Origin of the sequence: Limosilactobacillus albertensis, assembly GCF_014145555.1 — a bacterium.
GTDB classification, from domain to species: domain Bacteria; phylum Bacillota; class Bacilli; order Lactobacillales; family Lactobacillaceae; genus Limosilactobacillus; species Limosilactobacillus albertensis.
Window position 1 is genome coordinate 1 of record NZ_JACIVD010000078.1, and the last position, 57,671, is coordinate 57,671.

The 57,671-nt window shown below is 41.6% G+C and carries 22 protein-coding genes (1 of these 22 running past the window's edge); 14 read left to right on the forward strand and 8 right to left on the reverse strand.

Annotated elements, in window-relative coordinates:
* Positions 1 to 90 precede the first annotated feature (90 nt).
* Both H5S41_RS11685 and H5S41_RS11690 read left to right on the forward strand, forming a co-directional pair.
* Entirely contained in the window at positions 91 to 1,059 is a 969-nt protein-coding gene (locus H5S41_RS11685) for an IS30 family transposase (RefSeq protein WP_085720378.1), read from the forward strand.
* A 412-nt stretch (positions 1,060 to 1,471) separates the two neighbouring features.
* Positions 1,472 to 2,113: a TetR/AcrR family transcriptional regulator gene (locus H5S41_RS11690; RefSeq protein ID WP_231793400.1), complete on the forward strand. Its 642-nt coding sequence runs from the start codon at positions 1,472 to 1,474 to the stop codon at positions 2,111 to 2,113.
* An 87-nt stretch (positions 2,114 to 2,200) separates the two neighbouring features.
* Here the strand turns inward: H5S41_RS11690 and H5S41_RS11695 are convergent, their stop codons facing one another.
* The gene (locus tag H5S41_RS11695) at positions 2,201 to 2,608 is read right to left on the reverse strand and encodes a hypothetical protein (protein ID WP_153709494.1); all 408 of its coding nucleotides are present in this window, start codon (positions 2,606 to 2,608) and stop codon (positions 2,201 to 2,203) included.
* Between the two features lie 136 nt (positions 2,609 to 2,744).
* Here H5S41_RS11695 and asp1 point away from each other — a divergent pair, with 136 nt between their 5' ends.
* From asp1 to H5S41_RS11720, 5 genes are all read left to right on the forward strand, one after another.
* Positions 2,745 to 4,286 (forward strand): accessory Sec system glycosyltransferase Asp1, encoded by a 1,542-nt coding sequence (gene asp1 / locus H5S41_RS11700; RefSeq protein ID WP_182603441.1) that lies wholly within the window; start codon positions 2,745 to 2,747, stop codon positions 4,284 to 4,286.
* Position 4,287: 1 nt separating this feature from the next.
* Positions 4,288 to 5,790: a glycosyltransferase gene (locus tag H5S41_RS11705; RefSeq protein ID WP_182603442.1), complete on the forward strand. Its 1,503-nt coding sequence runs from the start codon at positions 4,288 to 4,290 to the stop codon at positions 5,788 to 5,790.
* A 132-nt stretch (positions 5,791 to 5,922) separates the two neighbouring features.
* Complete coding sequence (locus H5S41_RS11710) at positions 5,923 to 7,962, forward strand: fibrinogen-binding adhesin SdrG C-terminal domain-containing protein (RefSeq protein WP_182603443.1); 2,040 nt, start codon at positions 5,923 to 5,925, stop codon at positions 7,960 to 7,962.
* Between the two features lie 185 nt (positions 7,963 to 8,147).
* The gene (locus H5S41_RS11715; RefSeq protein ID WP_182603444.1) at positions 8,148 to 9,830 is read left to right on the forward strand and encodes an alpha-glucosidase; all 1,683 of its coding nucleotides are present in this window, start codon (positions 8,148 to 8,150) and stop codon (positions 9,828 to 9,830) included.
* A 17-nt stretch (positions 9,831 to 9,847) separates the two neighbouring features.
* The gene (locus H5S41_RS11720; protein ID WP_182603445.1) at positions 9,848 to 11,233 is read left to right on the forward strand and encodes an SLC45 family MFS transporter; all 1,386 of its coding nucleotides are present in this window, start codon (positions 9,848 to 9,850) and stop codon (positions 11,231 to 11,233) included.
* A 204-nt stretch (positions 11,234 to 11,437) separates the two neighbouring features.
* Here H5S41_RS11720 and H5S41_RS11725 read toward each other — a convergent pair whose 3' ends face one another.
* The 6 genes from H5S41_RS11725 to H5S41_RS11750 form a co-directional block, all read right to left on the reverse strand.
* Positions 11,438 to 12,814, reverse strand: a complete 1,377-nt coding sequence (locus H5S41_RS11725) for an amino acid permease (RefSeq protein WP_182603457.1) — start codon at positions 12,812 to 12,814, stop codon at positions 11,438 to 11,440.
* 193 nt (positions 12,815 to 13,007) lie between these two features.
* A complete protein-coding gene (gene carB, locus H5S41_RS11730) occupies positions 13,008 to 16,178 on the reverse strand; it encodes a carbamoyl-phosphate synthase large subunit (RefSeq protein ID WP_182603446.1) in 3,171 nt (1,056 codons plus the stop codon).
* Positions 16,171 to 17,259: a carbamoyl phosphate synthase small subunit gene (locus H5S41_RS11735; RefSeq protein WP_182603447.1), complete on the reverse strand. Its 1,089-nt coding sequence runs from the start codon at positions 17,257 to 17,259 to the stop codon at positions 16,171 to 16,173. The genes carB and H5S41_RS11735 overlap by 8 nt, the downstream gene beginning before the upstream one ends.
* Before the next feature lie 364 nt (positions 17,260 to 17,623).
* Positions 17,624 to 18,997 carry an SLC45 family MFS transporter gene (locus tag H5S41_RS11740; RefSeq protein ID WP_182598360.1) on the reverse strand — a complete coding sequence of 458 codons (1,374 nt, stop codon included), beginning with the start codon at positions 18,995 to 18,997 and terminating at the stop codon, positions 17,624 to 17,626.
* 163 nt (positions 18,998 to 19,160) lie between these two features.
* Positions 19,161 to 20,174: a LacI family DNA-binding transcriptional regulator gene (locus H5S41_RS11745; RefSeq protein WP_182603448.1), complete on the reverse strand. Its 1,014-nt coding sequence runs from the start codon at positions 20,172 to 20,174 to the stop codon at positions 19,161 to 19,163.
* Between the two features lie 78 nt (positions 20,175 to 20,252).
* On the reverse strand, positions 20,253 to 21,167 hold the full coding sequence (locus H5S41_RS11750) for a LysR family transcriptional regulator (RefSeq protein WP_182603449.1): 915 nt from the start codon (positions 21,165 to 21,167) through the stop codon (positions 20,253 to 20,255).
* 113 nt (positions 21,168 to 21,280) lie between these two features.
* Between H5S41_RS11750 and vprA the strand changes: the two genes are divergently transcribed.
* Positions 21,281 to 22,738, forward strand: a complete 1,458-nt coding sequence (gene vprA / locus H5S41_RS11755) for a vinyl phenol reductase (RefSeq protein ID WP_220483326.1) — start codon at positions 21,281 to 21,283, stop codon at positions 22,736 to 22,738.
* Between the two features lie 66 nt (positions 22,739 to 22,804).
* Here the strand turns inward: vprA and rlmD are convergent, their stop codons facing one another.
* Positions 22,805 to 24,199: a 23S rRNA (uracil(1939)-C(5))-methyltransferase RlmD gene (rlmD, locus tag H5S41_RS11760; RefSeq protein ID WP_182603450.1), complete on the reverse strand. Its 1,395-nt coding sequence runs from the start codon at positions 24,197 to 24,199 to the stop codon at positions 22,805 to 22,807.
* 221 nt (positions 24,200 to 24,420) lie between these two features.
* Between rlmD and H5S41_RS11765 the strand changes: the two genes are divergently transcribed.
* The 6 genes from H5S41_RS11765 to H5S41_RS11790 all read left to right on the forward strand — a co-directional run.
* Positions 24,421 to 24,993 (forward strand): NADPH-dependent FMN reductase, encoded by a 573-nt coding sequence (locus H5S41_RS11765; protein WP_153709507.1) that lies wholly within the window; start codon positions 24,421 to 24,423, stop codon positions 24,991 to 24,993.
* Positions 24,993 to 26,240 (forward strand): NAD(P)H-dependent oxidoreductase, encoded by a 1,248-nt coding sequence (locus H5S41_RS11770; RefSeq protein WP_182603451.1) that lies wholly within the window; start codon positions 24,993 to 24,995, stop codon positions 26,238 to 26,240. The genes H5S41_RS11765 and H5S41_RS11770 overlap by 1 nt, the downstream gene beginning before the upstream one ends.
* Before the next feature lie 2 nt (positions 26,241 to 26,242).
* Positions 26,243 to 27,166 carry an FAD:protein FMN transferase gene (locus H5S41_RS11775; RefSeq protein ID WP_182603452.1) on the forward strand — a complete coding sequence of 308 codons (924 nt, stop codon included), beginning with the start codon at positions 26,243 to 26,245 and terminating at the stop codon, positions 27,164 to 27,166.
* A 430-nt stretch (positions 27,167 to 27,596) separates the two neighbouring features.
* On the forward strand, positions 27,597 to 38,957 hold the full coding sequence (locus tag H5S41_RS11780; protein ID WP_182603453.1) for a Rib/alpha-like domain-containing protein: 11,361 nt from the start codon (positions 27,597 to 27,599) through the stop codon (positions 38,955 to 38,957).
* A gap of 353 nt (positions 38,958 to 39,310) precedes the next feature.
* Positions 39,311 to 52,783, forward strand: a complete 13,473-nt coding sequence (locus H5S41_RS11785) for a Rib/alpha-like domain-containing protein (protein WP_182603454.1) — start codon at positions 39,311 to 39,313, stop codon at positions 52,781 to 52,783.
* A gap of 272 nt (positions 52,784 to 53,055) precedes the next feature.
* A protein-coding gene (locus tag H5S41_RS11790) for a Rib/alpha-like domain-containing protein (protein ID WP_182603455.1) crosses the window boundary here: on the forward strand, positions 53,056 to 57,671 show its 5' portion. It continues 2,878 nt past the right edge of the window; 4,616 of the gene's 7,494 nt are visible here — the first part of the coding sequence; the start codon lies at positions 53,056 to 53,058; its stop codon lies off the right edge, out of view.

The window sequence follows — 57,671 nt, forward strand, 5'->3', positions numbered from 1 at the left end:
CGCCGTTTGTAAAATTAAGTTAGAAAAATAAAAAAGCCATTTGTGATAGACTTTTGAATAACCACAAACAAAAGTAAAGGAACATCACAAATGACTTATAAACATCTTACCACACGTGAACTAACCCTCATAGCTAATTTTTGGCACCAAGGTACGAAGGCTTATCAAGCTGCTAAACTGCTTAAACGAAGCCAAGAAACTATTTACCGAGTCTATCGATTTCTTGATAGCGGTAAGACCATTGCACAGTATCTTAAGGCTTACCAACGGAATAAGCAGCGTTGTGGTCGTAAGCAGGCTCAGCTAGCCAAGGATGAGATCAGCTACATCAATGAGCAGGTTAAAGCGGGCTGGACACCTGATACGATCATTGGTCGAGCAGAACGGACAATTAGCTGTAGTATGCGGACACTTTATCGGATGTTTGCTCGTGGACAGTACAATTTTGCCGTCCAGCAATTACCGATGAAAGGCAAGCGACACCCCAATGGCTATGTCGAACGACGTGGTAAGGCGGGGCATCTCGGTCGGAGTATTTACCAGCGATACCATGATTTTCCTCACTACCAACACGAGTTTGGTCACTTTGAAGCTGATACTGTTCAAGGAAAAGCTCATCGTGGTGCGGTCATGACCTTGGTGGAACGTCAATCTAAGGTGATGATTGTGCTTAACGTTCATCGTAAAACTGATGAAGCAGTTAACTATCACTTGGATAAATGGCTTTCTAAAATACCTCGTCATTTCGTTAAGTCGATTACCTTTGATAATGGTAAGGAATTCGCGGGCTGGCGTGAGATTGCCAATAAACATGATCTTCATACTTATTTTGCGGAGGTTGGAGCGCCCAATCAACGCGGCCTGAATGAAAACAATAATGGTATCTTACGTCGTGACGGTCTCAGTAAACGATTAGACTTCCGTAATTTACCAGATGAACTAATCACCCAGCTGATGCACAAACGAAATACTATTCCACGGAAGTCACTTCACTACCGCACACCACTTGAAGTATTCCTAAGTCACGTCACAGATGAACAGCTTTCAACATTTTTCTAATTTAAATTGACATTTCGGGAGATAATAACAGTAGCGGATATCGCACATTATCGGCTACTAATTAAATGGACGTTTTGTCCGATTGAAGAGCCTAACGAAAAAAGCAACCATTGGCACCACCCTAGAAGAAAGAACTGTTAAGTTTTGGGAGTTTATTTGAAATTATCCTTATTAAAATGAGAAAAAAGATAAGGATATAAAAATAGATTCTTTTCTTCAAAGTTGTTTTTATCGTTAGAATTTCAATTCAGGTGTATCTTAACACCTTATTTATCACTTGTTAACAGTATTGAGAGATTATGCACTAAGAGTGTAAAAGTTCCACTAAAAACATATTTTCTTTAGCTGAGAATCAATTTTTACTATTTTTTAACTTGAAATAGTATTATGCTAAAGTACTAGGAGGTAAAAGATGGATATTCGCAAGATTAATACGTTAAACCGAATAAAAGAAGGATTCATTGCCGTTCTAGATTCTAAAAAACTGTCTGAAGTTACTACAAATGATATTGTGAATAGTGCGGAGATCAGTAAGAAAACCTTCTACAATTACTATCAAAATAAACATGAACTTCTTCATGATATAGAAGATGAATTATTAAATAAGTTACAACAAGCATTGATAACTGATCGTGAGACTTTAAAGAATGACAATCATCTTCCAGATGCTGATGAGATCAAGAATTTAGCTGGTGTTGCTTTTAACCAGACTTTATCATTTTGCAATGAGAACAAGCATTTCTTGGTAAACTTGCTTTCTTCAAATGGTGACATGCAGCTTTATCAAATGATTGTCGAGTTAGCAAACGACGAATTTGATGCTCGTGTCCCATATTTATTTGGTGATATTGATATAAGCAAGGCCGATGTCAAGTCACCGTTGCCATTTGCGTTTATTAAGACGCTCTACATCAATACTATTGTTAATTTATTGATGTTATGGGGTGCGGCACCTGACTCTTTAAGCATTAATGAGATTAAATCGATTGCTGGTTTAGTCCAAACTAAGTCTCCGGTAGAATTGATTGAAATTTATAAGTCATATTCAGAGTAATAATATTAATTTGGATTATATAAACTTTTTAAAATTGATCCCCTAATAATCGGTGATAGACTTCGATTATTAGGGGATTTTATTATATTACTTATCTTTCCAATATCGTGACCGTGTCAGCAATTCGCGTGAGCGTTGGTCAGCAGGACGATAGCCTTTATTAAATAAGTGTCGGAAGTACATCATGTTATAGAAAAAGCCAAAGAAAACAGACGGCCATGGAAATTGTACTAAGCTATTAAGCCCAAAGAAGAGGGCAACTAGTCCATAGTCAAGGGTTAGCACAATCATTAAAATAAAATTGTAATAGTCAGCACGGAAAAGAGCTGGCAGTGGGCCAAACCAAAGAGTTGTCCATGAAAAGCCGACTTTGGCAATTCGGATATCCCCCTGGTCATTAACGATTTTAGCGTAATTTGGTGGTAGGGGGAGATTGTTTAAGTTAAACGGATTTTGGTTATCATTATTATTGTTATTACCAAATGGGTTTTGCATATCTCGTCCACTTCTTTCTATAAATACTAATATTAACACATTGCGCGGTTGATAGGAAACGTCTCACAAGCTTTCAAGGAATATTAACAATTATATGGTAAACTCAAAGTGATAACCATGAAAGGGGAAATAGAGAATGCTTTTTTTCCTAAACGATAATATTCAAAAAAATAAATCAGGGATCGAGCATGCGCAGATTAAACGCTTGCACTTATTTGAAAAGTACCACCAGCCTGCTAAAATCGTTACACGTCAATATTCAAACGAACTTCATTTGGTTACGAACGAAGCAGGGATTAATGACCATGATTTTGTGAACTTATTTGATTATTTCCAAGAAGCTTGTGATGTTCCGCAAAAGAATATCCGTATTAAGGACATTCCGGTTAACCCGCGCTGGGAACGTAAAGCTGATGGAATTAATTATAATTATTATCAAAATGGCAAACGAATTCTCTATGTCCGCCGCCGAAGCGATACTGACCGCCGTGTGATTAACTTACAATACTTTGACCATTTTGGGAAATTGCTGAAAGTCAGCTGGTTTGATAGCCGGGGATTCATTTCAGTCGAGCAGCTTTATGACTGGGAAGGAAAAATGGCTACGGAAAACTACTACCGTCCTGATGGTTCACTTGCTATTCAACTCACTCACCAAAAAGATAAGCGGGATAAAGAGATCAAAACGTACCACCTCTTTAACTATCACGGACATGATTATCATTTTAGTGATTTTGAACAATTGACGCGGTTCTTTCTTGATGAACTGGTTACAAATAAAGAAATTTGTGGTCAGGGATCGGTTGGCTTTATAGTCGATCGGGTCTACGAATTAGGCTGGGCAGTTTTGAATATGAAGCACCGTGTTTTCCGGGTACTACAGTTACATAATGACCATGTTAATAATCCGGCTGACATGCTGCACTCACCGCTTAATTATAACTACGATTGGGGATTGAAGCATCTTCAGGATTGGGATGGGATTATTGCATTAACCCCGCAGCAGCAAAAAGATGTTTACGACCGGTTCGGTAAACTAGGCGTGAAAATCTACCGGATTCCTGGCCCGATTGTCCCAGCGTCCGTTATTGATAAACGGCATGTTCCATTTAAAAAGCGGGCCAAAAACCAAGTAGTAATGGTGGCTCGTCTATCTCCAGAAAAACAGCAGGACCACCTATTAAAGGCATGGCCGCAAGTTTTAAAGTCGGTTCCAGATGCTAAACTGGATTTTTGGGGATATGCTAATGATAACTTCGATAAGACCCTTAATAAAATTGTTACAGAGGAGCAAATCAATAGTTCGGTAACCTTCCATGGCTATACGGATGATGTCAATTCAGTATATGAAGATGCCCAGCTGCTTATTTTGCCGAGCCGTGCTGAAGGATTGCCTTTATCACTGGTAGAAGCCCAATCTCATGGCTTACCGATTGTTGCTAATGATATCAAGTATGGTCCGTCAGACGTAATTATTGACCAGCAAGATGGGTTGCTAACTAAGAATGGTGACATTGATGGATTAGCACAAGCAATTATTAGCTTATTAACAGATCAGGAACGATTGGCGAAAATGAGTGCAAGTGCATACGAAGATAGTAAACGTTATTCGGAACCAAACGTGATGAAATTGTGGAATGAACTGGTGGCTGATATGCAGGCAAAGGGGGAAGAGTAAAGTGTACTTTTTTGTAAATCAGTATTTATTAAGTAGTAACTCTAGTGTTGAACATGCGGAAATGAAACGGCTGGCCTTATTCAAAAAGCATGGCGCCCCTGCAAAATTGGTAACACGTGACTTTGACCCTGTACTCCATGAAACAATAAAAAAATTTGCTTTGACTGATGACCAGCTTATGAATATGTATGATTTCTTTGCTGGAACAACAGATTATCAAGGACAAAAACTCCACACGGAAGACCTGCCCCTGCCAATTGATTATCAGGTTGGGACCGGAAATAACTATCGTGAAGTTAAAGATGGTAACCGGCTTGTTTGTGAAGTTCACTTTGCGGCCGGGACAGTTGGTCAGGTAAACCATGTTGACTATTTTGATATTGCTGGAAACATGACGCTTCGCCAACGTTACGATATTCGTGGTTTTAAGGCCGTGGATGAATTTTTTGGTGAAGATGGACAGATGTATTATAGCCGTTATTACCGTCCAACCGGGCAGGTTTACCTCGAACGCTACTTTGTTAAGTCAGTTGAGAATACACCGATTAACTCTTTGAATGTATTACGTGATTATCAAGGCAAGGATTATTACTTTGATAATCTTGAAGACTTATTTATCTTTTTCCTTGACGAGTTAAACAAAGAAAATGGCGAAAATAATATCTTTATTGCCGATCGTCCAGCAGTGGCAATTAAGCCGGTTCAAAAGATGACCAGCAAAGCAAAGCGGTTCTTGTGGTTGCCAATGAATCAAGTAAACGACGGGCAGGATTTGATAAACGGACCGCTGAATTCAATGCTTGTTGAGCCGATGACAACGGCGGCAAAGAAATGGGACGGCATTATTGTCATGACGGAAAATCAAGCAAAGGTATTACGTCGTCAAATTCATGATGCCATTCCGGTATTGGTAATTAACGGTGCACCAGTATTACAGGAGTACCAGCGAATCAATGAAGCAGATCGGAAGCAAGGACAATTAATTTATGTCGGACGGTTGGCGGAAGATAAGCAGACTAGTCAACTAATTAGCATGTTTGCACAGATTCACCAACAAGTGCCAGCAAGTAAATTAACCCTTTACGGCTATGGGACTGTTGAGGATGTTGATAATTATAAAAAACAGGCTCAAAATATTGGGGTGGGCGATGCTGTTGAATTTGCCGGGTATCAAGTACAGCTGGATGAAGCATATGATCAGGCACAATTATTCGTTGATGCAAGCAGGATTGATGCCCAGCCGCTTGCAATGGGCGAGGCGCTAAATCACGGAGTACCGGTTGTTTCATATGATTACCTTTATGGTCCTGCTGAAATGGTAACCTCAGGACAAAATGGTGAAATCATTCCATTAAACAACCAAGCACGCTTTATTCAGACGGTTGTTAAATTATTACAGGATCAAAATGAACTTCAGCAGTTGAGTGATGGTGCTTATAATAACCTTGCCGGGTTAGCTGATGAAAAAACTTGGCAACAATGGCAACAGTTATCATCTATATAACTAAAAATTGAGTATACTAAAAATTGAGTATAATAGAATAGAAAGATAAGAGCGAAAAAATAATAGTAGTGTTTTTGAAGCCTTTAACTGTTATCTATCGATAAACTAAAGACGGAGAATGAGGGCGTAAAAATGGATAATTATCAAGCAATGAATTTTTATTATGGACTTCTAAATCTACGGGCTGGTTTTTTTAGGGCTAACTTGTGCGAAGTATTGATGCTTGTTGCACAAAGCGTGCCAGACGAAGATCAACAGCCAGAAACGGCATACCAGCCGACGGAAGAAGAATCACAACAAAAGAATCAAGTGACTCCTGATCAGTTGGAATTTGGGTCATTTTATGAAGACGGGCACATTTTGCATAATGTGAAAACTGATACGCAAGCAGACTTTTTCCTTGACCCGACTCGTGAGGATACAGTCAAGTGGCACACAAGTTTTACGGTTGCTAAGGATGTTCGTCCGGCTGACCAGTTTGTTGTTCAGTTATCACCGAACCTGATTATTGCTCCCAATGGTCATCCCCAAAAACCAATTCCAGACTTCACCGATCAAAACGGTGTGGTTATTGCGATGGGCGAGTACTATCCTGAGAAACATCAGCTAGTATATACATTTACTAATTATGTAACGGAACACCGGCAAATAATTGGTGAGCTAACGGGAGAATTGGCGGTTGATCCGTTAACAACGCCTGAGAATAAGTTCGGCCTAGGTTGTTTTATTAGTATTGATGATTATCGTAAAGATTTTACGATTGATGTTGATTATCCTGACCTTGATAATGATATGTTCTTGGGAATTTCTAGTCGAATGATGCAATTCGATCAGGATCAGCACATTTTTACCGATTTAATCTATGTAAATCCTGCCCAAAAAGATCTTAATCATGCTTATATTATTTTTAACACTAGCGACCTTGTTGAAGATTTATCAAATGCCATTGTTAAACCATCGACAATGCGGATTGAAATTTATCGCAATTCTCGTGACTTAAAGCTGCCGCAATCGTATGGGGTAAACCTTCAACGGCTACGGGAAATTACGAACCGCTTCCCTGTTGTTGAAGGCGACCACCTTGTAGAAACGCCACTTACGATGTCATTTGCCGACAATAAGATGCGCTTGAATTTTGCGGCTGACAATACTAACGATTCTTACATTATCAAGGTAATTGGGCAGTATAATGATGAACTTAATGGTGCAGTCCGGTTACGCGCGCGTTTATTTGGCGTTGACCAGCAAAATGTTTACATGAGTAACTCAACGGCGGCAATGGCGGATGGAATACCAATGCAGGCAACTGGTCATGCGGTTCCTAAAGCAGGTGTTAAAACTGCTGATTCAGTTGCCAATGATATGTCAGCGGATGCAGAAATGGATGAGCTCGCAACAAATGTTCCACGTGAATCACCAGAAGTTGTTGCGATGGAAGAACAGAATATTGATATTCCGGTTGATTTAGATGAAACAGATACTAACACAGAGCCGGCAATGGACGAACCATCTGTAGAAGAAGATGTCGTAGAGGAATCATCAGAAATTGAAACAGCAGAAAATCACGATGCAGCGATTTCGCAGGACTTGGATGACACTATTAGTGGTATGGCAAGTGAGGAAATGCCGACAGACAGTGAAGTGCAAGATCACGATGCTGAAGATGAAATGACGACGGACGATATGCCAATGGAGAGTGAGCCTGCTGAATCGATGGCGATGAGTGAGCAAGAAGAAACCACTGCGGATTCATCTGCTTATATTGTCTCTTTTACTGATTCAGCAATGAGTTCCGATAAAGAAATTGAAGATTCAACGGAAGATAGTGAAAGTGCGCAGCCAGTAGTTATGCAAGATACTGTAGGAGGCGATGAATTATCAATCGCATTGAGTGCCCCTGAACAAGAAACAGTATCAAGTGAAGCTGATTCTCCTGCCTCGGCGGAACCTGATTCACTAACAGCAAGAACTAGTGAACAGCCTACTGCGGCACAATCGACTGAACCAGCGTTAGAAGAAATTGTGACTGCGGAACAACAAGTTGAAGAAACGCAAGAGGAGACTTCAACTGCTCCGCTACCGATGCCTGGACGGCGGCCGCCACGTCGGCATGGCCGGTTCCAGAATAATGGTCGGTTAAATCACTCGCTACGTCATTTACGAAGATTTTAAATTTCTAAGTAAGAGGTTGAAAATACGCTTTTCAGCCTTTTTTATTTTACTTAAAATGTAATCGTTTACATAAAACTCTTGCAATTAAAAATATAGGTGTTAATATTTAATTGAGCTCAAGTAAACGTTTACATTAATGATTAAAAGCAAAAATCACGTAATTTTATGGAGAGAGGTTTTATTTTATGGAAAATAATCATTGGTGGAATAAATCAGTTGTTTATCAAATCTACCCCAAAAGCTTCCAAGATACTAATCATGATGGTGTCGGCGACCTTCGCGGAATTATTGACCGTCTTGACTATATTAAGAAACTTGGTGCCGATGTTATTTGGTTAAATCCGATTTATGAGTCGCCACAGGTTGATAATGGTTATGACATTAGCAACTATGAGGCAATCAATCCGACACTTGGTAACATGGATGATTTTCAAGAATTGATCGATGGAATTCATGAACGAGGAATGAAACTGGTCATGGATTTGGTTGTTAACCATACTTCTGATCAACATAACTGGTTTAAGGAGTCACGAAAAGGGAAGGATAACCCATATCGTGATTATTATATCTGGCGTGACGGTAAAGACGGCAAAGAGCCAAATAATTGGGGATCATACTTCTCAGGTGCTGCTTGGAAATATGATGACGAATCTGGTCAATACTATCTCCACCTTTTTGCTCCTGAACAACCAGACCTTAACTGGGAAAATCCACAAGTTCGCCACTCTGTCTATGACATGATGAATTGGTGGGCTGCCAAAGGGGTTGATGGTTTCCGTATGGATGTTATTAACCTGATTTCCAAACCGGATGGACTGCCAGATGCTAAGAAGAGCGGTGATGAGAAATACGCCAATGTTGAACCGCTCGTATCAAACGGTCACCGGATTCATGAATTCTTGCAAGAAATGAATAAGAACGTCATGAGTAAACACAAGATGGTAACGGTCGGTGAAACACCGGGAGCTACGCCAAAAGATGCTGAAAAATATGCCAGTCTCGATAATAAAGAGTTAAACATGATTTTCCAGTTTGAGCACATGGGTCTTGATAGTAATCCTAATCCAGCTCTTGGCAAGTGGGATGACCGTAAAACCAGTCTTAAGGATTTGCGGGCAAACTTAACGAAGTGGCAAGAAAAGCTTTATGGTAAGGCTTGGAACTCGCTTTATTGGAATAATCATGATCAGCCACGGGTTGTGTCCCGTTTTGGTAATGACCAAACAGAAGATTATCGTGTCAAATCAGCCAAGATGTTAGCGACGATGACCCACATGATGCAAGGAACACCGTACATTTATGAAGGGGAAGAAATTGGAATGACCAATGCCTACTTCCCAAAGCTTGAAGATTACGTTGACCTTGAATCAATCAATGCTTATCACCAACTGGTTGATGACCAGCATTTGCTTGATGGTAAGACAATGATGAAATACATTGCTATTCATTCACGTGATAATGCCCGGACACCAATGCAATGGGATGATAGCGAGTATGCTGGATTTTCGGATCATACGCCATGGGAGAAGGTTAACCCTAACTATAAGCAGATTAACGTCAAGAATGCCTTGGCAGATAAAAATTCAATCTTCTACTACTACCAAAAGCTGATTGAGTTGCGCCACACAATGCCGGTAATTACTAATGGAAAATATGCATTGGTTCCTGGCAATGACGATGATGAACAAATCTTTGCATATACACGGCAAGACGATGATACGACCTTATTAGTAATCTTGAATTATACTGATGAGACTGTAAATCGCCATTATGATGTACCGGCTGATGCGAAATTGCTGATTAGTAATTACGAGGATGACCAAAATGACACCATCCGTCCATATGAAGCTAAGGTTTATCAATATTAGAGTGGGGATGAACGATTATGGATAAGTCACTTTCAAATTCGGAACAAAAAGTAGAAACGAAACAGATTGATCTTGATACGGGAATGCCTGATTTACCCAAGAAAGAATTGTTTGCAATTACGTTTGCCTTTCTTGGAATTAACATGGCGTTCTCACTGCAAAGCTCGCAAATGAGCCGTATTTGTCAGACGATTGGTGCCAATCCTAATAATCTTGGTTTCTTCTTCATTTTTCCGCCATTAATGGGGATGATTGTTCAACCAATTATGGGGAAGATGTCAGACCGAACATGGAACCGTTTTGGTCGGCGGTTGCCATACCTGTTATTTGGAACCCCAATTGCGGCGTTAGTTTTAATTATGTTGCCATTCTCTGGCTCGCTTGGCTTTGGATATGGTTCAATGGCTGCGATGATTTATGCTGCTACGGCGGTATGTTTGATGGACTTATTTAGTAATATTTGTATGCAGCCATCACGGATGATTGTTGGTGACATGGTTAATAATAAGCAAAAAAACTTTGCCTGGTCCTGGCAGCAAGTCTTTTCTAATGGTGGCGGAATCTTAGCTACGATCTTGCCATTTATCTTTACGATGTTTGGAATGTCAAATACTGCCAAAAAGGGTGTTGTTCCTAATACCGTTATCTGGTCATACCTTTGTGCAGCGGCCGTTTTGCTTATTACCGGTTTGTGGACCGTCTTTAATGTTAAGGAATATGATCCAGAAACATATGCAAAGTACCACCACATTGATCCGACTGAGCAAAACAAATCAGTTAGTCTTTGGAAGTTAGTTAAAACCGCACCACGGGCTTTCTGGGAAATTAACCTTGTTCAGCTATTTAGCTGGTTTGCAATCATGTATGTTTGGACATATACTACCGGAACTTGTGCTCGTAATATTTGGCACACTTCTGATGTAACTTCTGCTGGCTATCAAGCCGCTGGTAACTGGTACGGGATCTTAACGGCTGTTTATAGTATTGCCGGTATTGTATGGGGCTTGATTTATGCCCACGCTAAGGCCGGTTCACGGAAGAAATGGTACACATTTGGAATGATTGTTGGTGGCTTAGGTTTAATCTGGATGACTTTTGTAACAACTAAGACGACTTCAATTATTGCGATGATTATGTTTGGAATTGGTAACTTTAGTATTAATACCATTCCGTTTACCCTTCTTACTTCATCTCTCAATGGTAAAAACGAAGGGGCATACCTGGGACTCTTTAATGTCGGAATCTGTGTGCCACAAATTATTGCATCGCTATGCAGTTTCTTCCTCTTCCCGCTTGTTGGTCACAATCAACCAATGATGCTTTTGCTTGGCGGGATTTCCCTTCTTATCGGGGCATTGGCTGTCCAAACGATCCATGAGGGGGTTACGGTTAAAGAAGCATAGGATACTAAGATGAATTTCTCCTTTATAAAACATAAATATCTGTAAAAAAGGGAGCGTGACAGAAGTCATTTATGACTTCGTCTTCACGCCCCCGCAAGCACAAATAGAGCTCCAGAGTTCGGATCTTACCGAACACTGGAGCTCATTTGTGTACTGCGCTGTTCGTGTTTTATCTAAGTAATAGGACTTATGTCACAACCTCTTTTACTTTAATTTGATTTTATCGAGAGGGATAAGGTGGGTATGATGACGAATCTTATAGTAGAGATAAAAGCCAACAAAGAGGGGTACGCTCATGTAAGTAATAAGGATATTTGACCAGTCAAGTTTGATGAAGGCATTAATGTTTTGCCCAGCAATGACAATGATGCATAAGACGAAAGCAAAGATTGGGCCAAACGGGAAAAGGGCGGCATGGTATGTGAGTTCATTAAGGTGGTGGCCCTGTTTAAGGAATCCGCGCCGAAAACGATAATGAGCGATTGCAATTCCCAACCACTCCATGAAACCAGCTAAACTAGTGGCACTAATTAAGTAGTTATAAACGTTTGGGCCGATGAATTGTAGTCCCCAGAGAGCTAAACTTAGGACAGACATGGCAAGGAAACTGATGATTGGAACTCCGCGCCGGTTAACGTCCTTGAACCCTTTCCATAAGAACCCCTCCATTGATTGTGAGAAGAGGATACGTGAAATAGCATATAGCCAAGAGTTGGCTGACGAAACTACTGCGATTAAGATTACAAAGTTCATGATTCCAGCGGCATAACGCAGACCAGCATATTGAAAAATCAGGGTAAATGGACTGGTAATGATATCTTGGACATTGGAGCTAAGCAGCCGTTTATCGGTGTAGGGAAGAATGCAGGCAATGACTGAGATTGTCAAAATATAAAATAATAAGATCCGCCAGAATGTTGCGTGAATTGCCTTTGGGATGCTGTGCTTTGGGTCAGCCGATTCACCAGCAGCGATTCCGACCATTTCAGTCCCCTGAAACGAAAACCCGGAAACAACGAAAGCACTAATGATTCCTGGAATACCGTTAACGAAAGGGGCTTGTTTATAGGTAAAATTCTTAAAGCCAATGGCCGGATGGTTGCCGACTAGTCCAAGAATTATGCCGATTCCGACGATAAGAAAAATAATTACAGCGGCAACTTTTAATAAGGAGAGCCAAAATTCCGCTTCACCATATGCCCGGACGGAAAAGTAATTAATAGTAAAAATAATAACAAAGGCGAGCAGGCTAAAAATCCACGCTGCAATGTGGGGAAACCAAAAATTCATGACGATCCCAACGGTTGATAGCTCAACAGCAATCGTAATTGCGCCCCCGAACCAATAATTCCAGCCCATCGCAAAGCCGAGCGCGGGATCAACATAATGGGTTGCGTATTCTGCAAAGGAGCCACTGCGCAGGTTGTAAGTAGCCATTTCCGCGAGACTCGTCATTAGGAAGAAAACCATCAACCCCATGATGAAGTATGCGACTAAGCTGCCGCCAGGACCAGCAGTTGTAATTGCTGAACCACTAGCAATGAATAAGCCGGTTCCAATGGTTCCGCCGAGGGCAATCATGGAAAGGTGACGAGATTGAAGCGTATGTCTAATGTGTCCCAACTGATTTTGACGATTCAAGTTAATAAGCCTCCTAAAACAATATCATAATTAGATTTTAGTAGTGAGAAGGCGAAATGTTAAATGCCTATTATCAGGGGTTGGCTATGCAGAATGGTTATACTTTTACCATGGTTAGTTAACAAGGCCCAGCCTATTCAATTGTTATCGTTTCAAGTGCTTGGCTTTCTTTCATGCTGAGCAGGGCGCGAACAGTATCAAGCGAGGTCATTAATGGCACGTTTTGGGCGATTGTATCTTGGCGAATCTTGAACCCAGCTGAATCCTGTTCATAGTCATGTTGCATTGTGTTAATTACAAGGTCGATTTTGCCGTCTTTAAGCAACTGTTTGATTTTATCTGTTCCTTGGACCACCCTCATAATATGAACATTGTTATTTTCCAGAAAATCAGCAGTTTCGCCAGTTGTAATAATCTGCCAGCCGATTTTTCTAAGACGGGTTGCAATCGGCAAAATTTTGTCCTCGTTACTGTGTTCGATTGTCAGTAATACTTTACCGTAATTTGGCAATTGAACATGGGCGCCAACAAATGCCTTGCGTAATGCTTTCGCAAAAGTCTGATCGCTACCCATAACTTCTCCGGTCGATTTCATTTCTGGGCCAAGGAAGGAATCAACCCCTGCTAATTTATTAAAACTAAAGACTGGTGCTTTAACATGGACAGTTTGCGGTTCAGGATAGAGACCGTTTGTAAATCCCTGATCTGCAAGTGATTGTCCCAGAATAACTTTTGTTGCTACCTGGGCCATTTCAATTCCCGTAATTTTACTGAGGAATGGGACTGTCCGACTTGCTCGAGGGTTCACTTCTAGGATATAAACCTCATGATTATGAATAATGAATTGAATATTCATGATTCCCACGCATTTGAGGGCGACCGCTAATTTTTTAGTTGCATTGACAATTTGCTGTTTAATATCATTGTCAAAATGCTGCGGAGGGTAAACAGCCATTGAATCGCCAGAGTGGACTCCAGCGTGCTCAATGTGTTCCATAATACCGGGAAGAAGGACGTCTTGACCATCACAAATTGCGTCAACTTCACACTCACGGCCATCAAGATAAGCATCAATTAAGATTGGGTGGTCAGCGGTGACTGTCGCGTTTTGTTGAAGGTACTGCTGCAATTCATCTTGGTTGTAGACAATTTCCATTGCTTTACCGCCAAGGACATAGCTAGGACGGACAAGTACCGGGTAGCCGATTTTTGTTGCTGCCTTAATCACGTCCGCATGATTAGTAGCTGTTAAGCCGATTGGCTGCTTTAATTTAAGGTCATTGATAACTTTATCAAACACTTCCCGATCTTCTGCAGCATCAAGGTCCTTGACTGTTGTCCCCAAGATTTTAACCCCGTTAGCGGCCAAATCAGCAGCTAAATTAATGGCAGTCTGCCCGCCAAACTGAACGATTACGCCCTGAGGATGCTCTAAGTCGATTACGTTAAGGACGTCTTCAAGCGTTAACGGTTCAAAATACAGCTTGTCAGAGATTGAAAAATCAGTTGAGACTGTTTCAGGGTTGGAGTTAATAACGATTGCCTTATAGCCAGCACGTTGAATTGCTCTAACACAATGGACGGTAGCGTAATCAAACTCAACCCCTTGACCAATTCGAATGGGACCAGAGCCAATGACCAGAATAGATGGCTGTTTGGTTCGTTGACTTTCGCTTTCGTGGTCATATGAGCTATAGAAGTAAGGTGTTGAAGATGCAAACTCTGCGGCACAGGTATCAATCATTTTATAAACAGGGATGATTTCGTTTTGCTTACGGAAAGCCCGAATTTTTGCGGAAGTAGTTTTCCATAGGTTGGCAATGGTCTGGTCACTAAAACCGTACTTTTTAGCAGTTGTTAACGTCTCGGGGTCAAAAGGATTGTCACTGAGTTCCCCCTCTAATTCAACGAGGTGCTTGACGATATCAAGAAAGTAAACGGAAATTTTAGTGAGGTCGTGAACCTGAGAAAGAGAGTAGCCGCGGCGAAAGGCTTCAGCAAGGCAGAAAAGGCGGTCGTCTTGAGGGTGGATAAGCTTATCCTTTAGTTCAGCTGCAGTTGCCCCGTGCGCAAGAGGTGAGAATAAATCTTTTTCGTCGATTTCAAGAGAACGGATAGCCTTGTGCAGGGCTTCTTCAGCAGTTCGACCAATTGCCATTACTTCACCAGTGGCTTTCATTTGACTGCCAAGGTGCCGATCTGCCTGGGTGAATTTATCAAAGGGCCAACGGGGGATCTTGCAGACGACGTAATCGAGGGCTGGTTCAAATTCAGCATAAGTTGTTTTGGTAACGGGATTCTTAATTTCATCAAGCGTTAACCCTACCGCGATTTTTGCGGCCATCTTGGCAATTGGGTAACCGGTAGCTTTTGAAGCGAGGGCTGAAGATCGGGATACCCGGGGATTTACTTCAATGACATCATAATGATAACTATGGGGGTCCAGAGCCAGCTGAACATTACAGCCTCCTTCGATTTTAAGCGCGCGAATAAGTTTTAATGCGCAATCCCGCAACATCTGATATTCACGGTCGGTCAGGGTTTGGTTCGGAGCGAAAACAATTGAATCACCGGTATGAATGCCAACAGGGTCAAAGTTTTCCATACAACAAACCACCATTACGTTATCGGCGGCATCCCGCATAACTTCAAATTCGATTTCCTTATAACCAGCAATCGATTTTTCAATTAAACACTGGGTAGTTGGCGATAGCTCAAGACCGTTCTTAGCGATAGAATTCATTTCAGTATCGTCATGACAAATACCGCCGCCAGTTCCGCCCATGGTAAAGGCTGGTCGTACAATTACCGGATAGCCAATCTGGTGAGCAAAGGTAAGTGCTTCATCGATTGAATTGACCGTTTGGGAGGCTGGAACCGGTTCCCCAAGGTCTTCCATCAATTCCTTAAACTTTTCCCGATCTTCTGCTTCGTCAATCGATTCAAGCTTCGTTCCAAGCAATTCAATCCCTAGTTCATCAAGAATCCCTGTTTTTGAAAGGGCAACGGCGAGGTTTAAACCGATCTGACCACCAAGTGTTGGCAAAATAGCGTCGGGGTATTCTTGGCGAATAATTCGGGATACTGAGTCAACAGTTAATGGCTCAATATAAACGTGATCAGCAATTTCAGTATCGGTCATAATGGTAGCAGGGTTAGAGTTTACAAGGATCGTCTCATAACCTTCTTCACGTAATGCAAGACAAGCCTGGGTGCCTGAATAGTCAAATTCGGCTGCTTGACCGATGATAATGGGACCAGAACCAATGACCAGAATCTTATGAATATCAGTACGTTTAGGCATATGCAGGAACCTCCTTGTGGCTGTCAATTAATTTCATGAATTTATCGAACAAAGCGTCAGCGTCATGCGGTCCCGGTGCCGCATCAGGGTGGAATTGAACTGAGAATGCGGGATATTTAATATGTTCAAGCCCCTCAACTGTTCCATCATTGATTTCAGTGTGGGTTATCTTAAGGTCTGTGTTGGCAATTGACGCTGGATCGACTGCATAACCGTGGTTTTGCGAGGTAAAAGCAATCTTGCCGGTGTGGAGGTCGCAAACAGGGTGGTTGAAACCACGGTGACCAAATTTCATTTTGTATGTTTGAGCACCATTAGCGAGTGCAAAAATCTGGTGGCCCATGCAAATGCCGAAAATAGGAATATGTTGTTCAATTTCAGCAACCATTTCGGCCGCAGATTCCATTTCGGTTGGGTCGCCAGGACCATTTGAAAGTAAAACACCATCAGGATTGAGGTTCATTACCTCGCTAGCAGTGGCATTGTATGGGAGTACGGTGACGTTGCAGTTACGTTTGTTCAGCTCACGAAGGATACTATTCTTCATTCCAAAGTCAATAACGATAATATTACGTTTAAGACCAGGGTTAGCGTAGGCTTCTTTGGTTGATACCTTGCTAATGATGCCCTTGGTTGGTGTTGAATTTTGGAGAAGAGCGACGGTTTTTTCAGTGTTGGCTAAGGTGTCAGTCATTATTCCACGCAGGGTTCCATACTGACGCAGTTTACGGACTAGTTCACGGGTATCGATTCCGGATAAGCCGGGAATGTTGTTTTTTTCAAGAAAGGCTGGTAATGATTCAGTCATCTTCCAATTGCTTGGCACACGGGCAATTTGGTGACAAATAACACCTTTGATCTGGGGGTGCAGGGTTTCATTATCTTCACTATTAATGCCGTAATTACCAATGAGCGGATTAGTAAAGACTAAGATTTGATTAGCGAATGACTGGTCAGTAATTGCCTCTTGGTAACCGACCATTCCGGTAGTAAAGACAACTTCACCAGGGGAAAACATGGTGCTACCAAAGGCTTCACCAGTATAAACAGTACCATCTTCTAGAATTAAATATCGTTTCATGAGTTTCATCCTTTCCTGAAAAACCCTTCCACTGATCACAAAAACTAGCCGCGTTGAAAAAAAGTTTAATAAAAAAACGCTTAATCCATTTGAAAAATAGGCTAAGCGTATACAAAAAATTGAATATATTATGTATATTTCAATGTTAGTAATTCAACGCTGACCTTGTTAGTCTCACGGGACCAAATTAAAGGATAATGATTGATACTAAGTTACTGTAAAATTATTCTTTTGTCAAGCATATACTGCATGTTTATTCAAAATATCAAATATTTAAACATTTTATATGCATAAATGCTTGTTAACATTATAGCAGATAAAAGGCTGGAAAAAACAAAATTTTTTCCAGCCTTTTGACATTAAATTATTCAGCATAAGTTTCTTTAATAAAGAGAACTGCGATTGCACCCAAGAGGGCAGAAATACCTGTGATGAGCATCATGTTAACTTGTGAACTGCCTAGTAGTGGGAAAAGGCCAAAACTAAGAAGTGAAGCAACCATTTGTGGTACACAGATCGAACCGTTGAATAGTCCGAGGTAGGTACCCATATGCTTACCAGATAAGGCATTTGTGACCATAGTTAATGGGTAGGTATTCATTGATGCCCATGCGATTCCGATTAAGATAAATGAGAAGATAAGGGCATTTTGTGAATGAATAAAGAAGATTGATGTGTATCCAATTGCACCAAGCAACAAACTAATGGAGTAACCTGCTTTATGGTGGTTGTTAGGAACCTTAGCTAAAACATATGACCAAACAACAGCGGCAACTGATTGAACAGCAGTCATAACACCATACCAGTTACCGGCGGCTTGATAAGCAGCTGATGAAGCATCAGTTGTTACCCATACGTTCTTGGCAATTGCACCGACAGCGTAAGTTGAAAGGTATTGGAATGAGAACCAGCAGAAGAATTGAACTAATGCAACATTCCAGAATACTCGTGGAGCGTGCTTTAGGAGAGTAACCCAGTTGCCGCCCTTTTTATTGTCTTCCTCAGAAATACCATGATAACGAGCATAAGTTGCCGGATCATATTCATGAACACGGAAGATAGTAAAGAGACAGGTAATAACTAAAATAACTGCACCAACGTAGAATGAAACTACAACTGATTGAGGGACAACACCCTTTTTAGCAGTATTTGGAACACCCCACCAGGTTAAGAGGAATGGGAAGATGGCGGCTAGTACGGCACCAGTATTACAGATTAAACTTTGAATCCCGTATGCGTAACTCTTTTGGTCATCGTTAACCATATCACCAACCATCATCTTAAATGGCTGCATTGCCATATTTGATGACAGGTCAAGGAAGGCAACGGTAATCGCACCAAACCAAAGGGCAGCTAATGAACCGTAGCCGAAACCAAAACTTCCGGAATTAGGAAGCAAAATCATTACAATCACGGCAATGATCATCCCAATTAACAAGTAAGGAAGACGACGGCCACCAAGCTTTGGTGCCCATGTCCGGTCAGAGTAATAACCGATAATTGGCTGAACAATTAATCCTGCAAGCGGTGGTAGCAAGAAGAACCACCCCAAATTATTTGGATTAGCACCGATCGTTTGGAAGATACGGCTCATTTGCGAACCTTGTAACGTAAAGGCGATTTGAACACCAAGGAAACCAAAGTTAATCATCCAAATGGTACTCTTTGGTAAAATTGGTAATCCACTCGTCGAAGCTTTTTGGTCTTGGTTAAGTACAGTAGACTCATCCTGACTCATAATAAACAACTCCTAACGAAAAAATATAAAATAATTGCAATTGGAGCTTGTGTAAGCTCTTACACGAATAATATAGCAGACTATTTATTTTTGTGCAACCGTTTGCAAAAGATAAATAAAAAAACTTCCAATCGTTCAAACTAACGAAGGAAGCAGATAAAAATTAATTTTGTAGTGAAGGTTTTTCAGCCAGAAGCCTTATGCTGTTGCGAGCCGTAATATGGACAGGTACGAACTGCGAATCTTGATTCTTTAATAAGCTTCTAACTGCCAGTACTCCCATTTGATAGAAATCCTGAGTAACGCTGGTAATAGTAGGAATAGTAATATCACATAAGAATGTTCCGTCAATACTAACAAGCGACAAATCTTCCGGAATCCTGATATTAAGCAAGCGGGCTTCTTTGATTAAACCAACCGCAACCATGTCACTGGCGGTGATAATTGCATCAAGTTTTTTGCTTGCTAATCCCTTTAGGATATTTTGCTGCGGACCAAAACTATAATCACCATATACCACCCAATCGCGGTGCGGCGCTAAACCGTGTTCACACATGGCTTGCTGGTAACCGCGCAGACGCTGTTCCCCAGTTGAAGAACGGTCAATTCCCGCAAGACCGATCCGTTGGTGACCGTGATCGATTAGATAATTAGTGGCGAGGTAACCAATTTTTTCATTGTCTGAACTAATAAATTTAAAGCCGGTATATTTAGGGTCATTTTCATCGTAAACAGAAACTAGTCTACAAGGAGTGCTGGTTTCCCGCAAAGTCATTGCAGCCTGTTCATCAAGCGACGTTGCAACCAGCAGGATTCCGGCAACGTGACGTTCGAGGGCAACGCTAATCGCTTGGTTGAGAAGCCGTGAGTCATGGTTGCCGGCATAAAGAATGAACATTTGATAGCCGGCTTTATCTGTTTCGGCTTGGATAGCCGCAATAATATCGTTTGAGAAATTTGTTTGCGTATTATTTAAAATAACCGCAATCAGCTTACTGCTATGTGCAGCCAATTCGGCAGCGGCAATATTTTTCTTATATCCTAATTCTTTCGCAATTGCTTCAATTTTAGCCGCGGTTTCAGGCCGGTAAGATTTTTCCTTTTTTGCTAAAACACGGGAAACGGTGGCCGTTGAAACGTTGGCCCGTTGAGCAATGTCTTTAATTGTTGGCTTCATAAGCGGGCCCCTTTTACTTATATTATTAAGTCTATTATAGAGAACTCGCTCTTAAATGTAAACGTTTTCAATAATGGTTTAGCGATGATTTATAGTATTGTTCAAAAATTGGCGAAAGTATTTGAGACCGTTAATATTGTTATCTGGTCGATAAATTAGGCGGATTGAGTATCTTTGGGAGGCGCCACTGGCTGTGGAGTGAAGGCGGCGAAAAACAATCCATTCATTTGGAAAGACTGGGAGGCTTTGAGGATAAAAAGCAATGGCTTGCCCTAAAGCAACTAGTGTCTGCATTTGTTCGATTGTGCCAACTCGTTGAACGTTATAATGATGATTTTGCGGAAGGGTAGCTAAGAAGGCGGATTGAAGATATGTTGAACTCTCATTGCTATAGTAGAGGATAGTTTGGCCTGTAAGATCGGTGGCAGATAATTCTTTTTTAGCAGCCAATGGATGGTCCTTACTAATTCCAAGAACCATTTCACCTTCTGTAAGGATAGTGTTATTTAATTCAGAATTGAGAAGATGATCATGAGTTCCGTAATCAAGGATGTAGGCACAATCAAGGTTTCCTAATGTAACATCTGCAAATAAATGTTCAACACTGCCCTCAGTCACATGAAAATTAATAGGCTTATGCTTTGCTAACGCTTGATATTTTTTTAGGTGGGTTACAAGCAGACGCCCTTCAAATGGTGAAAAATAACCAAGACGGAGGTGCTGTAAGTTGCTATTTGTAATGGCATGTAACTTGCCAATACTATCGTTTAATTGGTTAATAAGTTCATTAGCCCGTTGAGCGAAATAAGTACCGGCTTGTGTTAGCAAAATCTTATTACTGCCACGAAAGAAAAGCTTGACACCAAGTTCATTTTCAAGATTTGTCATTTGTTTTGAAACAGTTCGCTGTGAGATAAATTTCTGCTCTGCTACTTTTTGAAAACTGCCTAACTGAGAAACAGCTAAGAAGTTTTCAAGTTGTTCAATTTCCACGATTGAATCCTCCTACCCGAAAAATTATTGCGGCTATCAACTATATTGCTCATATTAACATTTTCACAAAGATTTTATAATAAAAATATAGAAAAATACAAAGGGTGAAAATAATGAGAAATAAGCATAGATACTATGATGTTATTGTCGTTGGTTCTGGAGCTGCAGGGATGGCTGCTGGATTAACCGCGGTTCAGGACGGACATTCAGTTCTTTTATTAGAGAAAGGAAGAACAACTGGCGGAAGCACGAACTACACAGAAGGGCTTTTTGCAATTAATTCCTATTTGCAAAAGGAAAAGGGGATTAAAATTAAGGCAACAGATGTACTTAGTGAAGAAGTGAATTATTCAAAATATAAAGCAGATTCCCGTATTTGGCGTAACTATATCAATAGTAGTGCAGAAAATGTCCAGTGGCTGCATGACCAAGGAGTTGAATATGAAGGCGTTCAAGCAATGGGCGCTGGAGAAGCAACTTGGCATATTTACAAAGGAATGGGATTTGGGGTAATTCATGATGCCCTTCAGCCGAAATTTAAGCAAAATGGCGGTGAAGTATTAACGCTTGCTCGTGCTGTTAATTTAGTAAAGAAGAGCGATGGTACATTTGAAGTAACAATTAAAGATAACAAGACTAAAGAACGTTATAAAGTAGAAACACGGACTGTAGTATTAGCAACTGGTGGCTACTTGAATAATCCACGCTTAATTAAAGAGGAAACCAGCTACGATGTACGGCGGTTAGTACCAGTAAGTTCAGGAAAAGGAACCGGGGACGGCTTAGAGATGGCCTGGCATATTGGCGCGCAGAAAAATGGCCTCGGGATGGCAATGCTATTTGGCGGTTATTTAAAAGATGAAGACGAGCCTTCATACAAAATGATGCCGTCACAAATGAATACAGCAGCTGGACAACAGCCTTTACTGTGGGTAAACGAAAATGGTGAACGTTTTGTTAATGAGGAAGTTGTCTATAATTTCTCACTGGCAGGTAACGCATTGTACACGCAATCTAATGTGTTTAGTATTCTAGATCAAGCGGTAATTGACCGAATGATCAACAAGGGAAACTTTATGGGCCTAGGAATTTATGTTCGCCGCGGTCAGAAGATGGATAAATTACAAGAAGAATTAGATCAAGCAGTTACAGCTAAAAAGTCATTTATCTTTAAGGCGGACACAATTTCTGATTTAGCAAGACAAATGGGTGTGCCCGAAGATAAATTACAAGCAACAATTATTCGTTATAATGATTTTGCTGACAAAGGAATAGATGATGACTTTGGTAAAGATCCGCAATATCTGCAGAAAGTAACAACTGGTCCATTTTACGGATTTAAACTAAATGTTGGTGCTTTTTGTACGATGGGTGGCTTGAAAGTTAGCCCAGCTAATGAAGTTCTAGATAATAACTATCTGCCGATTAAAGGGCTTTATGCGGCTGGAAATGATGCATCAGGGTTAGTTGGTGATACATATGGCCCCAATATGCCGGGAACCTGTGTTGGTTATGCATTCTATTCTGGACGAAACGCTGCGCACAATATTAATGAATACCTTAAAAAATAAAAATGAGCGGGAAAAGTCTACCTCAGTGGAGAGATAATTTTTCCCGCTCATTGTAAAAGGATTATTCTATTTTCGTAATGATAACTTCACAACGGCTTCGCAACGGGCTGTTTGTGGCATCATATCAATTGGCTGGATATAGTCGACGTGGTATACACTGGTAAGCCGGCGCAGGTTACGGGCAAGTGAACCCATTCCGCATGAGACATAGGCAAATTTGCGTGGCTTAACTTTTAAGATCTGCTTAATTAACTGGTCGTCTAACCCTGTCCGCGGCGGGTCAACAACAAGAGCATCGAAGTTAAGGCCCTCTTTTTGCCACCGTGGGAGAGCTTCTTCCGCCTTGCCAACTTCATATTTAGCATTTGTGATGTTGTTTAGCTTGGCGTTTTCATTTGCATCAGCGACCGCTTCGGGAATAATTTCCATTCCGCGAACGGCTTTTACGCGTGAGGCAAGGGAAAGACCGATTGTTCCGATTCCGGCATAGGCATCGATTAATGTGTCGTCCTTATCCAGTTCTAGTGCTTTAGAAGCTTCTTCATAGAGTACCTCTGTTTGTTCAGGATTTAATTGCAGGAATGAACGGGCTGATAATTTAAAATCAAGACCCATCAGACTTTCAAGGATTGAATCTTTTCCTGCGAGGTGGATCATCTTCTCGCCCCAAACTAGTGGCGTATCGCCTGGATTAACATTCTGCATTACTGACACAACCGCTGGCAGCTCTTTTTCGATGCGTTCGAGCAAATCGCGCTTATGGGGAAGCTTGGCTGAATTGGTAATGAAAGTTAATTGGACTTCACCAGTCGACCATGATTCACGGACGGCAAGGGTTTTGATAATCCCGCTATTATGTTTTTCATCATAGACGGGGATCTGCAGGTCTTCAATCATCTTGACGACCGCCCGGACCGTTTCCATGGTTCGGGGCATTTGAACAGCGCAAGTTTCCATATCGACAAGAGTATGGCTGTTTGGCTGATAGAGACCAGCAGCTACTTTGCCATTGACCATTCGGACTTGAAATTGGGCCTTGTTACGGTAACCGTATTGTTCTGGGGCAGCGATTGTTGGCCGGACGTCATAATTGCGGTAGCCATATGGCTGAAACTTTTCTAGACTATCTAAGATAACTTGCCGTTTAAACTTTAATTGTTGCTGGTAAGCAAGATTTTCAAGTTCAAAACCACCAGCAATGTCAGCGTACTCGTCTCGTGGCGTTACCCGATAACGGCTCTTTTTGCGAATTCGGTGAATCTTAGCCTCGAGATATCGTGGCAAAACACGGGTAACCTCGGCAACGACAACTTCATTTGGTAAGGCGCCGGGAACAAAACAGACCTTATGCTTATAGTAGCCGATTCCGTGACCATTAACGCCAAGGCGACGAATTGTGAGCGGGAAACGTTTCCCAACCCATACTTCAACATCCTGTTCGTGTTGTTTTGTTTGTGTCATATTATTTCTCCGTTCTTTATAAATCAATGTGGTTAATATTTTAGCACATCTCCAAATACTACCGGATAAATATACAGATATAGCAGGTAGTTTATAATCAATTATTACGAAAATAGTCAATTAAGCATGCATATTACTAATAATATGTTTTTTGATCGAGTAAAATATAGTAGAATAACAATGTGAAATGTTGCATAAATAACTTAAAGGAAGTGACACTTTTGAAAATTGCTGCAATTGCCGGGTCCAATGCTAACCATTCTTATAACCGGATGTTGCTAGAATTTATGGCCCGTCATTTTAGTGATGATGATATTGATGTGATTGATATTCGTCAAGTACCAATGTTTAATGAAGATTACAAGGGTAAGATCCCTGAGGTTGTTGCCGATATTGATCGTCGTGTTGCAAGTGCCGATGCTGTTATTATTGCTAGTCCCGAGTACAACCACTCAATTACGTCTGCGCTTAAGAGTCTAGTTGAATGGCTTTCATATGAAGTTCACCCATTGCAGGATAAACCTGTGATGATTATTGGTGCATCTACCCATGAGCAGGGTTCATCTCGCTCACAAGTTCAATTGCGGGATATTTTAATCTCACCAGGGGTAAATGCTTATATTTTCCAAAATGAAGAATTCTTTATGAGTGATGCTGCAAATATCATTGATGAAGATGGTAATATTACTAATGAAATGACGATCCATTTCTTAGAAAAATGTATGCGTGAGTTTAAGCACTATGCTAAGGCGATTAACCGCATGATTGCTGAAAAGAAGGAGGCGGATAAGTAATGAAAATTCTTGCACTAGTTGGAACAAATGCGAAGTTCTCATATAACCGAATTTTACTTAAGTATATGAAGAAACATTTCCGCCAAATGGCTGATATTGAGATTTACGAGATTAATCAATTGCCGCCTTTTAGTGTTGATACGCCGCTTTCAGAACAAACAGAGGTCTGGAAGTTAAAGCAAAAGATCAAAACAGCGGACGGGATTATCTTCTCCACTCCTGAATATGACCACGGAATTCCGGCAGCATTAAAGAGCGTGGTTGAATGGCTTTCTTACAAGACGAATGTTTTATCTCATAAACCGACAATGGTTGTTGGGGTATCGTACGGCCGTCAAGCTTCTGCTAGGTCACAAGTACAGATGCGGCAAATTTTGATTTCCCCAGATTGTGATACTAACCTATTACCAGGAAATGAAGTGTTGATTGGTAATGCTAGTCATTCATTCTCTAAGGATGGCCGTTTGATTGATCCTGAAATGCGGGACAGTCTTGAAGAAAGCTTTACCCATTTTGTGGAATACATTCAAATTTTTGAAAAAGTAAATGAGGAGGGACTGGAGATGTCCGTTAAACAACCAACGATTAGTGAAGCATATATTAACTTCCCAACAGGTCGGTTAACGTTAAAGGAAGTTCAACAAATCTTTAGCACGATTCCATTTGAGATCGACCTGATTGATAGCACTGACCACTTTGCATGGTATTCTGACAAGCCAAACCGGGAACACGTTCGTAACGTAGCTTCTCTTGGCGAAACAGTTCAAGAATGTCACCCGCCAATGGCTGTTCCTACGGTAATGAAGATTATTAACAGCTTCCGGAATGGTGAAAAGGATGTTGTTACTCGTCCATTGTGGATGAATGGTCACCGTTCATTGATTCAATATTATGCTCTTCGTGATATCAATGGTCATTACCTCGGTACAATCGAATTTACAGGCAGTGTTGAGTACATTCTTAATCTCTTTGAAAATGGCGCATGGAGTACTGATGGGAACACTGGTGCTTCCAAGCATGAAGATGCTGGTAATAATGAAACTGAAGAAGATAGTGTAGACGCATCAACAGGCGCTTCTGAATCAAGCGATGACAGTAACGACAGCACTGATAACACTAGTGCGGTTACTGCCACCCCAGTTGATGGCGCTGACGAATCAGATGCTACAACAGGTGCATCCGATGCAGGTAGCGTAGACGCTAATGATGAAGAGGCAGATGCCACAACAGGTGCATCCGAAAACTAATTATGAATAATGAATTGATGGCGCAGCGACATGTAATGACTCATCACGCCTTAGGAACACGGATAAATTTAACGATTTTTGGTAACGAGTATTTTTCGTTATTAAAAAAATCAATGGACTTAATCGACCATTATGAAGACCAGCTGACGGTTAACCGTGACCAGTCAGAGGTAATGTCGGTGAATTATGGTGCGGGCAAAATGCCTAAAATGGTATCACAAACGACCTTTGACTTGATTGAATTAGCCGTAAAATATAGTCGAGAAAATTTTGGCTTTAATGCTTTAATTGGACCATTAGTTAAACTATGGAAGATTGGCTTTGAAGGTGCACGGGTCCCAAGTGATGCGGAGATTAAGGAACGATTGAAGTTAATTGATCCTTATAAGGTATTATTAAATCGTGATACACGGACTGTTTTATTAGAAGAACCAGGGATGGAACTTGACCTTGGCGGAATTGCGAAGGGTTATATTGCCGATCGGATTCGTGACTTTTGGCAAGAAGCAGGGGTGCCTGCAGGGATTATTGACCTTGGCGGGAACCTGCTTTTCGTTGGTAACTCCCCGCGTCGTGATGACGGTCAGTGGATTATTGGTGTCCAGGACCCGCAGCTGCATCGGGGTGAAAACCTGGCAACAGTTCGTGAGCCAGCATGTTCAGCAGTGACATCAGGCATTTATGAGCGCTTTTTAATTAAAAACGGTCGCCGTTATCACCATTTGCTTGATCCGCGAACAGGATACCCCCTTGAAACAGACCTAAGTAGTGTGACAGTTTTTACTGATCAATCGGTAATGGGCGAAATTGAAGCAAAACGCCTCTTTTTCAATGGTGAACCAATTCAAGGTTGGGAGTCACGTCCCGGCAACCGTGGCGCTATCTTTATTCATAATGATGAATCAATGGTGAATGTTGGTTTTTAACTAGAAAAAACGGAATGGTGAACAAGTTACTAATGCTACAACTAATAGTAACGTTTCAGCAGCCGGAAATGTAAACAGTAATTTACAAAATATAGCAACTAATATTAACAAGCATGTTTGAATTTGGTGCTGCTATTTCAAACGTGTATTGGAGTAGTGAATAATACACGCAAATGAGACTCAAACTTGAAAGAATCAAGTTTTGGGTCTCTATTTGTTTTAAATTAAGGTGTGTTGAAATATGAAGAGTTAATCATATGTGGATTTAAAATAAACGATGTATTTAGCTTATTATAACGTTGTTTATAATAGTTACTTACTACTTATCACTTGAAAAAATCGTAATAGATGATATTACTAAAATTGTTAATTAAGATTAGGGGATTTTTTAACTATTATTGATTAATAACTATTACAGGGGGAATTAAATATGTTATCGCAGAATAACTGGCAGGAACAGTTGCGTAAACAGGCGCCTAAGAAACAGCGCTTTGCAATCAAGAAGCTAACAGTAGGGGTTGCTTCAGTTCTAATTGGTTTTACATTTATGGGGGTTAGTGCATCTGCTGATAGTGTGTCGACTACAACGCCGACTTCAGAAGCCACATCAACGGAAAATAACAGCACTAATGATGATCAGGAAATAGCTAAGCAGGTGGTATTGCAATCTAATACTACAGATACTCAAAAGACTGCAGAACAGACTAATACAGTTAATTCGGATAATGATCAATCACAAGATAAAAATGAAGATGAGGGAGCAGCAACACAAACATTCGATTTAGCGGCTAATCAGTCAAAAACAGCCGCAAATCAACAGGCAACACCGGTTAACACTCTAAACCAACAACTTTATGCAGTAAAAGATGGGGTTGCTGATGTTGCTACTTTTGCTGACTTTACTAAGGCATTGTGTGATGAGAACGTAAATACTATTAATATGACTAATGACATTACCGCTTCTGATGATCAGGACGCATTGGTCTCTGGTGGAACGGGATTAACTGGTGCTAACTTGCTTAGTCCATATGAATTAACTCCAGATAAGGTAGATGTGCCCTTGATTTCACCATCACCATATGTCGGAATTGCACATGATGTAACAATTCAAGGTAATAATCACACTCTTGATATGAATAAGTGGACCATTACTTTGGTTAACCAAAACTATGATGCCGATCATGCCTGGAATATTACTTTTAAGGATATGATCCTCAAGAGTAAGGCGCAAAATCAATCATATGGTCCAATTTACTTTATGAAGCCGCTAACAGGAATGACTAGTGGTATCCAAAGAAAAGTTATTTCCGATGATGATTTGAATCGTTCTAGTTTAAACTTTGATAATGTAACTGCTGTTTTTGATGGTACTAGTGTTGGTGCAAGCAATGTCAAGACAACCTTTTCTGGCAAAAACAGAATTAATACCACTAATGTTGATACAGCTGTAATTGCCAAAAGCATTAATGTTGCTGATGGAACTACATCTATTAATGCTAATAGTGCTCAAACAGCAATTAATACTGCAGGAAGCGTAACTATTGGTCAAAATGCTAGTTTGAATATTCAAGGCGGCGATGGTAGCGAACTTTCTACTACCAAGATTTATCCATCTGCGGGTATTACTACCAGTCAAGATGCTGGTAATGTTAAATTAGCTGAGGGTGCAAGTTTAACTATTCGCGCTAAAGATAGCGGAATCACTACTGCTAGTGTGACTACCGGTAATCAAGCAAAGTTAAACGTTATTGGAACGGTTGTTGGTGTTAAAACTAAAGGCTTTGTTCAATTGGGCGATAATTCTACAACTACTATTAAAGCTTTGGGGAATGATATTAATACCAGTACGTTAGTCACAGGTAAAGGTTCCACCTTAAACTTACTTAATGAAACTAATACTGCTATGGGTAATACAGGCAATAACGCAGTAACTTTTGTTAATAGCGTTAATATTGGTCAAGACTCAACAGTAAATGTAAATACCGGGGATGCACAGTTACCAGAAGGCGCCGATACTAAAGATGTCCGTGGCTTTTACAGTGATTATCATGGCAAATCTTATATTAATATTGGTGAAAATGCCAAGGTTAATATGAAGATGGGTTCTGGTCACTCACAAGCAATGATGGCAAGTAATCTTGATATTAAAGATGGTGCTAAAGTCGATATTTCAACCATGCAAGATAACAATAAAGAGCTGCGTTATAAATGGTCTGCTATCCAAAATGCAACAACTACTTATCCTGATTATGATCACTATGCACCAATTACTTTGGCCTATTATTCTGAAGGTACTTTGCACATTGCTAAAGATGCCAGTTTAAAGATGGTTCGTGGCAAATGCAATGGTATGGTGCCAATGATTGCTTTTGGTAATGCAACAAGTGGTGGCGATTTCTTCTTTTTAGGCAGCCGTAATTATACTTTGACTGTTGATGCTGGTGGTAGTCTTGATTTACAAGATGGTGAAAACAGTAAAGGTATTCAGGGCTATGAATGGGGTGAAACCGATAATTTAGGCCCTGTTGACGATATCTTTGTTCCGGGTATGATCACCATGTTTGGGGCAAGTTCAACGGATAAGATTACGTTTGGTAGTGTAAATGAAGATAATACCATGAGTGCAGCCAAGTATATTAACTTGCAACGTACAGGTCTGCAACGTGGTAACTTAATTAAGCTCGAAGGTAAAGCGCAACCAGGTGGCTTATTAACTAGCGCCAACATTCAAAACTTAACGAGAGTTTTAGGTACAGCACCTATTGCACAATGGAACGATGCTAATATTGGTAACACACCTTCACATGTATGGGTAACTGCCCAGATTGAAAGTCAAAACGGTGGTGGTGATACCGCAAGTAACTATGTGCCAATAGATGCTGAAGGTGTTACTGCTGATGGATTTGTTAAAAATGGTGCGATTTTAGGTTTGAGCTTTGGTAACTCGAGTGGTTTAGTTCAAATTCCTAATTACAAGACAAACGACCTTTCAATTTATAATAATGGTCAAATTAGTGGGCCTTACACCGATAATTTGAATGACTTCTTAGCCAACTTTAACTGGTGGAAGCCACGTAGGATCGCCTTTGGTACGGCTTTATATAACAATGATGCTGTTGTTAAATTAAACGATGCTAATAAATATGAACCAGTTGTAAATACTCTTAAGAAGACAGAGGGCGATATTTTAACTAATTCTGCCTTTGATAACCATCAAGTTGTATCTAGCCTAACCGATCCGCAATACAATGTTATTTCAACGGGTCTAGATGGTATTATTAAGAATCAATTCTGGGGTGTTGATTGGACTAAGACTCAATTCAAGAATATTTTGAATGCAGATGGGCTTCCTGATGCAGATAAAATCGCAGCCTTAACTAGTAATGACGGTAAGACAAATGATCAAATTTTTAATGACCAGACAGAATATAAGGCTTACCAACAATTTTTGAAGAACATTTATTATCCTGATGGTAAAACTAGAACAACTTATGATAAGACTGCCTTTGATAAGCCGTTAGCTGCAGGTAATCATAGTGTAACTGCCACAGTGGTTTACCAAGATGGCACTGCTGATACGATTGCTGTTCCAGTTGAAGTTGCTAAGAGATTACAAAAAGATGATTATCTTCCAAATTATGCTCCAACTCAGATTAGTCAAGGGCAAAATGCCACAGTGGCTGCGCCTAAATTTGAACAAAAGCAAATTACGGCTGACGGCACGGTAAGTTACACCGATACTACAGCGCCAACTGGTGTAACTTATGCAGCAGGATCAGATATTCCAAGCTTTGCTACAGTGAATAATGATGGTTCGATTTCACTTAAAGCTGGGGTTGATACTGCTACTGGCATTTATAACATCCCTGTAACTGTCACTTATGCCCATAACTCAACATCTACAGTTAATGCTTTAGTTAATGTAACTGATGGCAGCTCCAACATTATCTGGGGCAAGAAGAATCCAGATGGTACAGTTAGTGGTGCAGTTGTTGTCAAGAGTAATCCACTTACTTTGCACAAGACTGATGCAGGTTCAGTATCAACTACTGTAGACAGTCTAGATGCTAAGAGCGCTATTAGCGAAATTGATGTTTATACTACTGATAAAAATGATGCTACTAAGTTAGTAAATGATGCATATCGTTATCAAAAAGGCGACTTCAAAGATGCTGATGGCAATTCAATTGGCGGCATTTCTGTAAATTACGATGATTCAGCATCTGGATTAAATACTAGTCAGGGAGATTCTGCTACTTTACCAGTAAAAGTAACTTTCAATAAGAGTTCTGTTCCTGCAACGGACAATATTGTCGATAATGGTGCAAAAACTAGTTTCAATCAATCTGTAACCTTAGTAGGTGCTAGTGCTATTAAGCCAGTTAAGACAATTTCTATCCCAGTTGGCTACGATATGACGAAAGATCCAGAGGGCTACTTTACTTCAGATAATTTGAAGGCAATGGTGGATCACTCTGATTTAGACAAACTTGTTGACAATGTGGCAGTAAAGAGCTATTCAATTGATCCTACAGAATTTGATACTAATAAAGCTGGAGATGCCAAAGATTTCACTATTCGTATTACTTTCAAGGATAGCAATGCAGGAACTAATTCATACTTAGACGTTAAGATTCCTAAGGGTGTTCAAATAACAACTGGCGAAATGGGTAAATACAATCCATCATATTCTTCAGTTGTTGATAGTGAGCAAAAAGCAGTTACACTTACTCCAAGCTTTACTGGTAATAAGCCAACCGATGGCGTAACTTACGCAATTGGTCAAACGAGTGAATCTGACTTGCCAGCTACTATGAAGCAATATGTACATGTTGATTCAAATAGCGGAATTATTACTGTCGACAACCAAGCAATGGCAGATACCGCTGGTTATGAAATTCCAGTTATTGTAACTTACCATGATGGCACAACTGATAACGCAACTGCCAAAGTCTACGAAATTAAGAGTGCAGGGACAGTAACTGATCCGCTTTCTGCCGAAGAAGGAATCAGTCATTTTGAAAAATTACCAGTAGATACAACATTTGTTTGGGAAAAGAACCCTGACCCTCATACTGCTTCAGAAAAGATTAATGCAATTGTCACTATTCCTGGTCAAGATCCAGTTAAGGTCCCAGTAACGGTAACAAGTAGTTTGGCACTTGATCCTAATAATAATACAGTGGTTTATGGACAAGATGTTATCACAACAATTAACTTTGATACGCCAAATTACCACAAGACCAGTGGCGATAATACTCCTGATGCACCAGTAGTTAAGGGTATTGATATCAAGACTGATAAAGGCACTACTACTTATACCTTATCTAGTGATGGTAAAACTTATAGTGACAGGAATGGTCATAGTTTTAACGCTAGTGATATTAGGACTTCTTGGGCTGACGGATATAGTGTAAATACCAATAGTTCTAACTTTGATACAGATGGTACTAAGACTACTTTAGCTCCAACTAAGGATAGTCAAACTAGCGATGAATGGGATGCCAATAAGAATTCTAAGTATCGTGTTCATATCACTGCAACTGGAGCTGCTGCGCAAGCAATGGGCTTACCAGATTCTGATGCTGGCTGGGCTAATGTATATGCTAACTTCTATGGTGCAACTACTGCTAAAGCTAGCGCTGCAAATAATAATTTAACGGCAGTTCAAGATGGTACATTAGCTGATCCTAAGAATTATGTTGATACAACTAATTTGACTGCTGCTCATAATGCTGAAGTTAAGGACGTTACTTGGGACACAAAGCCTGACTTATCTAAGGCCGGGCAGATTACTGTCAACGCTGATATTAACTTTACAGATGGCACTAAGCTAACTGTTCCAGTTACGATTACGGTTGCTGAATCACAAGCTAATAAGTTCGCTAGTGCTAACAAGGATAATGCCCTAGTTCAGAATATTTCTAAAGGTAAGGGCTATGTATTTAAGGATACTGATGCTAAAGGTGGTATTAAGGAAGATCCTAATAATACTTACCATATTGTTTGGGCTGATAAGAATAACTTAAAGGCTCCAAGATTTAATGATGTAACTAAGATTGATACTTCTAAGAAGTCACCTGCAACATCATACGACGCAACGATTTACTTTGAAGATGGTACTAAGCTTGATGTTAAGATCCCAGTTGTAATCACTGATGAAGCTACTGACAACCAAAGCAATATTTCAGCTAAGACTTATCAAGTAGACCCAGGTGGAAAAGTCAACCCTAGAGATGTAATTACAACAAATAATATCCCTAAAGGAACTAAATATGCTTGGAAGGGCACAGAGCCTGACACTTCTAAAGTAGGTACGCAGAACGTAACAGTAAAGGTAACTTATCCAGATGGCACGATAAGTTCAGTAGATAGTAAGGTAACTATCGAAGCAACTCCAGAAGTTGGTACAGTTACTTTGCATCAAGGTGTAACTCCAACTGCTGAAGATGCTACATCAGCAATTACTAACTTAGATCCAGATGGTGTTGACGGAATGCCAAAGAGCGTAGTTTGGAAGGCCGCTCCAGCAGTTACTAATGCAGGCAAGTCAACTGCTACAGTAACAGTAACTTATAATGACGGTTACACTAAGGATATTACTGTTCCAGTCAATGTTTTAAAGACAACTAAGGGTAGCAATATAACTAAGCCAAGTGATGATACTCATGATATTTACCGTGAAATTACGCGGACAATTACTGTTGATGGTCAAGCGCCAATAATTCAAAAGGTAGTCTTCACGCGTGATAAATACACTGACGCAACTGATGCTAAAGCTACGCCAACTTACTCTAATTGGGTCGCAAAAGATGGCAAATCTGCATTTGATGAAACTAGTAAAGTAACTAAAGATGGCTACACTCCGACTGCTACTGATGGTGCAGGTAAGCCTGTAATTTTGACTGACAAGGGTACAATTGCTAGTCAACAGGTAAATGCTGATAGTTCAGACGTCAAGATTACCGTAACTAACACAGCTAATGATCAAACTGTAACTGTTAAGTTTATCAATGCAAAAGATGGTTCTGCTGTTTCAGTTGATAATCCTAAGACCTTCTCAGGTAAGACTGATGGTACTGTAACAATTGATGCAAAAGGCATTACTATTCCAACTGGCTACAAGCTTGATAAGAATTCTGATTTGCCAACAAGTTACAAGTTCACTGCAGCTAATGATCAAACAATTACAGTTAAACTTGACCACTTAACGACAACTGATCCAAGCAAGGTTGATCAAAATGATCCTAAGAATGCTGATATGTTTGAAACGATTACGCGGACAATTACCTATACTGACCCAATTACTTCGCAAAAGCATTCTGACAAACAAGCTGTTAAGTTCCAACGTACAAAGACTGTTAACGATGCAGACTCAACTGACATAACTTACAGTGATTGGACTCCAGTAGATAGCAATAAGACTGCTTGGGATGGCTATGATGTTCCTACATTTGCGGACTACGTAGTCTTGGCTCAAGACAATGCAGGACATAATGTTGCTATCACAAATGGTAAGATTACCGGTCAAAGTCTTGAACCAGGTAATGGCGGCAAGACTAAGACTGCTGATCAAGCAATCAACTTAACTTACAAGATGCAGGAATCAGGTAAGTTTAAGAAAGCTAATAAAGATAATGCTTTAATTAAGCAACTTAGCTGGGGTAAAGGGACTAAACATGATGTTTCTGAGGCTATTGATGGTGTAATTACTAAGCAGGGTCAAACTGACTATCACGTAAAGGGTGCTACGTTTACTACTGTTCCTTCGACTGATAAAGTTCATGGCGCTAAAAACGTTGAAGTTACTATCACCTTTGACGATGGTTCAGCTGCAACCGTTCAAATTCCTGTTGCAATCACTGATAATGCTGGTAATGATACAACAATCACAAGTAAGCCGGTCTTTGTTCCAGTTGATCCAGATCAAAAACCTAGCTTACCAGATCCAAAGAGTGGTGTTGATGACCCAGCTGCCCCAACAGGAACAAAGTATGAATGGAAAGACACACCAGTCATTCCAGAGCCAGGTGAAAAGGCAACGACAGCTACAATCGTGGTTAAGTATCCAGATGGGACGCAAAAAGAAGTTACAACTACTATTGCGAGTGATTATGCACCAGAAGTTGTAGCCATCACGACGCCTAAAGATGTTGCTCCTGATGTTGTAAAAGGTATTGCTAACTTAAATAAGGGTAAAGGCTACCCAACTAGCGTAACCTGGAAGACAACTCCTGATGTAACCAAGGCTGGTTCAATAACAGGTACTGCAACTGTAAGTTATGACAATGGATATACAGTTGATGTTGAAATTCCAGTAACTGTTGGTAAAAACGATAGTGAAAGTTATGATCCAAAGCCAACTATTAAGCCAGTCCCAGTGCCACAAGATAATAAAGATATCGACCCAAGTGCAGTTGTAGATTCTACGACTTTGCCAACTGATCCAGGTGACAAGCCAACAATTACTTGGACCGATCCAACTAAGAAGCCGGACCCAACGAAGCCTGGTACTCAACCTGCTGACGTTGATATCACATATCCAGATGGCACAGTTGATCATGTAAAAGGTCACGTAACAATTGAAGCTACTCCAGAAATTGGCTCAATTTCGACTAAGCAAGGCCAAGTTCCAAATTTGACTGATCCTGAAGTTGCCAAAAAGTTGGTAAAGAACTTGAACAATGGTACGGATAAGCAAGTTGATGGTTATCCAACTAAAGTTTCTTGGAAGACTACTCCAGATGTAACTAAAGTTGGCCAAACAACAGGCACTATTGAAGTTTCTTATCCAGATGACTATAAGATAACTAGAGATATTACAATTACTGTTACAAGTCCAACTGGTACTGATGCAGATAAATTCACAAAAGATAACGGGGAAAAGAACATCTTCGTTCATCAATTAGTTTGGGGTAAGAATACCAGTCACCAAGCAAATGAAGCTATCGATGCAATCAATAGCGATGTGAAGGATAAATACCATGTCGCCAGTGCGGTATTTACTACGGATCCTTCAACGGATAAAGTTCACGATGCTCAAAACTTTGAAGCTGTTGTAGGCTTTGGAGATGGCACTAAGGCTACGGTTCAAATTCCAGTGGCAATTACTGATGATGCTGGTAGCGATGCAACGATCAAGTCTAAGCCAGTCGTAATCTCAGTTGAGCCTGGTCAAACGCCTGCTTTGCCAGATCCGGAGACTGGTGTAGATGACCCGACTGCTCCAACGGGAACAAAGTATGAATGGAAAGATACGCCAGCTGTTCCTGAACCAAGTGAGACTCCTGAAAATCCAGTAGTAGTTGTTAAGTATCCAGATGGGACGCAGAAAGAAATTCCAACAACTATCAGCAGTGTTTACGCGCCTCAAATAATTGCAATTACTACGCCAAGGAATATAGTCCCTGATGCTGCAAAGGGTATTGCTAACTTAAATAAGGGTAAAGGCTATCCAACTAGTGTAACTTGGAAGACAGCTCCTGATGTTTCTAAGCTTGGTTCAACGGAAGCAACAGCGATTGTAGAATACGGCAATGGAAACCAGATAGAGGTTCAACTTCCACTAACAGTTATTAAGGGCGATAATGAAACTTACAGTCCGCAACCAACTGCTAAGCCGGTTCCCGTTCCGCAAAATAGCAACGATATCGACCCAAGCTCAGTTATTGATCCCGAGACTTTGCCAACCAATCCAAAAGACAAGCCAACAATTACTTGGACTGATCCAGCTAAAAAACCTGACCCAACGAAGCCTGGCACTCAGCCGGCTGACGTTGCTATCAAGTATCCAGATGGTACGGTTGATCATGTTAAGGGTCATGTAACAATTGAAGCGGCTCCAGAAATTGGCTCAATTTCGACTAAGAAAGGCCAAGTTCCAAATTTGACTGATCCTGAAGTTGCCAAAAAGTTGGTAAAGAACCTAAACAACGGAATGGATAAACCGGTTGACGGTTACCCAAGCAGCATAACTTGGGATAAAGAACCAGACCTATCAAAGCCTGGAGTAGTAACAGGTAAGATTACGATTGCTTATCCAGATGGCTATAAGATAACTAAAGATATTTCAATTAACGTTACTGGAACATCAACGCCAAGTTCGAGCGCAGAGCCAGACAGCAGTAGTACCGCAACACCAGGTTCGAGTGCAGAGCCAGGTAGCAGTAGTACGTCAACGCCAAGTTCGAGTGCAGAGCCAGGTAGCAGTAGTACATCAACGCCAAGCTCAAGCGCAGAGCCAGGCAGCAGTAGTACATCAACGCCAAGCTCAAGCGCAGAGCCAGGCAGCAGTAGTACATCAACGCCAAGCTCAAGCGCAAAGCCAGATAGCAGTAGTACATCAACGCCAAGTTCAAGTGCAGAGCCAGGTAGCAGTAGTACGTCAACGCCAAGTTCGAGTACAGAGCCAGGTAGCAGTAGTACCGCAACACCAGGTTCGAGTGCAACGCCAGATTCTGGTACCACGGCGCAACCTGGAAATACTCCACAAACGGATGCGCAAACATATCCTGCTGTACCAAAGTTAGATGCTCATACTGTCGTTGGTAAGACGCCAGAACCATCGACAATGATTGCGGGTGAATTACCACAAGGCACGACTGTCGATTGGGTTAAAAAGCCTGATACAACTAAGGCAGGAAAGACGAGTGGCGAAGTTAAAGTTGCTTATCCGGATGGCTCATCGCTGACAATAGCAACACCTTTGACCGTAGATAAGCCACAGCAACAAGATGCCGACAAGTATAAGCCGGTAATTGTTCCGATTGATACTAAAGCGGGTCAGGTACCTTCCCCATCAATGGCGGTTAAGAATCAGGAAGCATTGCCAGCTGGTACAAAGATTGGATGGTTAAACGAACCGTCAATTCCTGAAATAACAGGGAAGAGTGTTCTTGGTAAGATTGTAATTACTTATCCGGATGGTAGTCAGCTCGTTAAACAAGTAGTTATTACTACTACTCGTAATGGCGGAAGTGATGCAGAAAATTATCAGCCAATGGTTAAAACACCGTTGATGGTAACAACTAATCATCTTCCACAGGCTAGTGAAGTTATTATGAATATTGATCAGCTTCCAACTGGACCAAATGGTGAGTTACCTAAAGTTTCATGGGTTAGTGAACCGGCTATTTCCGTAAAAGCTGGTGCAAAGACAAGCGGACAAATTACCGTTACTTACCCAGATGGCACTTCTGATCAGGTTGAAGTAATTCTTGAAACAGCTCCTAGCGCTACAAAACAGACTGATGCTGATAAATTTGTCCCACAACGATTAGCAAATGCGGATGTTCAAATGGGGCAAACCATTGATCCGGCAGAATTGATTAGCAATGCGCAAGACTTACCGGCAGGGACGATGATTACTTGGGCTAACAGAGATAAAGTTAATACCGACTTTTCTATGGCGGGTACTTATACTGAAACAATAACGATTAAGTATCCAGATGGTTCAAGTAGTAATGTCGACGTTCTAATTGCGGTTCATAATAATGCTGCAGTTACTCAGATTGTTGATCGCGATGAAGCACCTGAAAAGCTAATTAATAACAGTAATAATATTATTATTGAGCCAAATAATGGTCATCATCAATTCGCCCAACACTCAGTAGCGGTAACGAAAACTAGTGTTGAAGGTCAAAAGCCAATCAGTAATAATGGTCGGTCATCAAAGAAGCTACCGCAAACTGGTAATTCTAATGATAAGCTAAGCGCATTAGCTGGTCTGAGTCTTGCTACAATCACAGGCCTTTTAGGATTATTGAGACGGAATAAGAAACAGAACTATTAGTAAACGTTGATTAAATAAAGAGAGCGTAAATGCATGTCAAGATGGCAGTATTTACGCTCCCTTTTTATTTATCGATCTTTATGTAAAACGGTATACTAATAACTGATGAATATCGAATTGCTTGTTTAGTAGTTGTAAATGCTGATGTATAAGCGATTGATGGTTATCAGATATATTAAATATGATGAGAATATCATATTTATATAAAAAATAATATAAAAAGAACGCTGTTATATCAACGGTTATAAATTTATAACCTTATTAACGAATTTTATTTTTAAAACAGATGAGCGTATTCTGTAATTGTAACTAAAATGACTCATTGTTTCTGCGATCTAGGGGGATGAACTAGAATGTTATCAAAGAATAACCAAAAAGAACAATTCTATAAGCAAGAGCCGAAAAAACAGCGGTTTGCGATTAAAAAACTGACTGTCGGCGTTGCGTCTGTTTTGATTGGCTTTACTTTTATGGGAATTAGTAATTCAGCTAATGCAGATCAGGTAAATCCAGATTCAGGCGCGGGTGACGGAACAACTTCAGAGACCCCGCAATCAGCTACTGCGATTAATTCTGGCAGTGCGGTTTTATCTACTGCCGCAAGTGCTGCTCCAGCGAGTGCAAGTGCCTCTGCTGCTAGTCAAGCTGGGCCACAAACACCTGTTGCCGATGCCTATGAAAAGATTGTTGCTGCCAATGCTGCTAAGGCTGCTTCTCAAAATTCGCCTGCTAACGTTAGCCAGTCTAGTGCTACGTTACAAGCGGCTCAATTATACGGCGCAAGCTTTGTACAAACACCAGCAACAACACAAGTCACGGGACAGACAGAAAGCGTTGCTAATTATTCAGACTTCTTAAATGCTTTGGGTGACCATTCTGTTAGCACAATCACTTTGACTGGTGATATCGATGGCAGTACTGCTTCAGGTAATTACGATACGATTAACACAGAAGGTACTGCGCGGTCAGTAACAATTGATGGTCAGGGTAAGTACGGCTTTAAACTCGGTGGCCGGTATATTTACCTAACTACTAATACGGAAACGAATACATCAACACCTTGGAATATTACTTTTGCTAACTTAACCCATATTCAAGCGCAAAATAATAACTACGGGTTACTCTGTGTATATGCAAATGATCCTAGTAAGAGTTCCATTAACTTCCATAACGTTAACGTTGATGCAACGACCACGGCCCTTACTGGAACAAATGGCAGTTATGGCGCCACAAATGTTACTTTCTCTGGAAACAACACAATTAACGGTACTTTGACTGGTTCAAATGCTTTGGTTGCGGCTGACAATTTAGTGGTTGCCGATGGGACAACTACTGTAACGCCAACGGCTAATAATGCCACTCAAGCCACTAGTTTTAGTGTTGCTGGTAATGCAGTTGTTAATTCTGGTGCTACATTAAATGTTAATAGTACGGCATCAAATGTTGCGGGAATTACCTTTACGGGTAGTGCAGGCAACCAAACCATTGATAATGCTAGTGCGGGTGTATTGGATCTACAGCCAACTGCTACTGTTTCAATGAACTTAGGTGCCGGTAAGTCGATGGCGGTAATGAATGCTAGCGATATTAACCTACAACCAAATTCAAAGTTGATGGTCAATACTAAGATGGATACAACTGGTTTCCGAGCACTAGCACCGATTGAGCTGGACTCAAAGGGCAGTGTCGCTAACAGTACTTTCCGGATTGGCGAGAACGCTACACTTTCGGTTGTTCGTGAAGGAGTAGCTAATTCTAATTCACCACTAGTTTCGATGGGACCAAATGATGGTTTAGGTAATATTTATAATTTTGAAGTTAATGGCGGTAGTGTTAACTTACAAGATTCTGCTTATTCCACTTCCCTGCCTTCTACCTATTCCCTTAGTAAGAGTGAATACACAAACGGTTGGGCTGGACTCCTGACAATGTGGGGAACAAGTGGTCAAGACTATATTAACTTTAACAACGCTAAATTAATTAACCTGCAACGGACAGCTGAAGGGAAACCTGGTTACCTAATTCATACTGATGCTGCTGGGGATGCTAATCACAATAGTCATATCAGGATTAACTCTGAAGATACTGATTATGTAACGCCGCTTACGATGGTTACCGCAGGATCTACTACCCCAACTACTTGGGCAATTAAGTACCTAAATAATAAGAGTCAGGGTGGAGACTTCGCATATGCGTTCCGTTCAAGTAAGGGTACATGGAATACTGCGGGTTCTGAATATATGAATAACTCTGTCAATGATGATAATGGTGGGGTGAATGAAGTAATCCTTGCTACTAACTCAAATGAAAAAGGTTCGGTTTCATTTAATAATGGTCAGGTAATTGGCGGAGAAGCTTCACAGTCACTAAACAACTTTATCAATCACTTTAGTTGGTGGAATGGATCAGGCGTGAAGTTTGGTTCAGACTTGCAATTGGAGAACCAATACAATGCCTCATACTCGCATGTCGATGTTCAACAAGGACAAACTGTAACAGTTACGCCGTCATTTACCGATAAAGATGGTAAAAATGCTACGATGCCAACTGGTACACAATTCACTGCCGGTGACAATATGCCAACATGGGCAACGGTTAACCCAACCACTGGAGAAGTTACCTTAAAGCCAGGAACTGATGTTAAGATTGGAGCTTACAACCTTCCCGTTAAGGTAACCTATTCTGACACGACTTCACAAACTGTTAATGTTCCAGTTGTTGTTACTAACGCTGATCAGAATGTAACCTGGGGACAAAACGGTGCCGTTGTAGTGACGGTTAATCCCGATATTGCAGCGCACGAAACGACTGCTAATTCTCAAGTCTTGCTTGCCCCAGATGCAGTTAGTTCTGTTCAGGGCTACAAGTTAAGTAATGGTCAGCTTTCAACAACCCCAACTAATATCACAGTTGCCCCAGCAGATGTTAGCTGGACAACTGTACCAAGTACGAACGTTGACAATGCCACGGTTGCAGGTAAACAGATTGAAAATAACTCTGTGAAGATCAACTTTGCTAATAACGATACAGTTAAGGATATTCTTGGCGATAAGACTTCTGTAACCTCTAGCCAATTCACCATTGACGCTAAGGGTGCCGGTGCTAAAGATGTTAAGACGCCAGTTAATGTTCAGTTGGGAACTGATTTAACCAGTGAACAATTTAATCAATTAGTTGATAGTAACATTCCTCCAAAGAGCATTGCTTCGACTGCTTGGGAAACCAAACCAGTAAAGGGTCAAGATGCAACGATTAAGATTACCTTTACTGATGAAGATGCAAATGGTCAACCAACGTATTTGAACGTTACAATCCCAGCAAAGAACTTAAACGTAATTGGTGATAACGATAACTATGAACCAACAACTCAGCCGATTACAACGCCAGAAGGAACTGTCCCTGAAGCCCCAACGGCAATTACAAATAAGAATACCGATAATGTTCCGGCTGGGCAGACCAAACTTCCTGAAGGGACCAAAATTACGTGGACGAACCCAGATCAGGTAAAGAAAGATGTTGAAGTTCCCGGTACCCATGATGAGACGATTACGGTAACTTATCCTGATGGAACTAAGGACACGGTAACGACTACTGTAACAGTTAATGCAGCACCAGCAGTTCAGCCGATTACAGTTGACTTAAACGGTACACCGGACCCAGCAAAGGGTATTACTAACCTCAATCAGGGCGACGGTTACCCAACAAGCGTTACCTGGAATCAAACACCTGACACGACTACCCCTGGCGTATACAACCCAACTGCTACAGTCAGCTATAAGACTGGCAATCCGGTTCAAGTGACAATTCCATTGATCGTTATTAACCCTGCGAACCAGAATGTTGTTGCTAATGAAAAAGGTGCGGTAATTGTAACGACTAGCCCTGTCGAAACGCACAAGACGAATACTGCCAATGAGGCTGATGCTCAACAAGCGGTTAAGAATATTGCGGTTTACACCTATGATAATGATGGCAAGCTAGTTCAAAACACTGACGCTTCAACTACAAATACCGTAGCATGGACCAATAAGGACTTTACAACTGCTATCGGTAAGAATGGGTCAACGGCAACTGTTAAGGACCAAGCAGAAAACGTCACAGTAAGCTTTGCTAATGGCAGTGATGCAGCGAAGATCACAAGTACAATTGAAGCACCAACAACTGTTACCTTGAATGGGGCAACTGCAATTAAAGGTGTTACCGCTACTCATGATCTTGAGAATACTTTGCCGCAGCCGTCAGCATTAGTTAATGTTAGTGATTTGACAGAAGCTAATAATTCTGCTGTTAAGAATGTTAGCTGGGGTGATGGTACACCATCAGTTGACAAATTAGGCACGGTTGATACTAGTGTTACGATCAACTTTACAGACGGCTCATCTTTGAGTGTTCCTGTTTCGTTTAACGTTGTAAACAATGATGCTGATAAGGCTGATCCGCAATCAAAGAATATTTCAACTGACGAAGGCGTGGTTCCCGAAGCGCCAACAGCAATTACCAATAAGGATAAATTACCACAGGGAACTCAAATTACATGGACAAACCCAGACCAGGTAACCGATGATGTTAAAACTCCTGGTACTCATACAGAATCGATTACGGTCACTTATCCTGATGGGACTAAAGATACGGTAACGACTGATGTGACAGTTAACCAAGCACCGCAGACACAGCCAATTTCAACGGGTGTCGGCGATGAACCTAATGCTACTGAAACAATTACCAACCTCCGTAACAATGTACCAGGCTACCCAACAAGTGCAACGTGGAAGACTGCACCAGATACTAAGACACCTGGTGACAAGACCGGGGTAGTTACGGTTACTTACCCAGATGGGACGACAAAGGACGTAACGGTTAATGTCACGGTTGATGAAGCGCCACAAGTCAAGGAAATTTCAACCAAGGTCGGCAGCACACCGATAGCTACGGATACGATTGCTAACCTCCGCAATAATGTATCGGGCTATCCAACAAGTGCAACGTGGAAGACTGCTCCTGATACTTCTAAAGTAGGAACAACGACTGGTGAAGTCACGGTTACCTACCCAGACGGGACGACAAAGGATGTTACAGTTAAGGTCACGGTAACTGATTATGCTAACCAATATCCAGTCAGCTATGGCAACTTAAATGTTGAACGGCCAACGACTGCGCAAAGTGCTACTAACAGTATTGACCCAACAACAGCAGAAAATATGCCAACGGGCGCAATTACTGGTTACCAAGAAGGAACGTTTACCTCACCAACTGGTGTAAGTGTAACTGTTGATCCAGTAACTGGGAAAGTAACAGCAACCGTTAACCAAGATGCTGATTTAGGTTCAATTGAAGTGCCGGTTGAAGTTACTTATCGTGATGGCACAACAGCAACGGTCAATGTACCGGTAAGTGTCACTGGTAGTAAGGTTAATCCAGGCGACGTTGTTTACTACGGTAATCAAACAATGACAGTCTTCTCTGATAACCTGACTAACGTTCACAAGACAACTGGCGACAGCACACCGGCCGCAGCTGCAAGTCAATTTGAAACAATTACCTTCTATACTGATTGGGATAAGGATGGTAATAAGGTTTCCGATTACAAGACCCAGGTAGTTTACAAGCTAAATGCCGATGGGACTAAGTATGTCAACGCTAATAATGCTAGTGACAGTTTTGATGCTAATGTTGTTAACTATGCATGGCAAAACGGCTTTGCACCAAATGCTAATACAACGAGTTTTGCTAACGGTGCTGCCGATACGCTTTATAAGCTTGCTAACGGTGAAGTTAACCCTGCAGAACAGACACCGGCAGGACAACCATTGGGCGGTAATTCAAAGTACCGGTACAACATTAGTATCAGCGATCGGGCTGTTTTGAATAAGCTTGGTTTGAGCATGAAGGGTTACCATAGTTGGGCTAATGTTTACTACAACTTCTATGGTGCAACTGGTAAGACTGATGTTCCGGTAAACTATGATAGCGAAGTACCAACTGATTCAGCTGCTTTGGAAGACTACCTTGCAAGCAACGGTATTTCTGGTCAGACCTTTACTAATGGTAATGTAACTGGAATTAAGTGGGCTTCGATGCCGGGAGCTAATGGCAAATTTAATGCCACAAATATGAATGGGACGATTGAATTTACGTTTGCTAACGGAACTAAGCTTGATGTTCCAGTAAGCTTCAAGACTGGTTCATATGTTCCAACATCTGATAGTAAGGTTAATGATGACACTAACCTCTATGTCACGCGGACAATTGAGTTTAATGTTCCAGCTGGACAAAAGGCAATTGCGCCAATTACGCAAACTGTTCACTATGTTCGTGACGGTTATCATAACGTTAATGCCCAAGGTGAAGATACTAGCGCAATTACGTGGAATGCATGGCAGCTTGCTGATGGTCAAACAGCAGAATGGGCTGCTCAACCAGTAGCAACGATTAATGACGAGGCAACTGGCGCAGTCTACACTCCACAAATTGCTGGTAAGACGGTGACAGAAGTACCAGCTGAAACCGTTACGGAAAATACCAAGGATACTACGGTCACAGTTGATTATGCCGAAACGACAACCCCAATTAAGTGGGACGCGACGAAGGATAATATGACTAAGGATGTTACCCGAACAATCACGGTTAACTACCCAGCAGGTATTACGGGCGACCAGCCAGCACCGCAAGTAGTTCACTTTACCCGTGAAGATGCAAAGGGCAACGCTGGTTATATCGTTAATGGCAAGACCGAGATGAATGCATGGCACCTCGTTGGTAGTGATGCTGCAACTGGTACATGGTCTGCATACACTGCTCCAACAGAAAAGGGCTACACTGCTAACCCTGCTAGCGTTGAACAAGTAACAGTAACGCCAACGACGATCGATAATAATGTCACAATTAACTACAACCGCAATGAAGATACCCCAATTCCATTTGATGCCAGCCGTGACACCCATGATGTTACGCGGACAATCACGATTAACTACCCAGCAGGTCAGCAAGGTCAACAACCGGCACCACAAACGGTTGCCTTTACCCGTGAGGACGCAAAGGGTAATGCTGGTTATACCGATGCGGTAACTGGTGAGCCAAAGTGGAATGCATGGCATGTCCAAGATAGCGATGCAACAACTGGAACCTGGGCTGCTTATCCAGTAAATACCATCACTGATGCCGCAACTGGCGCAGTCTACACCCCACAAATTAACGGCAAGACAGTAACAGAAGTACCAGCTGAAACCGTTACGGAAAATACTAAGGATGCTACGGTCACGGTCGATTATGCCGAAACGACAACCCCAATTAAGTGGGACGCGACAAAGAATGACATGACCAAGGATGTTACGCGGACAATCACAGTCAACTACCCAGTAGGTGTTACGGGCGACCAGCCAGCACCGCAAGTAGTTCACTTTACCCGTGAAGATGCAAAGGGTAATGCTGGTTATATCGTTAATGGCAAGACCGAGATGAATGCATGGCACCTCGTTGGTAGTGATGCCGCAACTGGTACATGGTCTGAATTTACTTCACCAACCGTAAAGGGTTATACTGCAGATCCAGCAAAGGTTGCTGCAACAAACGTAACACCAGAAACTTCATCAACAACTGCGACGATTAATTACACGGCCAATGCACAAAGCGCTCAGATTAACTTTGTTGACCAAACTAACAACAAGACAATCAGCACTCAGACTATTGATGGTCAAACTGGTGAAACTGTCAATGTAACCCTTGATGTTCCGACAAATTGGGAAATTGTAGGTGGCCAAGATGTACCGTCTACGATTACATTTGGTCCAGATGGTGTACCTACCCAAACTGTTTACATTAAGCACAAGACTGAAAATGTGAATGATGATACGCAACGGACGGTTAGCTATAAGGTTGTTGAAGACTTTAATGGCACGCAGAAGACGGTTATGAATGACAATGTTACCTTTACCCGGACAGCAACCAAGGACCTAGTAACTGGCGATGTCACATATGGTGAGTGGAAGGCAAATGGTAACGTTGAGATTAAGGCCATTAATGTTGCTCAGCCAGGTTACACTGCACAGGTAGATGGACAAAACTTAGCAAATAACGAAGTACCAGCCGTAACGCTTACACCTGACTTTGGGAACAAGACCGTTACAGTTACCTATGTTGCTAATGAACAAAGCGTTAGTGTAACTTATGTTGATCAAAACGGTCAGGAAATCACGATGCCAGATGGTCAGCCAGTAGCCGGCAGTCATTATGAGGTAACTGGTAAGACTGGTGAAACTGTTGATACTAATGTTGAAAAGAACGTTCCAGCTAACTGGCAACTTGTTCCAGGAGAAAGCATTCCTGCTACGATTACCTTTGGTTCAACACCAGCTTCACCAATTAAGGTAGTCGTTGAACATGGGACAAAGGATGTAACAAATGATCCGAGCCAAGAAAAGCAAACTCATCGGACAGTTGAATATAAGGTTGTTGAAGACTTTAACGGCAGCCAAACGCCAGTCTTTACCCAACCAGTTTCCTTTGCACGGACCGCTACCGAAGACTTGGTAACAGGTGCGGTAACTTATGGTAGCTGGACGCCTGCAAGTCAGAATATTTCAGCAGTCAATGTTGCCCAACCAGGCTATACTGCTCAGGTAAACGGAAAGACCCTTGCTAATAATGAAGTCCCAGCAACTGTTATTACACCGGACTCAGCCGACCAGGTAATCACGGTTACTTACCTTGCTAACGAGCAGAGTACAAAGATTAATTACGTCAATAATGCCGACCATAATGACATTGTTGGTACGCAAACCGTTACTGGTAAGACTGGTGAAGAAGTGAAAGTAACTCTCGATATTCCGGTGGGCTGGCAGGCTGTTAGTGGACAAACCGTCCCATCATCAATTACCTTTGGCTCAGATGGTGCGCCAACGCATACTGTCTATGTTGAACATAAGATTGACACAACTGATGGACGCAATGATCAGAACAATAAGGATGTTTACCGTGTCGTAACACGGACAATCACAGTTAACTTCCCAGATCAAGCTCCACAGTCAGCAACTGAAACCCTTGCCTTTTACCGGATCAAGAGCTATGACGAAGTAACTAAGCAGACAACATACACTGCTTGGGCTTCAAACATGAACGATGGCGCAACATCCTTCCAAAAGGTTGAAGTACCAACGATTGGCGGCTATTCAATTAGTGCTACAAACGCAACGCTAGAAAATGAGAATGGTAAAGAATATGTTCCAGCTCAGTCTGGCTTGAACAATGGTACGCCAGTAGATAGCTATACTGTTGAGGTTAACTACACTGCTCAAGAACAACAGACACAAATCAATTACGTTAACAATGCCGACCACAATGATGTTGTAGCAACGCAAACGGTTAGTGGTAAGACTGGTGAGAATGTTAAGGTAGACCTTGAAGTTCCGGCTAACTGGCAAGTAGTTGGCGGACAAAAGGTTCCATCATCAATTGCCTTTGGCTCAACACCAACTAAGGCAATTACCGTTTACATTGAACACCAGACCAAAGAAATTAAGAATGATGAGACCCAAAAGACGGTTAGCTACCAAGTTGTTGAAGACTTTAATGGTACGAAGACAGTGGTAAAGAATGCTCAATTTACCTTTGAGCGGCCAGCTGTCGAGGACTTAGTAACTGGTGAAATCACATATGGTAATTGGGGTCCTGACCAGGTAGCTCCAGAAGTTAGTGTTGCTCAACCAGGCTACACTGCTCAGCTTAATGGTAAAGACCTTGTTAACAATGTTGTTCCTGAGACTACGATTACACCAACGACGCCAAATAAAGTAATCACGGTTACCTATGTTGCTAACGAGCAAAGCGCTCAAATTAATTTTGTTAACAATGCCGACCACAATGATGTTGTCGCAACGCAAACGGTTAATGGTAAGACTGGTGAAAATGTTAAGGTAACCCTTGATGTTCCAACCGGTTGGCAAATTGTTGGCGGACAAACCGTCCCATCATCAATTGCCTTTGGTTCAACACCAGTAACCCCAACGACGGTTTACATTGAACAAAAGGTTGATAAGACTGATGGTCGGGACGATAAGACCAATACCGATCTTTATCGGGTCGTAACCCGGACAATCATTGTTAACATTCCGGGTCAGCCAGCACAATCATATCCAGAGAGCCTTGATTTCTACCGGATTAAGAGCTACAACGAGGTAACGAAGAAGACGACTTACTCACCATGGACGTCTAACATGACAAATGGCGAAACATCATTCCAACAAGTGACTGTGCCAACTCTTGGTGAATACACAATTAGTGCAACTGGCGTAACGTTAGAGCATGAGAACGGTAATGTAGTTGTACCAGCACAATCCGCATTGTTTAACGGAGTACCAGTACCAAGCTACACGATTACGATTAATTACACTGCTAATGAACAAACTGTTACGATCAATTATGTTGATAATAGTGACCACAAGACAGTTGTTGGTACCCAGACAATCAATGGTAAGGCTGGTGAACAAATACCAGTTACCCTTGATGTACCAGCAAACTGGCAAATCGTTAGCGGACAACAAGTGCCACAATCGATCACATTCGGGACAACCCCAATTAGCGATAAGACGGTCTATGTTGAACATAAGACAAAAGATGTTACTAACGATCCAAGTCAAAAGAATAAGACGCATAAAGTCATTGATTACAAGGTTGTTGAAGACTTTAACGGTACTCAAACAACCGTTGCAACAGCAACCCTACCATTTGAACGGACTGCTACCGAAGACTTGGTAACGGGTGATGTCACTTATGGTAAGTGGAATGTTGAGAGTCAGACGGTTCCAGCAGTTAATGTTGCTAAGGCAGGTTACACCGCCCAGGTAAATGGCAAGACATTAGCAAATGGTGAAGTACCGTCCGCAACCTTTACACCAGAATCAGAGAGCCAGACGGTAACCGTTACTTACACTGCCAACGAGCAAAGTGCCAAGATTAACTTTGTCGACAACGATAATCACGATCAAATTGTTGGAACGCAAACCGTAAATGGTAAGACTGGCGAAAACGTTAAGGTAACCCTTGATGTACCAGCGGGCTGGCAAGTAGTTAGCGGTCAAAATGTCCCATCATCAATCGCCTTTGGTTCAACACCAGTAAGCGATACGACGGTTTATGTTGAACATAAGATTGATACGACGGATGGCCGGAATGATAAGACCAATACGGACGTATATCGGACAGTAACCCGGACGATTGTTGTTAACGTTCCAGGTCAAAAGGAACAGACTAGTTCTGAAACCCTTGCCTTCTACCGGATCAAGAGTGTCGATGAAGTTACGAAGAATGTTAGTTATACTGCTTGGACCTCGAATATGGATAATGGTGCAACGGCCTTTACCGCGGTATCGATTCCAACTATTAAGGGTTACACGGCCAGCGCTACGGGAGCAAGTCTCCAAACCGTCAACGGTCAAGAATATGTTCCTGTTCAATCAGCATTAAAGAACGGTACGCCAGTTGATAGTTACACGGTAACCGTTAACTATGCAAAGGACGGCAATGTACCGGTACCGTTTGACCCGACTAACCAAGATATGTATCGGGAAGTAACCCGGACAATCAATGTTACTGACCCAGTAACCGGTGAAACGGCAACGAGCGTCCAAACTGCTAAGTTTACTCGTGAAGATGCTAGTGGCAATGCTGGTTATACTGATCCGGTAACTGGAAAGACAACGATGAATCCATGGACGCCGGCAGAGCAAGGATTATCAGCAGTTAATGTTGAACAGCTCCAAGGTTACACCGCTAATGTTGACGGTAATGCTGGTGCAGTAACTGTTACGCCTGATAGTCAAGATATGACGGTTAATATTACTTACACTGCTAATAAGCCAGTCGGTAAGGATATTGAGACGCCACAAGGAACTGTTCCGCCAGCAAAGGATGGTATTAAGAATGTTCCTGACTTACCAACCGGTACAACTTACACTTGGAAGACTACTCCAGATGTAACTAAGCCTGGAACGACGGACGCAACGATTGTGGTAACTTATCCTGATGGAACAAAGACGGAAGTACCGGTTCAAGTGGTGGTAACTGAAACTACGCCAACACCAACGACAACTGATGCTGATAAGTACACCCCATCTTACCCAGATGTTGTTACAACACCAGGTAAGACCACAACGACCGATGTTACTTATGATGGTAATAAGCCAACTGGTGGTGTGACGTATCAGATTACTAAGGGTGCCACGGTTCCAGGTTGGGTAAATGTTGACCCGACAACCGGAACGATTACGACGACTGTGCCAACTGATGCGGGTACGCAGATTGTTAATATTCCGGTAACGGTAACTTATGAGGATGGCTCAAGCGACGAAACAACAGCTACAGTGGTGGTTGTTGCTACGAAGGATCACGTTGATAGTCCAACTAGTCCTAAAGACACGATTAAGGATCCAGAAAACTTACCAACTGGAACAACGGTAGAGTGGACACCGGGCGAACAGCCAGATCCAACTAAGAAGGGTGACCAACCGACTAGCGTCACGTTAACTGTTCCAGGACATGAACCAGTTAACGTACCAACAACTGTTAACTATGGCAACCCAACTGATGCTGATAAATACACACCAGAGGGTCAGCCAGTGAAGACAATTGCAGGCACGGTTCCAAATGCTAATAAGGGAATTGCTAACCTTGGCGATTTACCACAAGGAACGACGGTTGACTGGTCAACACCGGATCAAATTAGCAAAGACGTTAAGACACCGGGAACCTACAATGAAGGAATTACTGTTACCTACCCAGATGGCTCAAAGGATACGCTGACTGTGACTGTCACGGTTACGACGCCTGTAAAGCCAGAAGGTACCAAGACTGCTCCAATTGGTCAGAACATTACGATTAATAAGGGAGCCGCAGTACCAGATCCTTCAACGGCAATTGCCAACAAGGGTGAAATGCCAGATGGAACCCAGTATGACTGGAAGAATGTTCCCGATACTAATAAGACGGGTAAGCAACAGGCAACAGTTGTTGTAACTTATCCAGACGGGACAAAGACCAGTGTCACTATTACGATTAACGTTGTATCCGATGCTGATAAGTATGAACCGCAAACACAGCCGATCACTGTTCCAACAGGTGTAGTGCCAGATCCAGCGGAAGGAATTAAGAATAAGGCCGACTTGCCAGATGGCACTAAGTACACGTGGACGAACCCAGATAAGGTTGCCCAAGATGTTAAGCAAAATGGTAGCCATACCGAAACGGTAACGGTAACTTACCCAGATGGCTCGCAAGACAAGGTCACGGTTACAGTAACCGCAATTACGCCACAAGGGCAGACTATTCATACTCCACAAGGCGTATTGCCAAATCCTGGTGACGCGATTGCTAATAAGGGTCAATTACCAAATGGTACTACCTATACTTGGCAGCAACAGCCTGATGTTTCAACGGTTGGCGACCATACCGGGGTTGTAAAAGTTACATTCCCTGATGGTTCAACCTATGACGTAACCGTTAATGTCCGTGTTGATGCTAATGGTAATGGTGAAACGACCGTTAAGAACAATGATACGAAGACGAATGCTGGTGAAGCTGGCAAGACGACAGCGGCTTCAGCAACGGCAACGAATGAAAACTCAGCTGCAACTACAGCTAATGACCAACAGCTTACTGGCAATAAGGAAACAACGACAAAGAATGGCAATGAAGCTGCTCAAAATGCGAAGAAATTACCACAAACCGGTAATGACGCAGAGAAGGGCAGTGCCTTAGCCGGACTAGGACTTGCTTCTCTTGCTGGTACGCTTGGAATGGCTGCACGTAAGAAGCGCAAGCATGAAAAGAATGATTAAGATATTCTTGTCCCCCTAAATAAAGAAGAATCTTAATTGCAAAAAGAGCGTGAATACTCGTGGAAAAGAGTATCCATGCTCTTTTTTTGCGTTTGTGGTTACAAATGATCAATCAATCATATGTTTAAAGGTTTCAGAATCTGTAACCGTTACTCTCGTAATAAGTTTGTGATTTATTCATTAATTAATTGATTTAAAAAGGTTGATACGGGGACTATGATTAGCATTGTAATATGATTATTAATTTTTTTATTTTTTGAGGGGGAAATAAAATGTTATCAAAAAATAATCGGAAAGAACAATTTTATAAGCAAGAACCTAAAAAGCAGCGTTTTGCAATAAAAAAGCTAACTATCGGGGTTGCATCTGTTTTAATTGGATTTACTTTTATGGGTCTTAGCGCCTATGCGGCTGATGACGTAAACCCTGAGATTAATAGCGGGGTACAAACATCTGCCGTGGAGACAAGTAATGATGATAATGCTACTTCTAGCGGCAATCAGCAGACTTCATCGGCGAGCGCAAATGAAACGAATGCAAGTAATGCGGCTAGCGGATCGAACAACGCTACAAACGATGCTAAAACCACTAAAGGAGCTACTCCAGCTGGTGAAGGCCAGGCAGCGAAAGAGCAAAAAGCAACCATACCAGCACCTGCTACGAATAATGGCAATGTCGTAACTAAAGACGCGGTAACAAATGCGGCTGCGGAAAATAAATCGCAGGTCAATGACACTGTTAAAGTAGGCAATTATTCTGAATTTTTGACTGCATTAGGTAATAAAGACGTCAATACCATTACTTTGACTGGCAATATTGACGGGAGTACTCAGCTTCCTAATTCGCAAAATTCTTTAGCAGATTACGATCAAATTACTAATCAAGGAGTAGCACACACTGTCACCATCAATGGTCAAAACCAGTACAGCTTGAAGATGGGTGCGCGGTATATTTACTTTACTAACAATACAGAAACTAATAATAACCATTGGAATATTACTTTTGCCGGATTAAGTAATATTCAGGCGCAAAATACACAATATGGATTATTATGTATCCAGACAAATGATCCATCGAAAGATTCGATTAACTTTAAGAATGTTAACGTAGACGCGACAACGCTTAATGCTGGTTTTGGCAGCGGTGCTGTAAATGTTACGTTCTCTGGAAATAATGTTCTTAAAGGAGAGCTTAGCGACAATAATGCTTTAGTACAAACTAATAACTTAGAAATTAAAGATGGAACGACGACCGTAACGCCAACTGCTAATAATGCAACTGGTGCGACGAGCTTTAGTGTGGCTGGAAATGCGCTTATTGATTCTAATGCTAAATTAAATATTGTAAGTACCGCTGATAATGTTGCCGGAATTACATTCACCACGGGTGCGGGCAATCAAACTATTGATAATGCAACAACGGGTATTTTGCGCCTAATGCCGAATGCACAGGTAGTAATGAATTTAGGTGCCGGTAAGTCGATGGCGGTCATGAAGGCTAGTGATATTGATTTACAAAATGGGTCGCAACTAAGTGTTAATACTAAGATGAATACCATGAAGACCACTGGTTCCCGTGCATATGCCCCAATTGAACTTGATTCTGGTCAGAATGATGTCGCTGATAGTACTGTCCAAATTGGTAAGGATGCTAAGTTAGCGATTATTCGGACAGGAGTTACCCACTCTGATTCGCCGTTATTATCCATGGGTCCTAATGTTGGCTTGGGGAATAACTACCATTTGCTAGTTAATGGCGGTATCCTTGATTTACAAGATTCGGCTAACTCTGATTTGTGGCCGACGACAGCAGCAAGCAATAACTATCAGGAAGGCTGGCCTGGCATCATTACAATGTGGGGGACGAGCAGTACTGACCAGATTCAGTTTACAAATCCAAAGTTAGTAAATATTGTACGTACAAACGCAACAACTCGTGGCAGTTACTTAATCCACTTGGATAGTGCCGGTCCCCGGAAGAGCTCACTACAAATAAATTCAGCAGATACAGAATATGTAACACCAATCACGATGCGGACTGTCGGATCAGCTGAACCGACAACGTGGAACATTAAGTATTTGAGTAATGCAAGTCAAGGTGGCGATTGGGCTTATAGTTTCCAAAAGCTTACCAACAATAATACGGATTATTATTTCTATGGTTCAGAATATATGAATCATGCGGAAAATGTGCCTGATCGTGGTAATAATGAAGTGATTTTAGCTGCTGCGCCAACTGATACCGGGTACACCAGTTTTAGCGGTGGAAACTACCTTGATAATGATGGGAATAAAGTATCTTTGGCAGAGGGGCAATCAAAAGCTTCCCAAGCCCTAAATAGTTTCATCAATCACTTTAGCTGGTGGAACGGTTCTGGCGTAGCGTTTGGTAGCGACCTTCAGCAAAAGAATGAATATCAGCCGACTTATGAAGGAACCCAAGTAAAGCAGGGCCAACAAGCTGAAACCAAGGCGCCATTGTTTAAAGACGCTGATAATAAAGAAGTTAGCGCTCCTAACGGGGTAGAGTTTTCGTTGGGTGCTAATACCCCAGATTGGGTAAAGAGCATTTCAAGTAACGGTGCGATTACAGTTGCTCCGACAACTCAAACTAGTGTTGGCTTGTACAATATTCCGGTTAAGGTTACGTATTCGGACGGGACGATTGATAATGTTGTGGCACCGATTTATGTTGGAGACGCAACGCACACAATTGTGTTTGGCAATAATGGTGCCGTCGCGGTTGTAACAAATCCATTGCTGCTTCACCAAACAACGGCCCAATCCATGAATGTTGACGCAAATCAAGCGGTTAAGGAGTTTGATGTTTACACCTCTAATTCGACTGATTCAACAGTTCTTAATACGACTCCTGAAAAATTCACCTATAACGATGGGCAATTTATCGATGGTGTTAACAACTTAGGCGGAACAGACCTAGTAAACTGGAATGGCGAATTTTCAACGGTAACTTCACCAGCAACCTTATCTGTTTCAAAGGCTGGCAACATTACAATTACATTTTCCGAAGACACATTGCCAGTTAAGCTGGGGATCTTTACGGCAAACTATAAGGTAAATTCTAATGTTTCTACTACATTGGCGGGTGCAGTTCTTAAAGAAAATGCAAGCCTGACGATAAGCAAGGGTAGTACTCCGGATTCAGCGCAGCTTAAATCATTAGTTGATAATAGTGCGCTTGATACACTTCCTAGTTCAATCAAGGCAATCAATTATGAATTAGTGCCAGGAACGGACACGAATACAGTCGGTAAACAAGATCTTGCCATTCGGATTATCTTTAATGATAAGGATGCCAATGGAAATAATACTTATCTTGATTTAGCCCCAGTTCAAGACGGGCTTACTGTCATTGCGGATAAGACAGATGCCGAAAAGAATGATCCAGTAGGCCAGAACATTACGACTGACTTGAATCAAGTTCCAGCAGCAGAAAAGGGAATTGAGAACGCCAACCTATTAACTAATGTTCAAAAGATTTCCTGGAGTGATGAAGCCCAGGTAGCAAACGATGTTAAAACCGCGGGAACTTACAATGAAGATATTACTGTCACGTATAATGATGGCTCCAAAGATACTGTTGCGATTAAACTGACGGTCATTGATAATCGGACAGATGCCGAGAAATACACCCCAGAAGGTCAAGATGTCACTGTTAAGAAGGGTGAAACTCCAGACCCGACAGCCGGCATCAAGAATAAGACCGACTTACCAGCTGGCACTAAGTACACTTGGAAGAATACTCCTGACACAACCGCTCCAGGCGATAAGCCAGCAGTAGTTGTCGTAACGTATCCAGACGGTTCAAAAGATGAAGTGCCGGTAACAATCCATGTCACTAACCCCCAAACAGACGCCGATAAGTACACTCCGCAAGGTAAACCGGTAACAACTGATCAGGGGACTGTTCCCGCTGCTAAGAATGGGATTGCTAATCTCAATGACCTTGGGACTCCAGCGCCTAGTGTTGCTTGGACTGACCCTGACCAAGTTAAGACTGACGTTCAAACACCAGGTACTTATAAGGGTGTTGGAATCACGGTTACTTATCCCGATGGTTCACAAGACACGGTTAAGGTTGATTTGACAGTTAATGAACCAGCACCAACAGTTAAGGATAGCGATACCTACGAACCAAACTATTCACCTGTTTCAACAACAGTTAATAACCCGATTACCGCCACCCCAAGCTTTACTAAGAACGGTCAGACTGTTCCTGTAGCAAATGTTCCGGTCAAGAGGTTCAGCCTAGGCTCAGTTGATCCTGCCGCTGGGGCAACGATTGATCCGACGACCGGGAAAGTAACAATTAAGCCAACAAAGAGCGGTGATTACACAATCCCTGTTACCGTAACTTATAATGATGGTTCGGTTGACCACCCGACAATTACAGTTAAGGTTACTGATGGTACTAAAGTTATTAACCCTGGGGATGAAGGTACTACAGACGATATGTTTAAGACGATTACTCGGAAGATTATCGTTAATAACCCTTACACCGGTAAAGAAAATGTAACCACCCAGAATGTTCAATTCCAACGTTCTAAGACGGTCAACGCGGTCACTGGTGGAACGCTTAGCTATGGTGATTGGACTATTAAACCAGGGACAAGCGATGTATGGGAAAACTTCACCGCTCCTGAGTTTGCTGGTTACGTTCCAGAAACAGCAGATGTTCCGGCAGTAACTGTCACGGTGGAAACAAAGGACACAACTGTTACAATCAACTACAACCCAACCGATGCTACTAAGTACACGGCAGAAGGCGGCAATATTACGGTCAACAAGGGTCACAAGTTGACTGACGGCGATGCTGCCGATGCAATCGTTAATAAGACTGAATTACCAGCAGGCACTAAGTACACTTG

What these genes read in the sequence shown, in the direction of transcription:
- H5S41_RS11710 (WP_182603443.1), top strand. Translation starts at nt 5,923, where the DNA reads ATGGATAATTATCAAGCAATGAATTTTTATTATGGACTTCTAAATCTA.
- H5S41_RS11720 (WP_182603445.1), top strand. Translation starts at nt 9,848, where the DNA reads ATGGATAAGTCACTTTCAAATTCGGAACAAAAAGTAGAAACGAAACAG.
- H5S41_RS11690 (WP_231793400.1), top strand. Translation starts at nt 1,472, where the DNA reads ATGGATATTCGCAAGATTAATACGTTAAACCGAATAAAAGAAGGATTC.
- H5S41_RS11725 (WP_182603457.1), bottom strand. Translation starts at nt 12,814, where the DNA reads ATGATTGCCCTCGGCGGAACCATTGGAACCGGCTTATTCATTGCTAGT.
- vprA (WP_220483326.1), top strand. Translation starts at nt 21,281, where the DNA reads ATGAGAAATAAGCATAGATACTATGATGTTATTGTCGTTGGTTCTGGA.
- H5S41_RS11780 (WP_182603453.1), top strand. Translation starts at nt 27,597, where the DNA reads ATGTTATCGCAGAATAACTGGCAGGAACAGTTGCGTAAACAGGCGCCT.
- H5S41_RS11775 (WP_182603452.1), top strand. Translation starts at nt 26,243, where the DNA reads ATGAATAATGAATTGATGGCGCAGCGACATGTAATGACTCATCACGCC.
- H5S41_RS11715 (WP_182603444.1), top strand. Translation starts at nt 8,148, where the DNA reads ATGGAAAATAATCATTGGTGGAATAAATCAGTTGTTTATCAAATCTAC.
- H5S41_RS11745 (WP_182603448.1), bottom strand. Translation starts at nt 20,174, where the DNA reads ATGAAGCCAACAATTAAAGACATTGCTCAACGGGCCAACGTTTCAACG.
- H5S41_RS11685 (WP_085720378.1), top strand. Translation starts at nt 91, where the DNA reads ATGACTTATAAACATCTTACCACACGTGAACTAACCCTCATAGCTAAT.
- H5S41_RS11695 (WP_153709494.1), bottom strand. Translation starts at nt 2,608, where the DNA reads ATGCAAAACCCATTTGGTAATAACAATAATAATGATAACCAAAATCCG.
- H5S41_RS11785 (WP_182603454.1), top strand. Translation starts at nt 39,311, where the DNA reads ATGTTATCAAAGAATAACCAAAAAGAACAATTCTATAAGCAAGAGCCG.
- H5S41_RS11740 (WP_182598360.1), bottom strand. Translation starts at nt 18,997, where the DNA reads ATGAGTCAGGATGAGTCTACTGTACTTAACCAAGACCAAAAAGCTTCG.
- carB (WP_182603446.1), bottom strand. Translation starts at nt 16,178, where the DNA reads ATGCCTAAACGTACTGATATTCATAAGATTCTGGTCATTGGTTCTGGT.
- H5S41_RS11735 (WP_182603447.1), bottom strand. Translation starts at nt 17,259, where the DNA reads ATGAAACGATATTTAATTCTAGAAGATGGTACTGTTTATACTGGTGAA.
- rlmD (WP_182603450.1), bottom strand. Translation starts at nt 24,199, where the DNA reads ATGACACAAACAAAACAACACGAACAGGATGTTGAAGTATGGGTTGGG.
- asp1 (WP_182603441.1), top strand. Translation starts at nt 2,745, where the DNA reads ATGCTTTTTTTCCTAAACGATAATATTCAAAAAAATAAATCAGGGATC.
- H5S41_RS11770 (WP_182603451.1), top strand. Translation starts at nt 24,993, where the DNA reads ATGAAAATTCTTGCACTAGTTGGAACAAATGCGAAGTTCTCATATAAC.